Origin of the sequence: Salmonella enterica subsp. arizonae (genome assembly GCF_008692845.1) — a bacterium.
Classification (GTDB): Bacteria; Pseudomonadota; Gammaproteobacteria; order Enterobacterales; family Enterobacteriaceae; genus Salmonella; species Salmonella arizonae.
This window is the reverse complement of record NZ_VXJW01000006.1, coordinates 288,358-345,152: the sequence shown is the minus strand read 5'-3', so window position 1 is coordinate 345,152 and position 56,795 is coordinate 288,358. Positions and strand designations below refer to the sequence as shown.

At 54.4% G+C, this 56,795-nt stretch carries 57 protein-coding genes (2 of these 57 only partly in view); 19 read left to right on the top strand and 38 right to left on the bottom strand.

From position 1 onward, the window contains the following. The 4 genes from tusC to fkpA form a co-directional block, all read right to left on the bottom strand. Positions 1-312, bottom strand: the 5' portion of a protein-coding gene (tusC, locus tag F4V61_RS14050) for a sulfurtransferase complex subunit TusC (protein ID WP_000820709.1). 45 nt of this gene lie to the left of the window's left edge; 312 of the gene's 357 nt are visible here — the first part of the coding sequence; it begins with the start codon at positions 310-312; its stop codon lies beyond the left edge, outside the window. Next, entirely contained in the window at positions 312-698 is a 387-nt protein-coding gene (tusD, locus tag F4V61_RS14045; protein ID WP_001268007.1) for a sulfurtransferase complex subunit TusD, read from the bottom strand. The genes tusC and tusD overlap by 1 nt, the downstream gene beginning before the upstream one ends. Then, entirely contained in the window at positions 698-1,420 is a 723-nt protein-coding gene (locus tag F4V61_RS14040; protein WP_000091463.1) for a helix-turn-helix transcriptional regulator, read from the bottom strand. Before F4V61_RS14040 ends, tusD begins: the two co-directional genes overlap by 1 nt. 276 nt (positions 1,421-1,696) lie before the next feature. After that, entirely contained in the window at positions 1,697-2,515 is an 819-nt protein-coding gene (gene fkpA, locus F4V61_RS14035) for an FKBP-type peptidyl-prolyl cis-trans isomerase (RefSeq protein WP_038397503.1), read from the bottom strand. A 219-nt stretch (positions 2,516-2,734) separates the two neighbouring features. On the opposite strand from fkpA, the gene F4V61_RS14030 reads away from it, so the two are divergent. After that, entirely contained in the window at positions 2,735-2,953 is a 219-nt protein-coding gene (locus F4V61_RS14030; RefSeq protein ID WP_001152701.1) for a protein SlyX, read from the top strand. Between the two features lie 85 nt (positions 2,954-3,038). On the opposite strand, the gene slyD is transcribed toward F4V61_RS14030, so the two are convergent. The 4 genes from slyD to kefG all read right to left on the bottom strand — a co-directional run bounded on the left by slyD (position 3,039) and on the right by kefG (position 6,296). Continuing rightward, positions 3,039-3,635 (bottom strand): peptidylprolyl isomerase, encoded by a 597-nt coding sequence (gene slyD, locus F4V61_RS14025; protein ID WP_000861342.1) that lies wholly within the window; start codon positions 3,633-3,635, stop codon positions 3,039-3,041. 94 nt (positions 3,636-3,729) lie between these two features. Further along, a complete protein-coding gene (locus tag F4V61_RS14020) occupies positions 3,730-3,930 on the bottom strand; it encodes a YheV family putative zinc ribbon protein (RefSeq protein ID WP_001007735.1) in 201 nt (66 codons plus the stop codon). 9 nt (positions 3,931-3,939) lie between these two features. After that, a complete protein-coding gene (gene kefB / locus F4V61_RS14015) occupies positions 3,940-5,745 on the bottom strand; it encodes a glutathione-regulated potassium-efflux system protein KefB (protein WP_000398121.1) in 1,806 nt (601 codons plus the stop codon). Then, on the bottom strand, positions 5,745-6,296 hold the full coding sequence (kefG, locus tag F4V61_RS14010; RefSeq protein WP_000081822.1) for a glutathione-regulated potassium-efflux system ancillary protein KefG: 552 nt from the start codon (positions 6,294-6,296) through the stop codon (positions 5,745-5,747). Before kefG ends, kefB begins: the two co-directional genes overlap by 1 nt. 133 nt (positions 6,297-6,429) lie before the next feature. Between kefG and F4V61_RS14005 the strand changes: the two genes are divergently transcribed. Together F4V61_RS14005 and F4V61_RS14000 are read left to right on the top strand one after the other, a co-directional pair. Then, positions 6,430-8,334 (top strand): ABC transporter ATP-binding protein, encoded by a 1,905-nt coding sequence (locus F4V61_RS14005; RefSeq protein WP_080160976.1) that lies wholly within the window; start codon positions 6,430-6,432, stop codon positions 8,332-8,334. A 17-nt stretch (positions 8,335-8,351) separates the two neighbouring features. Continuing rightward, a complete protein-coding gene (locus F4V61_RS14000; protein WP_000117013.1) occupies positions 8,352-9,284 on the top strand; it encodes a LysR substrate-binding domain-containing protein in 933 nt (310 codons plus the stop codon). Positions 9,285-9,363: 79 nt separating this feature from the next. Here the strand turns inward: F4V61_RS14000 and mdcH are convergent, their stop codons facing one another. From mdcH to F4V61_RS13955, 9 genes are all read right to left on the bottom strand, one after another. Beyond that, positions 9,364-10,260, bottom strand: a complete 897-nt coding sequence (gene mdcH / locus F4V61_RS13995) for a malonate decarboxylase subunit epsilon (protein WP_000697269.1) — start codon at positions 10,258-10,260, stop codon at positions 9,364-9,366. Continuing rightward, positions 10,261-10,878: a malonate decarboxylase holo-ACP synthase gene (locus tag F4V61_RS13990; RefSeq protein WP_001098397.1), complete on the bottom strand. Its 618-nt coding sequence runs from the start codon at positions 10,876-10,878 to the stop codon at positions 10,261-10,263. A gap of 3 nt (positions 10,879-10,881) precedes the next feature. After that, a complete protein-coding gene (locus F4V61_RS13985; RefSeq protein ID WP_000222845.1) occupies positions 10,882-11,841 on the bottom strand; it encodes an AEC family transporter in 960 nt (319 codons plus the stop codon). 120 nt (positions 11,842-11,961) lie between these two features. After that, the gene (gene mdcE / locus F4V61_RS13980) at positions 11,962-12,765 is read right to left on the bottom strand and encodes a biotin-independent malonate decarboxylase subunit gamma (protein WP_000987485.1); all 804 of its coding nucleotides are present in this window, start codon (positions 12,763-12,765) and stop codon (positions 11,962-11,964) included. After that, positions 12,762-13,595: a biotin-independent malonate decarboxylase subunit beta gene (locus tag F4V61_RS13975; protein WP_001204084.1), complete on the bottom strand. Its 834-nt coding sequence runs from the start codon at positions 13,593-13,595 to the stop codon at positions 12,762-12,764. Before F4V61_RS13975 ends, mdcE begins: the two co-directional genes overlap by 4 nt. Next, on the bottom strand, positions 13,588-13,887 hold the full coding sequence (gene mdcC / locus F4V61_RS13970) for a malonate decarboxylase acyl carrier protein (RefSeq protein WP_038397495.1): 300 nt from the start codon (positions 13,885-13,887) through the stop codon (positions 13,588-13,590). Before mdcC ends, F4V61_RS13975 begins: the two co-directional genes overlap by 8 nt. 9 nt (positions 13,888-13,896) lie before the next feature. Then, positions 13,897-14,754 carry a triphosphoribosyl-dephospho-CoA synthase gene (locus tag F4V61_RS13965; RefSeq protein ID WP_000771632.1) on the bottom strand — a complete coding sequence of 286 codons (858 nt, stop codon included), beginning with the start codon at positions 14,752-14,754 and terminating at the stop codon, positions 13,897-13,899. Continuing rightward, the gene (gene mdcA / locus F4V61_RS13960) at positions 14,754-16,409 is read right to left on the bottom strand and encodes a malonate decarboxylase subunit alpha (RefSeq protein ID WP_079781250.1); all 1,656 of its coding nucleotides are present in this window, start codon (positions 16,407-16,409) and stop codon (positions 14,754-14,756) included. The genes F4V61_RS13965 and mdcA overlap by 1 nt, the downstream gene beginning before the upstream one ends. Positions 16,410-16,680: 271 nt before the next feature. Then, entirely contained in the window at positions 16,681-16,992 is a 312-nt protein-coding gene (locus F4V61_RS13955) for a monooxygenase (protein ID WP_079798609.1), read from the bottom strand. A 199-nt stretch (positions 16,993-17,191) separates the two neighbouring features. Between F4V61_RS13955 and F4V61_RS13950 the strand changes: the two genes are divergently transcribed. From F4V61_RS13950 to F4V61_RS13940, 3 genes are read left to right on the top strand one after another with little or no spacing between them, the layout of a single operon-like run. Continuing rightward, entirely contained in the window at positions 17,192-18,259 is a 1,068-nt protein-coding gene (locus tag F4V61_RS13950; RefSeq protein WP_080160975.1) for a hydrolase, read from the top strand. Then, a complete protein-coding gene (locus F4V61_RS13945) occupies positions 18,256-18,474 on the top strand; it encodes a YheU family protein (RefSeq protein WP_079835196.1) in 219 nt (72 codons plus the stop codon). Before F4V61_RS13950 ends, F4V61_RS13945 begins: the two co-directional genes overlap by 4 nt. A 51-nt stretch (positions 18,475-18,525) precedes the next feature. After that, positions 18,526-19,395, top strand: coding sequence for a phosphoribulokinase (locus F4V61_RS13940; protein ID WP_080160974.1), 870 nt, complete (start codon positions 18,526-18,528; stop codon positions 19,393-19,395). A gap of 94 nt (positions 19,396-19,489) precedes the next feature. On the opposite strand, the gene F4V61_RS13935 is transcribed toward F4V61_RS13940, so the two are convergent. Further along, positions 19,490-19,894, bottom strand: a complete 405-nt coding sequence (locus F4V61_RS13935; RefSeq protein WP_001148918.1) for an OsmC family protein — start codon at positions 19,892-19,894, stop codon at positions 19,490-19,492. A 307-nt stretch (positions 19,895-20,201) separates the two neighbouring features. Here F4V61_RS13935 and crp point away from each other — a divergent pair, with 307 nt between their 5' ends. Both crp and F4V61_RS13925 read left to right on the top strand, forming a co-directional pair. Continuing rightward, positions 20,202-20,834, top strand: coding sequence for a cAMP-activated global transcriptional regulator CRP (gene crp, locus F4V61_RS13930; RefSeq protein ID WP_000242758.1), 633 nt, complete (start codon positions 20,202-20,204; stop codon positions 20,832-20,834). Positions 20,835-20,882: 48 nt separating this feature from the next. After that, positions 20,883-22,970: a YccS/YhfK family putative transporter gene (locus F4V61_RS13925; RefSeq protein ID WP_079827391.1), complete on the top strand. Its 2,088-nt coding sequence runs from the start codon at positions 20,883-20,885 to the stop codon at positions 22,968-22,970. 42 nt (positions 22,971-23,012) lie between these two features. Here F4V61_RS13925 and argD read toward each other — a convergent pair whose 3' ends face one another. From argD to ppiA, 5 genes are all read right to left on the bottom strand, one after another. After that, complete coding sequence (gene argD / locus F4V61_RS13920; protein WP_079827392.1) at positions 23,013-24,230, bottom strand: bifunctional acetylornithine/succinyldiaminopimelate transaminase; 1,218 nt, start codon at positions 24,228-24,230, stop codon at positions 23,013-23,015. A gap of 85 nt (positions 24,231-24,315) precedes the next feature. Next, positions 24,316-24,879 (bottom strand): aminodeoxychorismate synthase component 2, encoded by a 564-nt coding sequence (gene pabA / locus F4V61_RS13915; protein ID WP_038397489.1) that lies wholly within the window; start codon positions 24,877-24,879, stop codon positions 24,316-24,318. A 31-nt stretch (positions 24,880-24,910) separates the two neighbouring features. Beyond that, complete coding sequence (locus tag F4V61_RS13910) at positions 24,911-25,513, bottom strand: putative adenosine monophosphate-protein transferase Fic (protein ID WP_079827393.1); 603 nt, start codon at positions 25,511-25,513, stop codon at positions 24,911-24,913. Further along, positions 25,503-25,670, bottom strand: a complete 168-nt coding sequence (locus F4V61_RS13905) for a YhfG family protein (RefSeq protein ID WP_048908658.1) — start codon at positions 25,668-25,670, stop codon at positions 25,503-25,505. The genes F4V61_RS13910 and F4V61_RS13905 overlap by 11 nt, the downstream gene beginning before the upstream one ends. A 108-nt stretch (positions 25,671-25,778) precedes the next feature. Further along, positions 25,779-26,351: a peptidylprolyl isomerase A gene (gene ppiA, locus F4V61_RS13900; RefSeq protein WP_000920476.1), complete on the bottom strand. Its 573-nt coding sequence runs from the start codon at positions 26,349-26,351 to the stop codon at positions 25,779-25,781. A gap of 275 nt (positions 26,352-26,626) precedes the next feature. Between ppiA and tsgA the strand changes: the two genes are divergently transcribed. The 5 genes from tsgA (at position 26,627) to cysG (ending at position 33,333) form a co-directional block, all read left to right on the top strand. Beyond that, positions 26,627-27,808: an MFS transporter TsgA gene (tsgA, locus tag F4V61_RS13895; RefSeq protein WP_000185210.1), complete on the top strand. Its 1,182-nt coding sequence runs from the start codon at positions 26,627-26,629 to the stop codon at positions 27,806-27,808. A 269-nt stretch (positions 27,809-28,077) separates the two neighbouring features. Continuing rightward, positions 28,078-30,621, top strand: coding sequence for an NADPH-nitrite reductase large subunit (gene nirB, locus F4V61_RS13890; protein WP_079781256.1), 2,544 nt, complete (start codon positions 28,078-28,080; stop codon positions 30,619-30,621). Continuing rightward, positions 30,618-30,944 (top strand): nitrite reductase small subunit NirD, encoded by a 327-nt coding sequence (gene nirD, locus F4V61_RS13885; RefSeq protein ID WP_000084821.1) that lies wholly within the window; start codon positions 30,618-30,620, stop codon positions 30,942-30,944. Before nirB ends, nirD begins: the two co-directional genes overlap by 4 nt. A gap of 194 nt (positions 30,945-31,138) precedes the next feature. Then, positions 31,139-31,948, top strand: coding sequence for a nitrite transporter NirC (gene nirC, locus F4V61_RS13880; RefSeq protein WP_079798615.1), 810 nt, complete (start codon positions 31,139-31,141; stop codon positions 31,946-31,948). An 11-nt stretch (positions 31,949-31,959) separates the two neighbouring features. Beyond that, positions 31,960-33,333: a siroheme synthase CysG gene (gene cysG, locus F4V61_RS13875; protein ID WP_079798616.1), complete on the top strand. Its 1,374-nt coding sequence runs from the start codon at positions 31,960-31,962 to the stop codon at positions 33,331-33,333. Positions 33,334-33,494: 161 nt separating this feature from the next. Here the strand turns inward: cysG and trpS are convergent, their stop codons facing one another. The 12 genes from trpS to F4V61_RS13815 all read right to left on the bottom strand — a co-directional run bounded on the left by trpS (position 33,495) and on the right by F4V61_RS13815 (position 43,774). Continuing rightward, positions 33,495-34,499, bottom strand: coding sequence for a tryptophan--tRNA ligase (trpS, locus tag F4V61_RS13870; RefSeq protein ID WP_079827394.1), 1,005 nt, complete (start codon positions 34,497-34,499; stop codon positions 33,495-33,497). Beyond that, positions 34,492-35,250 (bottom strand): phosphoglycolate phosphatase, encoded by a 759-nt coding sequence (gene gph, locus F4V61_RS13865; RefSeq protein WP_000359658.1) that lies wholly within the window; start codon positions 35,248-35,250, stop codon positions 34,492-34,494. The genes trpS and gph overlap by 8 nt, the downstream gene beginning before the upstream one ends. Next, entirely contained in the window at positions 35,243-35,920 is a 678-nt protein-coding gene (rpe, locus tag F4V61_RS13860) for a ribulose-phosphate 3-epimerase (protein ID WP_038397481.1), read from the bottom strand. Before rpe ends, gph begins: the two co-directional genes overlap by 8 nt. Before the next feature lie 17 nt (positions 35,921-35,937). Beyond that, positions 35,938-36,774 (bottom strand): adenine-specific DNA-methyltransferase, encoded by an 837-nt coding sequence (dam, locus tag F4V61_RS13855; protein WP_000742127.1) that lies wholly within the window; start codon positions 36,772-36,774, stop codon positions 35,938-35,940. Between the two features lie 180 nt (positions 36,775-36,954). Then, the gene (damX, locus tag F4V61_RS13850) at positions 36,955-38,226 is read right to left on the bottom strand and encodes a cell division protein DamX (RefSeq protein WP_000343130.1); all 1,272 of its coding nucleotides are present in this window, start codon (positions 38,224-38,226) and stop codon (positions 36,955-36,957) included. A gap of 97 nt (positions 38,227-38,323) precedes the next feature. After that, complete coding sequence (aroB, locus tag F4V61_RS13845) at positions 38,324-39,412, bottom strand: 3-dehydroquinate synthase (RefSeq protein ID WP_000439829.1); 1,089 nt, start codon at positions 39,410-39,412, stop codon at positions 38,324-38,326. 56 nt (positions 39,413-39,468) lie between these two features. Beyond that, entirely contained in the window at positions 39,469-39,990 is a 522-nt protein-coding gene (gene aroK, locus F4V61_RS13840) for a shikimate kinase AroK (protein ID WP_000818621.1), read from the bottom strand. 464 nt (positions 39,991-40,454) lie between these two features. Then, positions 40,455-41,693, bottom strand: coding sequence for a DNA uptake porin HofQ (gene hofQ / locus F4V61_RS13835; protein WP_024132104.1), 1,239 nt, complete (start codon positions 41,691-41,693; stop codon positions 40,455-40,457). Beyond that, entirely contained in the window at positions 41,608-42,009 is a 402-nt protein-coding gene (locus F4V61_RS13830) for a HofP DNA utilization family protein (protein WP_000648137.1), read from the bottom strand. The genes hofQ and F4V61_RS13830 overlap by 86 nt, the downstream gene beginning before the upstream one ends. Then, on the bottom strand, positions 41,999-42,472 hold the full coding sequence (locus tag F4V61_RS13825) for a hypothetical protein (protein ID WP_000992471.1): 474 nt from the start codon (positions 42,470-42,472) through the stop codon (positions 41,999-42,001). The genes F4V61_RS13830 and F4V61_RS13825 overlap by 11 nt, the downstream gene beginning before the upstream one ends. After that, positions 42,456-42,995 (bottom strand): PilN domain-containing protein, encoded by a 540-nt coding sequence (locus tag F4V61_RS13820; RefSeq protein WP_000951378.1) that lies wholly within the window; start codon positions 42,993-42,995, stop codon positions 42,456-42,458. Before F4V61_RS13820 ends, F4V61_RS13825 begins: the two co-directional genes overlap by 17 nt. Beyond that, positions 42,995-43,774, bottom strand: coding sequence for a hypothetical protein (locus F4V61_RS13815; RefSeq protein ID WP_038397477.1), 780 nt, complete (start codon positions 43,772-43,774; stop codon positions 42,995-42,997). Before F4V61_RS13815 ends, F4V61_RS13820 begins: the two co-directional genes overlap by 1 nt. Before the next feature lie 120 nt (positions 43,775-43,894). Between F4V61_RS13815 and mrcA the strand changes: the two genes are divergently transcribed. Further along, positions 43,895-46,447, top strand: coding sequence for a peptidoglycan glycosyltransferase/peptidoglycan DD-transpeptidase MrcA (gene mrcA / locus F4V61_RS13810; protein WP_038397476.1), 2,553 nt, complete (start codon positions 43,895-43,897; stop codon positions 46,445-46,447). Between the two features lie 96 nt (positions 46,448-46,543). Here mrcA and nudE read toward each other — a convergent pair whose 3' ends face one another. Further along, entirely contained in the window at positions 46,544-47,107 is a 564-nt protein-coding gene (nudE, locus tag F4V61_RS13805) for an ADP compounds hydrolase NudE (RefSeq protein ID WP_000045728.1), read from the bottom strand. 321 nt (positions 47,108-47,428) lie between these two features. Here nudE and igaA point away from each other — a divergent pair, with 321 nt between their 5' ends. From igaA to hslO, 4 genes are all read left to right on the top strand, one after another. Beyond that, positions 47,429-49,561, top strand: coding sequence for an intracellular growth attenuator protein IgaA (gene igaA, locus F4V61_RS13800; RefSeq protein WP_012210859.1), 2,133 nt, complete (start codon positions 47,429-47,431; stop codon positions 49,559-49,561). Positions 49,562-49,625: 64 nt separating this feature from the next. Further along, positions 49,626-50,294, top strand: a complete 669-nt coding sequence (yrfG, locus tag F4V61_RS13795; RefSeq protein WP_058344954.1) for a GMP/IMP nucleotidase — start codon at positions 49,626-49,628, stop codon at positions 50,292-50,294. A gap of 10 nt (positions 50,295-50,304) precedes the next feature. Then, complete coding sequence (hslR, locus tag F4V61_RS13790) at positions 50,305-50,706, top strand: ribosome-associated heat shock protein Hsp15 (protein ID WP_058344953.1); 402 nt, start codon at positions 50,305-50,307, stop codon at positions 50,704-50,706. A 24-nt stretch (positions 50,707-50,730) separates the two neighbouring features. Next, positions 50,731-51,609: an Hsp33 family molecular chaperone HslO gene (gene hslO, locus F4V61_RS13785; protein ID WP_024132103.1), complete on the top strand. Its 879-nt coding sequence runs from the start codon at positions 50,731-50,733 to the stop codon at positions 51,607-51,609. Between the two features lie 93 nt (positions 51,610-51,702). Here the strand turns inward: hslO and F4V61_RS13780 are convergent, their stop codons facing one another. Next, positions 51,703-53,412: a DUF4153 domain-containing protein gene (locus F4V61_RS13780; protein ID WP_080160973.1), complete on the bottom strand. Its 1,710-nt coding sequence runs from the start codon at positions 53,410-53,412 to the stop codon at positions 51,703-51,705. A 379-nt stretch (positions 53,413-53,791) separates the two neighbouring features. Here F4V61_RS13780 and pckA point away from each other — a divergent pair, with 379 nt between their 5' ends. Then, positions 53,792-55,411, top strand: a complete 1,620-nt coding sequence (gene pckA / locus F4V61_RS13775) for a phosphoenolpyruvate carboxykinase (ATP) (RefSeq protein ID WP_001265686.1) — start codon at positions 53,792-53,794, stop codon at positions 55,409-55,411. Between the two features lie 102 nt (positions 55,412-55,513). On the opposite strand, the gene envZ is transcribed toward pckA, so the two are convergent. Continuing rightward, positions 55,514-56,795, bottom strand: the 3' portion of a protein-coding gene (envZ, locus tag F4V61_RS13770) for a two-component system sensor histidine kinase EnvZ (RefSeq protein WP_012210857.1). It continues 71 nt past the right edge of the window; the window shows 1,282 of its 1,353 coding nt (coding positions 72-1,353); its start codon lies off the right edge, out of view; it ends in the stop codon at positions 55,514-55,516.

Sequence of the window (56,795 nt, the reverse complement as noted above, 5' to 3'; positions counted from 1 at the left end):
CGCTACGGGTTCAAGCGGCGTGGCGTCTACCACAAAATTGACGTTTTTCAGACCACGCTCGCGCAGCGACGCCGCGCAGATCCAGCATTGATCAATATCGTACAAATCAAAGAGCTTGAAAGTAGCAATATAGTCACGCGCCAGCACAGCGTCTGGTTTTTGTCCTGGTAATAACTGAAAGACGCCGTCGCTAATAAAAAAGACGCCCAGCGCTTCCGTTAGCGCTGACGTCGCCAGCAGCGCATCCAGCCCTTCACGGCCTGAGGCGCTACCGTGCGGCGCGGTGGAAAAGACAAATGCAATACGTTTCATTAAAACTGCACCACCCGATCGCAGGTGAGGGAGGCCTCCGCCAGCGCGCCCAGCCCACTTAGCGTAAAGCCCGGCTGAAGATTGGCGGACGGCAGTCCCAGTCTGTCGGCTTCAGTGTCATCAATAATACCGCGACGAAGCGCCGCCGCCACACAGATGTTCAGCGCCACGCCATGTTGCGTATTCAATTTCTGCCAGGCGCGCACCAGATCATATTCATCGCCAGCCGGCGAGGTCAGGAGATTGGCATTATAAACGCCTTCCCGATAGAAAAAGACGCTGATTAACTCATGCCCTTCATTGAGCAGCGCATGGGCGAACTGCAATGCGCTGCTGGCCTGCTGGGCACCATATGCCGGCCCGGTGACCATAATGGCATAACGCATTATTTATCCTGCCCCTGAAGATCGCCGCTTTTAAACTGACGAATATAGAGGTAAACCGTATGTTTTGAGATATTGAGACGATCGGCCACTTGGTTGATGGCGTCTTTAATATCGAAAATGCCTTTTTCGTATAGATTAAGAACAATCTGGCGATTTTTCGCATTGTTAGAGACATTACGATCGGCATTGACCTCTTCAATAGTGAACTCCAGCGTCTGGGTGACTAAGTCTTCTACCGAGGAGGCAAAATTGACCGCTGAGCCGACTTCCGGCGTTTCCGGCGGAATAAAGGTATTCATGATCTGTGAAAATGGCACATCAAGGTTCATGTTGATGCACAGTAGACCAATGACGCGATGCTCGCGGTTGCGAATGGCAATCGTCAACGACTTCATCAAGACACCGCTTTTCGCGCGCGTGAAATAGCATTTCGACACGCTACTGTCCGCCCCCGTCATGTCGTGCAACATGCGCAACGCAAGGTCGGTAATCGGCGAGCCAATTTTACGGCCCGTATGTTCGCCATTTGCAATACGAATGGCTGAACATTTTAAATCCTGCAAAGAGTGCAATACGATTTCACAATGGGAACCTATAAGCATCGCTAACCCGTCCACTACCGCTTCGTAGGATTTCAGAATATCGAAGTCGGTTTGATCGAAGGGACGCTGATCCAGCAAATCAAGTTCACTGGTTTCGTTGGTTAAAAGCGACCTGGACATGAAAAAAAACACTCCTTTTCAGGAGCCTGTCGTTATGTTTTCAGGGCAGGCTCATTATTTACGCGGATGATTAAATTAATACAGTGAGGGTTCCTCTTTCCAGTACTAATTTACTCGTCTATTTCAGGCTGTATATGCGTTGGCGGTAACTCAGCCGACGGTATCGCCCTTAACGACCAGCGCAAACGCCGTTACCCGCAAATCAAATTATGGTGAGTAATATATCCGGCCTGCATAAAAAAAACCGCCGCTATAACAAGCGGCGGCTCTCAGTTTTTATTTTTTAGCAGCATCTGCGGCTTTAGCGTCAGCCGCATCGGCAGGTTTAGCATCCGCTTTCGGCGCTGGTTTGATATCCAGCAGCTCTACGTCGAACACCAGGGTGGAGTTCGCCGGGATACCCGGAACGCCCGTTTTGCCGTAGGCCAGCGCCGGTGGGATAACCAGCTTAATCTTGCCGCCTTTCTTAATATTTTTCAGGCCTTCAGTCCAGCCAGGGATAACGCCGTCCAGACGGAAGGAGAGCGGTTCGCCGCGCGTGTAAGAGTTATCAAACTCTTTACCGTCAATCAGCGTGCCTTTGTAATTCACTACGACGGTATCGCTATCTTTCGGTGCCTCGCCAGTACCTTCTTTTTCTACTTTGTAGAGCAGACCGGTTTTAGAGGTCTTCACGCCTTTTTCTTTAGCAAATGCGTCACGGAAGGCTTTACCTTTTGCTTCGTTATCGGCAGCGTCTTTTTCCATCTTCGCCTGAGCAGCGCTCTTCACGCGCGCCTCAAACGTTTGCAACGTCTGCTCGATTTCCTGATCGGACAGTTTGCTCTTGTCTGCAAATGCATCCTGAACACCGGCGATCAGCTGGTCTTTATCCAGTTTGATGCCCAACTTTTCCTGCTCTTTAAGCGAATTTTCCATGTAACGACCCAGCGAGGCGCCCAGCGCATAAGCCGCTTTTTGATCGTCGTTTTTAAAGGCTGCTTTGCTATCAGCGGTAGCTGCCGGTTTCGCCGCATCAGCAGCAAAAGTGATCGGAGCGTGCATAGCAACGGCCATCGTAGTTGCCAGCAGCGTGGCTTTAAACAGTGATTTCATCCATATCTCCAGGGCCGGGGCATCTCGCCCCATGTTAACTTACGTAAGAAGCGTACTATAAATCGTTGCAGAACAAATCAACATACGAACACGCCCTATTATCACTTCTTTTCAGACTCTTTTTGTTTAAATTAGTTTCGTAGGGCGCGTAATCGTTGCTGTGAAAGCCGGTAAAGTTAAGTAGAATCCGCCGACGGAGACAACATAAAGAGGTACATCATGCAGGATATCACGATGGAAGCTCGTCTGGCTGAACTGGAAAGCCGTCTGGCGTTCCAGGAGATTACCATAGAAGAACTAAACCTGACGGTAACCGCACATGAAATGGAGATGGCGAAGCTACGCGATCATCTGCGTTTGCTCACGGAAAAGTTAAAAGCCAGCCAGCCGTCAAACATCGCCTCTCAGGCGGAAGAAACGCCGCCGCCGCATTATTGAGACGTAAAAAAAGCGGGTTTTGCCCGCTTTTTTGTGCCGGATGGCGCTAACGCTTATCCGGCCTACCCTTGAAAGACGCCGGGTATTAGTGGCAGCCGCAACCACCGTGGCCTTTACCGCCACCGCCGCAGCAGCCTTCGCCGCCGTGCTCGTGACCATGGTTATGACCGTGACCGCCGCAGCAACCGTCTTCACCGTGATCGTGGTGATGATCGTGCGCGCCGTGAACATGGCCGTGGGCCAGTTCTTCTTCAGTCGCTTCACGAATCGCAACAACTTCTACGTTAAATTTCAGATTCTGACCAGCCAGCATGTGGTTACCATCAACCACAACATGATCGTCTTCCACTTCGGTAATTTCTACCGGTACCGGACCCTGGTCGGTTTCCGCCAGGAAACGCATACCTACCTGCAGTTCATCAACGCCCATAAAGACGTCTTTAGGCACGCGCTGCACCAGATTTTCATCATATTGACCGTAAGCGTCGTTTGCGCCAACAGCAACATCAAATTTGTCGCCAACCTCATGGCCTTCCAGCGCGGTTTCCAGGCCAGAAATCAGGGAGCCGTGGCCGTGCAGGTAATCCAGCGGCGCACTCACCGGAGACTCATCAACCAACACACCGTCTTCTGTACGTACCTGATAGGCCAAGCTGACCACCAGGTCTTTTGCTACTTTCATGATATCTCCTGAGCATGGGAAGAATAGTGGCGCAGATTGTAGCGGAATTCTGCAGCCGTGTACCCTTTAGCTTAAAAAAACCTGCGGCATATCGCTAGTCCGGATGAAAAATCCCTATCACTTGCTCTTCTTTGCGAACATGCTCGCGAACGTCTTTATCCGCTTCCCGCATTTGATGCCCGCACTTAACGCATTCAACAATGTCGACATTATTTTCACGCCACATCGCCATTGTATCCTGCGCCTGACAGGCTGGACATTTCGCGCCTGCAATAAAACGTTTACGGATTGCCATCGTTAACCTCTACTCAAATTCATCCCAGCCATCTAACTGGCGCCGCTCCTGTTGCATTTCGCGCTGAAAAATCTCCTCCAGCTCACGTCGGGCTTCTCTGGCGCGCGAAATCTGTCCTGTGTCGGTATGCTCAGGGATCAGCTCCCGCAACATTCGCATATCCAGCCGACGAAAATGCAACTGCGCGCGCTGCGCCTGATGCGGATGCATACCTAACGACACCAGCGTCTTACGTCCCAGCTCCAGCGCGCTGGAAAACGTTTCACGGGAAAACTGCGTGACCCCAGCCTGTAATAACTCATGCGCCTCCACCCGTCCGCGCGCTCGCGCAAGGATATGCAGATGCGGAAAATGCTGCTGACACAATTCCACCAGCTTCATCGTATCTTCCGGTTCATTACAAGTGATGACAATCGACTCCGCCGCCTCCGCTCCCGCAGAACGCAGTAGCTCTACTTGTGTGGCGTCGCCGTAATACACTTTATAACCATATTTGCGCATCAGATTAACGGCGCCAATATCGCGCTCCAGCACGGTGATACGCACCTTATTCGCCATTAATAAGCGAGCAATCACCTGACCAAAACGACCAAAGCCGACGACAATCACCTGGGGTTTATCATCTTCGACCCACGGTTTTTCATCATGTTCTTCCGGACCGTTAAGGCGGCGCGATAGCCACTTATCAATCCCTTTCATCAGTAGTGGCGTGGTCATCATTGATAACGTGACAGCCACCAATAATAACGCCATTTGATCGCCCTGAAACAGACGCTGAGAAGAGGCAGTAGAAAAGAGCACAAAAGCGAACTCGCCCCCCTGACTCAGCACGCTGGCAAACTGCATCCGCTCAGAACTTCTTATTCCATATAGCCGCGCCAGGAGGTACAACGCCAGCATTTTTATGACGACCAGGATAACGACGCTCGCCGCCACCCACAATAAATGGGTATAAAGTACGCCAAGATTTAGCGACATACCGACGGAGATAAAGAACAACCCAAGCAGTAAACCTTTAAACGGATCGATAGCGTTTTCCAGTTCATGCCGGTATTCGCTCTCTGCCAGTAAAACACCGGCGATAAAGGTTCCCAGGGCCATCGACAGTCCCAGCGCGTCCATAAATAAGGCGGCGCCCAGCACCAGCAACAACGTCGCGGCGGTGAATACCTCCCGTACGCCGGACGCAGCAATAAAACGAAATACCGGGCGCAGCAGGTAACGACCGCCAATCAGCATTACCGCGAAGGCCAGTACTTTCATTCCCACTTTGAACCAGTCGAAATGCTCATCGGCAGATCCCGCCAATAACGGCACCAGCGCCAGCGCGGGGATCACCGCTAAATCCTGAAACAGTAAGACTGAAAATCCTAACTGCCCGGACTCGCTACGGTTCATTCCTTTCTCGCGCATCAGTTGTAGCGCCATCGCCGTCGAGGACATCGCCAGGCCAATCCCGCCAACTATCGCCGCCTGCCATAAGAAATCGGCGAGCATCAGCAATCCCGCCAGTACCGCCGCGCTTAGCAGCACCTGAGCGGCGCCGACGCCGAAGATAGAGCGCCGCAGTTGCCAAAGCCGGGAAGGATTGAGTTCAAGACCAATGATAAACATCAGAAACACGACGCCCAGTTCGGAAAAGTGCAGGATCTCGTCGACATCGCTGATAAATCCCAGCCCCCACGGGCCGATGGCGATTCCCGCCAGCAAATACCCTAACACCGCGCCGATACCTAGCCTGGCCGCCAGCGGCACCGCCACGACCGCTGCGAAGAGAAACAACGTCCCCGCCATCAATAAATCTGCACCTTCCATCAATAGCCTCCCGCGCTCACAGGATTTGCCAGCCACTCGCCATAAGCTTTCGCATGACTGGCCAGCGCCTGCGGCGACTGGCGGCGCGCCCAGTACACAATAATGGGAGTCATCCAGTGCATCCGGCACATAGCCGCAGTCAATTCAAAGGGGCGCAGTATATCGCTCATCGGATAACGGTTTAGCGCGTCATACCGGTAAGCGCTCTCCGGCTCGCCGGTCGTAATCACGCTACGCCAGTACTTTCCCACCAGTTGGTTTCCCTCTGGTCCGCTGGCGAACCCCCGACTCAACACGCGATCAAGCCATTCTTTAAGTAAAGCCGGACAGCTATAGATGTACAGGGGATGCTGAAAAACAATGACGTCGTGCTCACGTAAAAGGGCTTGTTCATAGGGCGTATCGATAAAAAAATCAGGATAGCGTGCATAAAGATCATGCACGGTTACGTTACTGTGCTGTATGGCCGGTTTAAGCAGTACCCGGTTAGCGACCGAGTCCTGAGATTCCGGATGGGCATACAACAGCAAGACTTTCGCTGGCTGAGACATCAATCCCCCTCCCGGTTTTGTACTTTGTGTATAGTCGTTGTTTTGAGCTACCATTGCACTCCAGCGCGGCGGAAAGCCCGAACATTACATCATCATAATGATAAATTAACATAGTCTGAACATACGGCGCCTTATGATTGTTTTCTCCTCGTTACAAATTCGTCGCGGCGTGCGCGTCCTACTGGACAATGCCTCGGCCACCATTAATCCCGGCCAAAAGGTCGGCCTGGTGGGTAAAAACGGCTGCGGTAAATCTACCCTGCTGGCATTGCTAAAAAATGAAATCAGCGCCGATGCCGGGAGTTTTGCTTTGCCCGGAACCTGGCAATTAGCGTGGGTGAATCAGGAAACGCCTGCATTACCTCAGCCAGCGATTGAGTATGTCATTGACGGCGACCGCGAATACCGTTATCTGGAAGCACAGCTTAACGACGCCAACGAACGTAACGACGGACATGCTATCGCCGCCATACACGGTAAGCTGGACACCATCGACGCATGGACCGTTCGCTCGCGCGCCGCCAGCCTGCTTCACGGCCTCGGCTTTTCTAACGATCAGTTGGAACGCCCGGTCAGCGATTTTTCCGGCGGCTGGCGGATGCGCCTTAACCTGGCCCAGGCGCTGATTTGCCGCTCCGATTTACTGCTGCTCGACGAACCGACCAACCACCTCGATCTGGATGCGGTGATCTGGCTGGAAAAATGGCTGAAGAACTATCCGGGCACCCTGATTCTGATCTCTCACGATCGTGACTTCCTCGACCCGATAGTGGATAAAATCATCCATATCGAACAGCAGACTTTGTACGAGTACACCGGCAACTACAGCGCGTTTGAAGTACAGCGCGCCACGCGCCTGGCGCAGCAGCAGGCGATGTATGAAAGTCAGCAGGAACGTGTAGCGCATCTGCAAAGTTATATCGACCGTTTCCGAGCCAAAGCGACCAAAGCGAAGCAGGCGCAAAGCCGTATTAAAATGTTGGAACGTATGGAGCTAATTGCCCCGGCTCACGTCGATAATCCATTCCATTTCAGCTTCCGCGCGCCGGAAAGCCTGCCAAACCCGCTGTTGAAGATGGAAAAAGTCAGCGCAGGTTATGGCGAGCGCATCATTCTGGAATCCATCAAGCTGAACCTGGTACCCGGCTCGCGTATTGGTCTGCTGGGACGTAACGGCGCCGGAAAATCAACGCTAATTAAACTGTTGGCGGGCGAACTGGAACCGCTGCACGGCGAAATCGGCCTCGCCAAAGGCATTAAGCTGGGCTACTTCGCCCAGCACCAACTGGAATATTTACGCGCCGATGAGTCGCCGTTGCAGCATATGGCGCGTCTGGCGCCGCAAGAACTGGAGCAGAAGCTGCGCGATTATCTTGGCGGCTTTGGTTTCCAGGGCGACAAAGTTACGGAAGAGACGCAACGTTTCTCCGGCGGCGAGAAAGCGCGTCTGGTGCTGGCGCTGATCGTATGGCAGCGTCCGAACCTGCTGCTGCTTGATGAACCGACCAACCACCTGGATCTCGACATGCGTCAGGCGTTGACCGAAGCGCTGATCGACTTCGACGGCGCGCTGGTTGTGGTCTCGCACGATCGCCACCTGATCCGCTCCACCACCGACGACCTCTATCTGGTACACGACAAAAAAGTCGAACCGTTCGACGGCGATCTGGAGGATTACCAGCAGTGGCTGAGCGACGTACAGAAGCAGGAAAACCAGAGCGATGAACCAGTAAAAGAGAATGCTAATAGCGCCCAGTCACGTAAAGATCAGAAGCGTCGTGAAGCCGAACTGCGTACCCTGACGCAGCCGCTGCGTAAAGAGATCGCCCGTCTGGAAAAAGAGATGGAGAAGCTCAACGCCCAGTTGGCGCAGGCGGAAGAGAAGCTCGGCGACAGCAGCCTGTACGACCCCAGCCGCAAAGCGGAAATGACCGAGTGTCTGCAATTGCAGGCCAGAGCCAAATCCGGGATGGAAGAGTGCGAGATGGCGTGGCTGGAAGCGCAGGAGCAGCTTGAGCAGATGATGCAAAACGACTAATCACAGAAGGCCGGACGATGAGCGTATCAGTTACCGACGACATTACCTTCCGCAAGCTGACCATCTTCATGACCTTTATGGAGAAGGGGAACATCGCCCGTACCGCCGAAGTGCTGGATATCAGCGGCGTCAGCGTACACCGGGCGTTGCACACGCTGGAAGAGAACGTTCGCTGTCCGCTCTTTGTCCATAAAGGGCGTAATCTGATTGCCCAGCCGGCGGCATGGACGCTGCTGGAATATTGCCAGGAAGTGATGCATGTGATGGCCCGTGGGCTGGAAGAGACGCGCAAAACGGCGGGCGTCGGCCAGGGGCGCCTGCGCGTCGGCACGCTCTACTCGCTGACGCTGGAAACGGTGCCGCACCTGATTATGGGGATGAAGCTACGCCGTCCGGATTTGGAGCTGGATTTAACCATGGGCTCTAACGAAGTCCTGCTGAAAATGCTGGAGGACGGTACGCTGGACGCGATTCTGATCTCAATTTCCGAAAGCGACATCGATCGCAATAGTCTGGAAGTGCTGCCGTTGTTTCACGATGATATTTATCTCGCGGCGCCTGCAACAGCTACCATCGATACCTCATCACCGGCTGACCTGCGCGATTATCGGGATCAAAAGTTTGTCTCGCTGGCGGAAGGGTTTGCCACCTATGCCGGGTTCCAGGAAGCCTTTCATGTCGCCGGATTTGAGCCGGAGATTGTCACCCGCGTGAACGATATTTTTTCGATGCTCAGTCTGGTGCAGGCGGGCGTAGGCTTTACACTGATGCCGGGGCGAATGAAGAAGATGTATGAGAATACCGTGCAGTTACTGAAACTTTCCGAGTCGTACCAGATGCAGCAGCTTATCGCCATTGTCTTTGCCCGCAACCGCGAGCGCGATCCAAGCCTGCTGGCGCTGGCCGCCGAAGGGCGGATGTACGCACGCAGCCTCCAGACCGTAGGGTAATTGCCGGATGTGACGCTTCGCGTCTTATAGGGCCTACAGCGGGCGGCCCGATAAGCGCAGCGCTATCGGGCAATCCCTGCTACGACCTAAGCCGTTTCGCCAGATGCACAGCCACATCTACCCCACTCCGTTCCAGCGAGATAGACTCCCCTTCCCACGCGGCCTGACGCGTTAAGCAGGTCAACACGCCGCCCGGCGGCATCTCAATCGCCAGCCGCGCCTCACGCTCGTTGGCGGAAATCACCGCCTCCTGCCAGCGCACCGTGCGCGCCATATTCATCGCCAGGTCATCAGCAATTTGTTCCGGCTGCCATAAAACGCGTCCTGTACTGCCGCTCAAATACGCGCAGCATGGGCGAGAGAGCGTCACATCGCTGAACGCCGCCACCAGCTTTTGCGCCGGTTCCGCCAGCAGTTCACAGTGCGACGGCACGCTGACCGCCAGACGATGCGCCTTGCTGGCCCCTTTTTCCAGCGCCCGTTTCGCCACGCTAGCCATTGCCTCGTCGGTACCAGCAATCACCATCTGCGTTTCGGCGTTCAGGTTGGCGATCCAGGTGCCGCTACCCTCGACCAGTGATTCCACCTGCGCCAGCGTCAGCCCCATAATCGCCGTCAGGCCGTAGCCGTGCGGGTAGGCCTGCTCCATCAAATCGCCGCGCAGCGCCACCAGCCGCAACGCATCGGCAAAATCCAGCGCCCCGGCCACTACCGCCGCCGGATAAGCGCCGATGGACAAACCGCTGACGATATCCGGCGACACGCCGCGACGCGCCAGCTCGCGCGCCCAGGCGACGCCAGCAATCAACAACGCCAGTTGCACCGCCCTGGTATGTTTCAACGCATCGGGAGAATCAAGCGTATCCGCTTCCGCGCCCAGCACCTCCCGCGCCTGCGCTAACTCTGTTCCCGGAAGGTTTTGCAGCATACCTGTGTGCTGCGTTCCCTGCCCCGGAAAGGTAAACAGAATTTTCATTTACTCCTCCCTACCCCACGGGTCGCTCACCAGCCGCGGCCCCTGCGAGGTTTTTAACAGTGCCTTGCCATCGCGCAGCCATTCGTTGAGGGCAAACGCGCCGTATGGCGTTTCCACCTGAGTATCCGCCCGGCACAGCCCGCCTGCTAACTGCTGATGCCACGTCTCAAGCTGTTCACGCGCCAGCGGCTGCGGCGCGCGGATCAACAAGTCCAGATCGCTTGCCGCGTGGATAACCGGGATCCCGGTCACCAGCGCGTAGCCGGTACTCCCGGTTATCCCCCACGTCCACGGCCACGTCTGCTGTGCCAGCAGTAAAGCCACCTGAAGCGGTGGCTGAGAGAGAAAGGGCGAGCACAATAACGTCTGCGCGTCGACCAGCGATTCCGGCGTACAAACTCGAGTGATGGCGTCCGGTTTGGCCCAGCCCGCCGCACGCTGGTCCCGCTTCATACCGCGCACGCCAACGGGCACACGCCCCTGCGCATCAACATCACGCCGCACCACCACCGGAAGGCCGCTATGCCAGACGTCATCCACCCAGGATTCGATGATGCCGTCCAGCGCATCTCGCGCGTTAAGCCAGATTAAGTCGTGCGGGCGTAATGTTGTGTTCATAATTTAGATTCCTGAAGTCAGCGAGATAAACAGCGGCAGCGACAGGATACACAGTACCGAGCTCAACAGCAGCACCGCTTCCGCATCCGGCGACTGCACGCCAAAGCGATTGCCGAACACCACGCCGAAAAAACCGGCAGACAGCGCAATCATCAGGATCGCGGTAATCGCCACGGAGCCATGCAGACCAAAAATCAGCACGATACCCCAAGCAATCGCCGGTTGAATCAGTAACTTAGTAATGGTCGAGGTAATCACCATAGTATTAATTTTCAGTTTACGAGCTGACAGGATCACCCCAGTCAGGAACAGCGCCGCCGCGGTCGCGGACAGACCCAGCGGTTTGATTGCCGCCAGGAAAAGTTCCGGCATTTTGATCCCGATAGCGGAGAGAATGACCCCCAGTAGCGGGCCCATAACAATCGGTTTTTTCAGCGAACGCCACATCAACACCGGCAGAATAGCCAGAGTAGAACCAGTGTTGTTGCCTTCTGCGCGCGCTTTTTCACGTTCCAGAATCAGCAGACAGAACGGCGTCATCAGTACCGAACCGCAGGCAATGGAAACCGCGACGGACAGCGAGGTCGTCGCGCCTTCCCCCAGTACGCTGCCGAGAATCGGCAGACCGAGCGCCGCGTAGTTAGGCAGCGCCACCGTCAGGGTCAGCACAGCGGCATCCTGCGGCGACTTTTTAAAGACGGTTGTCGCCAGGAAGTAAATAGCCACATAGGTAATCCACATCGCCAGCGTCAGTACCAGAATTAGCGGCGACTGGGCGAGAATCCCCGTCCAGGGCGTTTGTACCGTGGCGCTGAACAACGTCGCCGGTAACGCGAAATCCATGACGAAAATATTAAGCAGGGAAACATTCTTGTTATCAACCATTTTGGCCTTCCCGGCCCAGAATCCCAGCAGCATGATGATAAAAATCGGTGCAAGGGCATGAACAATCACGTAAGTCATAAATCACCTGTAATTTAAAAAGTTAGCACTGTCGCGATGGTTATTATTTTCAGATGTAGCGGCCCTCGCGGGCGCAACGAATGCGCCCACGGGCCGAACATCCGGCAGGTCTCTTTCTACTTACCAGTTCGCCCGCATGCGTTCGCGCACAAAAGCAGAGCTGCGGCGATTGTCTGCGCCCAGACGGCTTTTCAGCGTCGGGTCCTGACGAGCGTCATTGATGGCCTGTTGCAGCGTGGTTTTCACCAGCGCCAGATCGGTAGCAGACGGAGCATCCGGGTTACTGATGTCCAGCAGGTCGGAAAGCAGCCCCAGGGTGGCGTAGTTGCTGATGTCATACGCCATCGGCGGAATGGTCGCCGCCAGTTTTTCCAGAGATTCCACGGTACGCAGGGTAATACGCGCCGCCGACTCTTTGCCCATTGCGTGAATTAGCACGCCTTTATCGTTAAAGGCGATCAGGCGGTTTGCCTGGTAGCCGTGCGCGAGGAACGCGCCGGACATCGCTTTACCGACGATCAGGCCAATCACCGGATGCCCCGCCAGACGCGCGTTGGCATACGCCGCCGCGGCGCCGGCCAGCGCCTGGTGAATACCAAAACCTTCTTCACGACGACCGTAGGCCTGGCTCGGCACGTCTATCACCGCCACAATCGGGCGCTTCACGGCGTTATCGGCATCGGCGGCGATGGTTTCGCTCACCACTTTCGCCAGCGTCCAGCCTTCCAGCAGCCCTACCTCGCCTTTGGCTGCGCGCGGGTAGTGATTATTCGCATCCGGCACCACGGCGATAAAGCGTACCGCTTCGCCGTTCAGTTCACCGTCGGCGGCCTGCACGGACGGGCACAGCCCTTCCAGACGTTTAGCGTTGGGGGCGAGGGTTTCCAGCCATAATTCGCTACGGCTCGTTGAGTTACTCATCATTTCACCTCCCGGCTGAAAAGCGCTTTAATCTGTTCAGAATCGGCCTGTTTGCGGGTGTCGAAGTTCGTCAGGCGATCGAGATACCAGTCATAGTTATCGGTGCGATGTTTCGCCGGTACGCCTTTCGCCAGCGCCTCGTTCATCGCCGCTTTCACCGCGTTAACGCCGTCGCCAACCAGCGCGTCCACCAGCCCGCTTTGATAGCGCACTTCCCCGCCGGTCATGCTCCAGATGAACGGACGGTCGCGGGAGTCGTACTCTTCAATCCCGGCTTCCTGTTCGATAACCTGCGGGCCGTTGAGGCCCAGACGCGCTTCACGGGTGACGATCAGATAGCTGCACAGCGCGGCGGCAATCGACATCCCGCCGAAGCAGCCGACGGTCCCGGCCACAATGCCGACCACTGGGGTATAGCGACGTAGGTCGACAATCGCCGCGTGAATATCGGCAATCGCCGCGAGGCCCAGGTTGGCTTCCTGCAAACGCACGCCGCCGGTTTCCAGACTCAAAACCGCCTGAGTGGGGATACCGTTGCGGTTATCTTCCGCCGCCAGCTCCAGCGCCGCCGCCATTTTGGCGCCGGACACTTCGCCCATGCTGCCCCCCTGGAAGGCGCCTTCAATCGCCACAACCACAGCCGGTTTGCCGTTGATGGTGCCTTTTGCGACGACCATACCGTCATCGGCCTGCGGGACGATGCCCTGCGCGCCCAGCCATGGCGACATGATGCCTTCGAACGGGTCGAGCAGTTCGCGGTAACTACCGTCATCCAGCAGCGCCTGCGCACGCTGGCGCGCTTTTAATTCAATAAAGCTACGATCATCACGCATAGCTCACCTCTTCAAAAACCTGTTCGATACGAATGCGCGCCACGCCTGGCGTCGCGCCGAAATCATGGATCGTCAGTTTGCCTGCTGGCAGGCTGCTGACCGTTTGCAAACGGTTGAACAGCGCTTCCCAGCGGCTACGGCTGTTATCAACGGAAGTGGTGATATCAATGGTTAACGTCTGGCTCTGATCGGCGGTGAATAACACCTCCATATCCCCGGAGCCCACGACGCCTGCCAGCGCTTTGCCGATTAAGACGCGGCTGGCCGGTACGGTTAACGTAATGTGTTCCATAACATCCTCTTAATGCTTGAAATAGGGCGATTCGATACGGTCAAGAAACAAGGTGGCGGCGAGCAAATCGGCTGCGCCGCCCGGCGAGGCATTCAGCGCCAGCATCTGGCGATCGAGCGCCGCTAGCGCCAACTGACCCGCTGGATGAGCGGTGCCGCCGGCGTTCAGCACAGCTCGCGCGCCGTCCTGCATGGCATCCAGCCCCTTAAGCCCGGCGCGCGACAGCACGCAGGTATCGGTCAGCGAGGTCATGATCGCCATCAGCGCGTCAAGCCTCGCCTGCGCTTCGCTGCTGCCGTTCAATCTACTCAGTCGAAGCTGCGGCAGCGCACGCTGCATCACATGTGGAAACGCTTGCTGTGCCTCTTCGCGCGCCCCCGGCACCCGATAACGGTGCGTGGCGCATAGCCCTTTACTGAAGACCTTCGGCGCGGCGTCGTCCGGCAGTTTCGCCAGCTCGCCGGCTGTGTTCGCCACCTGCTGCGCGCTACCCACGCCGCCGTGCATCGCCACCGCGCTCACCAGCAGCCCCAGCGCCCAAATCGCGCCGCGGTGGGTGTTCACGCCGCCGGTAGCGGCCATCATCTGCTGCTCGCCTTCGCGGCCGAGTCGCCCTACGGTCTGTCTGAGTGCGATATCCGCCGGACGCTGCCAGCTTTGCAGCGCCAGCGCCTGAAACGTGGGGGTCAGGCTGTGCGCGGAGCGCTCCATCAGCGCAAGCGTAAGATCGTGATGCGCGCCGTTCCCCCGACTGTCCACCAGACCGGGTTTCGGGCTTAATCGTGCTTCGTCAATCAGACACTGCGTGGCGGTTCGCGCCAGCCATTCGGCACCGCCTTCAGCCTGGATCCGGGGCAGAAGTTTCATTACCAGCTCCGGAATTTCGCAGGTGGGTTGTAAAGACCGCCGGACCATTCCACCAGGTCAGCGACGCTGCCGGCGGCCAGCAGCGAACGGGTCGCGTCGGTACGGCGAATACCCATATCTTCCGGGTAGACCACCTTGCCGCTACTACGCAGTTCAGCGACACGTTTGGCATCCACGCCCAGACCGATGTCGGTGATACCCGCAACCGCCGCCACCATCGCGCGGCGCTCTTCCAAACTTTCTGCGCGATAGAGATAAGCAATACCCTCTTCGGTCAGCACGTGCGTCACGTCGTCGCCGTAGATCATCACCGGAGCCAGCGGCATTCCGGAGGCTTTCGCCACATCCACCGCATCGAGTTTTTCGACAAAGGTCGGCTTCACGCCTGCCTGGAAGGTTTCCACCATCTGCACCACGAGTTTTTTACCACGCTGCATCGGGTCCGGTTCGGTGATCATGTTCAGCCAGGCTGGCGTAGCGTGGCGACGACCGTGCGGATCGTGGCCCATGTTCGGCGCACCGCCGAAACCGGACAGACGACCGCGGGTTACCGTTGAGGAGTTGGCGTAGCCGTCAACCTGCAAGGTCGAACCGATAAACATATCCACCGCATACTGACCTGCCAACTGGCAGAAGGCGCGGTTGGAGCGCATGGAGCCATCGGAACCGGTGAAGAAGATGTCCGGGCGGGCGCGGATATACTCTTCCATCCCCAGCTCGCCGCCGAAGCAGTGAACGCTTTCTACCCAACCGCTTTCAATTGCCGGAATCAGCGTCGGATGTGGATTCAGCGTCCAGTGTTTACAGATTTTGCCGCGCAAACCGAGCTGTTCGCCCCAGGTCGGCAGCAGCAGTTCGATCGCGGCGGTATTGAAGCCGATACCGTGGTTCAGCGACTGCACCTGATGCTCGGCATAGATGCCTTTGATGGCCATCATCGCCATCAGGATGTGTTCTTGTTTGATCAGGCGCGGGTCGCGGGTAAACAGCGGTTCGATGAAGAACGGCTTGTCGGCAACGACAACGTAGTCAATCCAGGAGCCCGGAATATCCACGCGCGGCAGGTCGCATTCATCGTCGACCAGTTCGTTCACCTGGGCGATAACAATACCGTCGTGGAACGCGGCGGCTTCCACCAGCGCCGGGGTATCTTCGGTACTCGGCCCGGTGTAGAGATTACCTTTGCGGTCAGCTTTATAACCGGCAATCAGCGCCACGTTTGGGGCCAGGTCGACGTAAAGACGGGAGTACAGTTCGATGTAGGTGTGGATGGCGCCGATTTCCAGCATGCCATCTTCCAGCAGCTGCGAGATGCGCAGGCTCTGGGTGCCGGAGAAGGAGAAGTCCAGCTTGCGGGCGATGCCTTTCTCGAAGATATCCAGATGCTCGCTGCGCCCGACGCTTGGCATAATCATGTGCAGGTCGTGCACTTTCTGCGGGTTCACCTCAGCCAGCATACGCGACAGGAAATCTGCCTGCTTTTGGTTATTCCCCTCTAATACCACGCGGTCGCCCGGCGCGATCAGTTTTTCCAGCATCGCGGTCAGGTCTGCGGTCGGCAGCACCTTACCCTGCACCGGAACGGAAGCCAGACGGCGCTGTTTTTCCGTGCGGCGGGTGTTCCAGACGCGTGCTGGCGTTTGCCCAGATAACATTATTAACCTCCTGATTCAGCAATCAGTTTGATTGGCTTAACACTGAAAAAGAGTCTGAGCTTTGGTGAGAAAATCATCAATTAAGCCCAGAAAGCAATCATTAGCCTGAGAGTAATAATTGAAGTAACAATTTGTGATGGCGATCACTTCATACAGCAGCAGCACGCCGAACGACGCGGGATTATTGGAACAGGTTTGGGGAGCGCTCAGTGGTCCTGGGAACAGATATCGTTCGCAGGCTGGCCGGAATGGAAAGCCTGCGTTATGTGATTTAGCGGCAAAGGTTGCCGTGATTTATTTTCGTCAGCGCGTCGTTCACGCCAAATAATTTAAACGTCACCTCATCAACGCCAAGATTTTTCAGACGCGCAGTGTGTTTTTTAATATAAGCCTGCGCCGTTTCTTCGGATTCAAACAAGTAAATGCCGCCAGCTTGCTGGTTTTTCTCGCTTTCTGTCCAGATTTTCCAGATAAACCCCGGCTCCTCATTGATGGACTCCGCCAGCCCAACCAGTTGCTGAGCCATCTCCTCGCCAAAAGGACCGCTAAAGTTAAAGTGGATCTGTAAAAGTGTCTTCGACATGTCTTCTCCTTGAGTCACATTACCATCGTGCTGCAACACTACCACGATTAATTCGGCTGATGCAGGGGTTCACGCTATTTCTGTCGGGTATTGCGCGCGCCGTGAATACTGTCAACAACTGGCGAAATGAAACGCAATTTTTATCGCGCCGGGGGAACAATTGAACGTAAAATCACATATTGACTAATCTGTGAACCTTATGCGCGGTATAGTATTGTTTCCAATTATCAATTGTTCTGGTGCTATGGTTGAGATCACGTCTACAGAAATGACCCCGCCTGTCGATGGCTCGCATGAATTTATTCCCATGCGCGGCATTCGTAATCGCCATTTACAGACTATGCTTCCGCGTTTGATCCGCCGCAAGGTGAAGTTCCGCGCCCACTGGCAGCGGCTGGAACTGCCAGACGGCGATTTTGTCGATCTGGCATGGAGCGAAGAGCCGCAGCAAGCAAAGCATAAACCGAGACTGGTGGTCTTTCATGGTCTGGAAGGCAGCCTGAACAGCCCCTATGCCCACGGGCTGATTGAGGCGGCGCAAAAGCGCGACTGGCTGGGCGTAGTGATGCACTTTCGCGGCTGTAGCGGCGAGCCGAATCGTCTGAATCGTATTTATCACTCCGGCGAAACGGAAGACGGCGCCTGGTTTTTACGCTGGCTACAGCGGGAGTTCGGCGCCGTTCCGACAGCCGCCGTGGGCTATTCGCTCGGCGGTAATATGCTGGCGTGTCTGCTGGCGAAAGGAGGCCGCGATATTCCCATCGAAGCGGCGGTAATTGTTTCTGCGCCCTTCGTTCTCGAAGCCTGTAGCTACCACATGGACAAAGGGTTTTCCCGCGTCTATCAGCGTTATTTGCTCAATCTGTTAAAAGCGAATGCGTCACGCAAGCTGGCAGCGTATCCGGGGTCGTTGCCGGTGAATCTGGCGCAACTGAAATCAATGCGCCGTATTCGCGAGTTTGACGATCTGATCACCGCGAAAATTCACGGTTTTGCCGACGCCATCGACTACTATCGTCAGTGTAGCGCCATGCCGTTGCTTAACCAGATTGCTAAACCAACGCTGATTATTCATGCCAAAGACGATCCGTTTATGGATCATCATGTGATCCCTAAAGCGGAAGATCTGCCCCCGCAGGTGGAGTATCAGTTAACTGAGCATGGCGGACACGTAGGATTTATCGGCGGTACGCCGCTGCGCCCTGAAATGTGGCTGGAACGCCGAATTCCTGACTGGCTGACAACGTACCTGGAGGCGTCATCATGATCATTCCCTGGCAGGGGCTCGCCCCCGACACGCTGGACAACCTGATCGAAAGCTTTGTGTTGCGCGAAGGCACCGATTATGGTGAACATGAACGTTCGCTTGAACAAAAAGTCGCTGACGTAAAACGTCAACTGCAATCCGGCGAGGCCGTTCTGGTATGGTCTGAATTGCATGAAACGGTCAATATTATGCCGAAAAAGCAGTTTCGCGACTAAAACGCCTTTGACGGCGATACATTATTATTAAAGCTAAATCATGGAGTTGCCATGTCAGCCAAACATCCGGTGATAGCAGTAACAGGGTCAAGTGGCGCGGGGACCACCACCACCAGCCTCGCGTTTCGTAAAATATTCTCGCAGTTAAATCTGCACGCCGCCGAGGTGGAAGGCGACAGTTTTCATCGTTACACCCGCCCGGAAATGGACATGGCGATCCGCAAAGCGCGCGACGCCGGGCGGCATATCAGCTACTTCGGGCCGGAAGCCAATGACTTCGGTCTGCTGGAACAAACCCTCATTGAGTATGGGCAGACGGGTAAAGGCCAGTCGCGTAAATATCTGCATACCTATGATGAAGCCGTACCGTGGAATCAGGTCCCCGGCACGTTTACTCCCTGGCAGGCGCTTCCTGAGCCGACCGATGTGCTGTTTTATGAAGGACTGCACGGCGGCGTCGTCACACCGCAACATGATGTCGCGCGTCATGTTGATCTGTTGGTTGGCGTGGTGCCTATCGTCAATCTGGAGTGGATCCAGAAACTGATTCGCGACACCAGCGAACGCGGTCACTCCCGTGAAGCGGTGATGGATTCCGTGGTGCGTTCCATGGACGACTACATCAATTACATTACGCCGCAGTTCTCGCGTACCCATATTAACTTCCAGCGCGTGCCGACCGTCGACACGTCCAATCCGTTCGCCGCAAAGGGTATTCCATCGCTGGATGAGAGTTTTGTGGTGATCCATTTCCGCAACCTGGAAGGGATCGATTTTCCCTGGCTACTGGCGATGCTCCAGGGCTCGTTCATTTCTCACATTAATACATTAGTGGTGCCGGGCGGCAAAATGGGACTGGCGATGGAGTTGATTATGTTGCCGCTGGTGCAGCGATTAATGGAAGGCAAAAAAATCGAATAACCGCGTTGAAATGCCCGATGGCGCTACGCTTATCGGGCCTACGAGATAAAAACGGGTAGGCCGGTAAGGCGAAGCCGCCATCAGGTAATGATAATCACGCCGCAATCACTTCATACGAATGGGTAATATTGACCGCTTTTTCCAGCATTAGCGCCACCGAGCAATATTTTTCCGCAGAGAGATCGACAGCGCGCGCGACGGCAGCCTCTTTCAGATCGTTGCCGGTAACGATAAAATGCAAATTAATGTGCGTAAACAGGCGCGGCGCGTCTTCCCGGCGCTCGGATGTCAACTTCACTTCGCAGTTGGTGACATTCTGACGGCCCTTTTGCAGGATTGATACCACATCAATAGCGCTACATCCGCCAGCCGCCATTAATACCATCTCCATCGGACTCGGCGCTTTGTCACCGGAGTTGCCATCCATTAAAATCTGGTGGCCGGAGGAGGACTCTCCGAGGAACGTGAGTCCTTCAACCCACTTTACACGCGCTTGCATATTTCGTAACTCCAATGTTTCAATTTTCCTGAAAGATTACGCGCATACAACAAAACTCGCAATGGAAGGCGACCTGGGTCATGCTGAAGCGAGACACCAGGAGACACACGGCGAAAGCTATGCTAAAACAGACAAGATGCTACAGTAATACATTGACGTACTGCATGTATGCAGAGGACATCACATTACAGGCTACAGTCTATTTTCGTAGCCCTCTTCCCAGGTAGCGGGAAGCATATTTTTGCAACCCCAGAGACAGCGCCGTTTTCTGGCTCTGGAGACAGCTTATAACAGAGGATAACCGCGCATGGTGCTTGGCAAACCGCAAACAGACCCGACTCTTGAATGGTTCTTGTCTCATTGCCACATTCATAAGTACCCGTCAAAGAGCACGCTGATTCACCAGGGTGAAAAAGCAGAAACGCTGTACTACATCGTTAAAGGCTCCGTGGCAGTGCTGATCAAAGATGAGGAAGGGAAAGAAATGATTCTTTCTTATCTGAATCAGGGTGATTTTATTGGTGAATTGGGCCTGTTTGAAGAAGGCCAGGAACGCAGCGCCTGGGTACGTGCGAAAACCGCATGTGAGGTCGCTGAAATTTCCTACAAAAAATTTCGCCAATTAATCCAGGTCAACCCGGATATTCTGATGCGCCTCTCTTCCCAGATGGCTCGTCGCTTACAAGTCACCTCTGAAAAAGTAGGTAACCTCGCCTTCCTTGACGTCACCGGGCGTATCGCTCAGACGCTGCTGAATCTGGCGAAACAGCCCGATGCCATGACGCACCCGGATGGGATGCAGATCAAAATCACCCGTCAGGAAATTGGCCAGATCGTCGGCTGCTCCCGCGAAACCGTTGGTCGTATTTTGAAAATGCTGGAAGATCAAAACCTGATCTCCGCGCACGGCAAGACCATCGTCGTTTACGGCACCCGTTAATCCCGTCAGAATGGCGCGTTTTATCATGCGCCATTTTTGTTTGTATCGATGTGGCGAAGACTGATTTATCACCCAGAGATTAATTACGCACTACGGCAAACGCTGGTGCTGTGCCTGCCTGTGGCTGTCGGTTTATTGATAGGCCAGCTACACCTTGGGTTACTTTTCTCTCTCGTTCCCGCCTGCTGCAACATTGCAGGTCTGGATACCCCGCACAAACGCTTTTTTAAACGCCTGGTCATCGGCGCGTCGCTGTTCGCCGGATGCAGTCTGGCAACGCAACTCTTGCTGGCGGAATCCGTCCCCCTGCCGTTGATCCTGACCGGGCTTACGCTGGTACTTGGCGTAACGGCGGAAATTAGCCCGCTTCATGCGCGGCTACTGCCAGCGTCGCTGATTGCCGCTATATTTACCCTGAGCCTTGCGGGATACATGCCCGTCTGGGAGCCGCTGCTCATTTATGCGCTGGGCACGCTATGGTACGGCGTGTTTAACTGGTTTTGGTTCTGGCTATGGCGCGAACAGCCGCTGCGCGAGTCATTGAGTTTGTTATACCGTGAACTGGCCGATTACTGCGAAGCGAAATACAGCCTCCTTACCCAACATATCGATCCGGAAAAAGCGTTGCCTCCCCTGCTGATACGCCAGCAAAAAGCGGTCGATCTCATTACCCAGTGTTATCAACAGATGCATATGCTTTCGGCGCACAACAATAACGACTACAAGCGTCTACTGCGGGCTTTTCAGGAAGCGATGGATTTGCAGGAACATATCTCTGTCAGTCTGCATCAGCCGGAAGAGGTACAGAAACTGGTAGAACGCAGCCATGCGGAAGAGGTGATTCGCTGGAATGCGCAAACGGTCGCCGCGCGCCTGCGCGTGCTGGCAGATGACATCCTTTATCATCGTCTGCCGACGCGTTTCTCCATGGAAAAACAGATTGGCGCTCTGGAGAAGATCGCCAATCAGCATCCTGAAAACCCGGTAGGCCAGTTCTGCTACTGGCACTTCAGCCGAATCGCCCGCGTGCTGCGTACCCAGCGACCACTTTACGCCCGCGACCTGATGGCCGATAAACAGCGCCGCCTGCCGCTACTCCCGGCGCTGAAAAATTATTTGTCGCTTAAATCGCCGGCGCTACGCAACGCTGGACGCATCAGCGTGATGATGAGTATCGCCAGTCTGATGGGCAGCGCGCTAAACCTGCCTAAACCGTACTGGATATTGATGACAGTGCTGTTTGTCACCCAAAACGGCTATGGCGCGACGCGCGTACGTATTCTGCACCGTTCGGCCGGAACGCTGGTCGGCCTGGTGATTGCCGGCGTCACGCTGCACTTACATATTCCCGAAAGCATTACGCTGGCGGTCATGCTGGTACTAACGCTGGCAAGTTATCTGATTATTCGTAAAAACTACGGCTGGGCGACGGTCGGCTTTACGGTGACGGCGGTATACACCATCCAGTTGCTGACGTTAAACGGAGAGCAGTTTATTGTGCCGAGGCTGATCGATACGCTTATTGGCTGTTTAATTGCCTTTGGCGGCATGGTCTGGCTATGGCCGCAATGGCAAAGCGGGCTATTACGTAAAAACGCCCATGATGCGCTGGAAGCCGATCAAGAAGCTATCCGACTGATCCTCAGTAACGATCCGCAGGCCACCCCGCTCGCTTATCAAAGAATGCGGGTCAACCAGGCGCATAACACGCTATTCAACTCGTTAAATCAGGCAATGCAGGAACCCGGATTCAATACCCACTATCTGTCGGATATGAAACTATGGGTCACGCACAGCCAGTTTATTGTCGAGCATATCAACGCTATGACGACGCTGGCGCGGGAACACACCATGCTGACGCCGGATCTGGCGAAGCGCTATCTGGAATCTTGCGAGATTGCGATTCAGCGCTGCCAGCAGCGCCTGGAGTACGACAGACCAGGCGGCTCCGGCGATGTCAATATTCTGGAGTCGCCGGACATGCCGTCACATGGCTTATTGAGCACTCTGGAACAACATTTACAACGCATCATCGGCCATCTGAACACCATGCACACCATTTCGTCGATGGCCTGGCGTCAGCGTCCGCATCACGGTATCTGGCTGAGTAAGCGGCTACGGGATACAAAAGGTTAAGATCGACTGCCGGATGGGCTACGCTTATCTGGCAATTCGGCATCAGGCAACCACGTTCCCTACCGCCTGCGCAAAGCGTTGCATTCCTTCATTGATATCCGCCTCTTCCACCACCAGCGACGGGGCAAAACGCATCACGTCTGTTCCGGCATTGAGCACCATCACGCCGGCCTCCGCGCCTGCGTACAGAAAATCGCGCGCCCGACCTTTGTACTTCGGCTTCAGTTCCGCGCCAATCAGCAGCCCCATGCCGCGAATATCGCTGAAAATGTCAAATTGCTCGTCAATTGCCTGCAAATGTTGCACAAACTGTTGCCGCTTAGTGTGAATGCCTTGTAGTACCTCTGGCGTATTAATAATATCGAATGCCGCGCCAGCCACCGCACAGGCCAGCGGATTGCCGCCATAGGTTGAACCGTGAGAACCGACATGGAAGGCCGAGGCGATCTCCTGCGTGGTCAGCATAGCGCTCACCGGAAAACCGCCGCCTAACGCTTTGGCGCTGGTGAGGATATCCGGCGTGACGCCGTAGTGCATGTAGGCAAACAGCGATCCTGTGCGCCCCATTCCGCACTGTACTTCATCAAACACCAACAACGCCTGATGCCGATCGCATAACTCACGCAGCCCCTGCAGGAACGCTGGTGTAGCGGCGGTCACGCCCCCTTCCCCCTGAACAGGCTCTACCACAACAGCGCAGGTATGATCGTCCATCACCGCTTTCACCGCATGCAGATCATTGAAGGGGACATGAATAATGTCGGCGGGTTTCGGTCCAAAGCCATCGGAATATTTCGGCTGCCCCCCAACCGATACGGTAAAGAGCGAGCGGCCATGAAACGCATTATGAAAGGCAATGATTTTTGTTTTGAACGGGCTATGGCGCACGCAGGCATAATGACGCGCCAGTTTAAAGGCGGTTTCGTTCGCTTCCGTGCCGGAATTCATAAATAGCACACGCCCGGCAAACGTGGCGTCGATCAGTTTACGTCCCAGACGCAATGCCGGTTCATTGGTAAAAACGTTACTGGTATGCCACAAGGTTTCACCCTGGGATTTCAGCGCCTCGACCAGCGCCGGATGGCAATGGCCCAGCGCAGTCACTGCGATCCCGCCGGCGAAATCGATATACTCTTTGCCCTGCTGATCCCATACGCGACTGCCTTTACCTTTGACCGGAATAAAGTCCGCCGGTGCATAAATGGGCAGAATCACTTCATCAAAAGTTGCGCGCGTAATAGCCGTTTGTTCAGTTGCCATATCATTACCACCCGGTTAAGCAGAAATGCCAGTGAAATTATAATCACAAAATATGAATAAAAAATCACTTAATAGCAACTACAAATCAACGCCGGAGGAAATTTTCCAGGAGAGCGTGTCCCTGTTCGCTGAGAATACTTTCCGGGTGAAACTGCACGCCTTCCAGATCCCACTCCCGGTGGCGAATACCCATAATCTCCTGCATGCCGCTCCAGGCGGTGATCTCAAAACACTCAGGCAACGTGGCAGGGTCGACAATCAGCGAGTGGTAACGTGTCACGGTTAACGGGCAGGGCAATCCCCGAAACACGCCCTGTCCATTATGCGTAATGGGTGACGTTTTACCGTGCATCACTTTCGCTGCCCGCACCACCGTCGCGCCAAAAGCCTGCGCCATCGCCTGATGCCCAAGACAGACGCCCAGCATCGGAATACGTCCGGCATAATGGCGGATGACCGTCAGTGAAATGCCAGCATCATCCGGCGTACAAGGACCGGGAGAGATAACGATTTTTTGCGGGTTCAAAGCGTCAATGTGCGCCAGTGTTAGCGCGTCATTGCGCCTGACCTGCACTTCCGCGCCCAGTTCACAGAAATACTGGTAGAGGTTCCAGGTAAAGGAATCATAGTTGTCGATAAGCAGGATCATGGCGGCTCCGAATCAGTAGAACCGTACTATTTTACTCAGTTTCGCGAGCTTCGCTTATCGCTTTCTGAAAAATCGCCTGCAAGGCGGAGAGGTCGCCCATCGCGCCGCTCTGGTTCGCCTGCTTCCATGTTTCAACCGCAATACCTTGCCAACTCAGCGCGTAGCCTGCATGTAGCGCCAGCTGTTCAAAGAAGATGCGCTGCGCCAGCCCACTCCCCAAACGAAAGGGGTGGAGTACGTTAATTTCGCAGTAGTAATGCGCCAGCCGCTCGACAAACTTTTCATGCGCCAGACCGACCAGGTAGCCCTCCTCTTCCAGATCCTGCATCAGGGCATTGCCCTCTTTTTCGATATAGGCAAAGTGGCAGAAACGGGTATCGCCCTGATAAATATCGACCTCCCGCAGTTGCCCTGCCCAGTCGAAAATATCCTGATAGAGCTGGCGATGAATCGCGCACAAATGAGGCAAGCCGCGTACCAGCGGCCCCAGTTTAATCGTGGCGGCGCGGAGCGCGGTCATTTCATATGCCGCTTGCGCCAGTCGCTGGGCCTGATGAATCCCCAGCCGATTACGCATCACATTCAGCCCCGGATAGAGGTACGGATCGCGTCCTTCGCCAAATTTATCGCTCATAGTGCCTCCGAAGCTCGTCAATACGTGCCAGCGCTTCATCGGCGGTCAGGGTTACTAAGGGGATCTCAATACCTTCGAGACGGCGGCTTTGCTGGAAGTTAACGTTGCGCCGCTGTTCCCAAAAGCGTGACTTTTGTTTATCGGTAAGTTTCTTCACCTGGCCTCCCTGAATATGTCTGTGCTTGCCCACAAGTATAAGCAGCAATTTCAGGTTACGCAGAGACAGGGAGAAAATGCGGGCGGCTCGCGCCCGCGCAGGCATGTTTTATGGCAGGACTTTCGCGGAAAGGATAACGACGGGTTTTGTCGGCACATTCTGATAAGGCCCAACATCGTGCGTCGGCACCTGGGAGATTTTATCGGCGACATCCATGCCTTTTACCACTTTACCAAATACCGCATAGCCAAAGTCACGCTGGCCATGGTCGAGAAAAGCGTTATCCGCGACGTTAATAAAGAACTGGCTGGTGGCGCTGTCTTTATCTGCGGTACGCGCCATAGCGATCGTGCCGCGAGTATTACGCAGACCGTTATCGGCTTCATTCTTAATTGGCGGATTCGGTTTCTTCTGCTGCATCTGCTCGTTAAAACCACCGCCCTGAATCATAAAGCCAGGAATAACGCGGTGAAAGGTAGTGTTGTTATAGAAACCACTATTGACGTAATCGACAAAGTTTTTCACGGAAACCGGCGCTTTCTGGCTGTTCAGCTCCAGCTCGATATTCCCGGCGGAGGTGGCTAACAGTACATGAGGATCGCCTTTTGCTGCCAACGCTGCGGGAGAAAGAGCAGAAAGAGCGAAAGCAGCTGCGACAGCCGCCAGAGTCGATTTGAGCATGAGATTTCCTTAACGAGAGCAGAAATAAAGCAAGTGGACTGATTCTAAAGAGCCTTCCAGAGTCAGGCCAGCCCTTTACCTAATTTTACGTATATGAAACAAATGTAACGTTACGACGCAATACTTCATTCTCGCCATATAGCGTGATCAACATCACATTAAAAATGTAACCAACACTAAGATTGCTAATAATTATTTAAATACGTCACTAAAGCGCCTAAAATCTGCCCGCTTAACGCGCCCTCCACGCGCTTCATTTCTCTTCAAGGCCAGACATGACTAACAGCAACCGCATCAAGCTCACATGGATTAGCTTTCTTTCCTACGCCCTGACCGGGGCGCTGGTGATTGTCACCGGGATGGTGATGGGAAATATCGCAGACTATTTTCATCTGCCCGTTTCCAACATGAGTAACACATTTACTTTCCTGAACGCCGGGATTTTGATCTCTATCTTCCTCAATGCCTGGCTGATGGAAATCGTCCCGCTGAAAACACAGCTACGCTTTGGTTTCATCCTGATGATATTGGCGGTTGCCGGGTTGATGCTCAGCCATAGCCTGGCGTTGTTCTCAGCGGCAATGTTTGTGCTGGGGCTGGTTAGTGGGATCACCATGTCGATTGGTACCTTCCTGATTACGCAACTGTATGAAGGACGTCAGCGCGGTTCCCGACTGCTGTTTACCGACTCCTTCTTCAGCATGGCGGGGATGGTTTTTCCTATGGTCGCCGCCTTCCTGCTGGCGCGCAGTATTGAGTGGTACTGGGTTTACGCCTGCATCGGCCTGGTATATCTGGCGATTTTCATCCTGACCTTCGGCTGTGAATTTCCGGCGCTGGGTAAACATGCGCAGCACTCTCAGGCACCTGCCGCCAAAGAAAAATGGGGCATTGGTGTGCTGTTTCTCGCCGTCGCCGCGCTGTGCTATATCCTCGGTCAATTAGGCTTTATCTCTTGGGTGCCGGAATACGCCAAAGGCTTAGGCATGAGCCTCAATGACGCCGGGGCGCTAGTGAGCGATTTCTGGATGTCCTATATGTTTGGCATGTGGGCATTCAGCTTTATCCTGCGCTTTTTCGATCTGCAACGCATTCTGACCGTGCTGGCAGGTATGGCGACGGTGCTGATGTATCTGTTTATTACCGGTACGCAGGCGCATATGCCGTGGTTCATTCTGACGCTGGGCTTCTTCTCCAGCGCCATTTATACCTCCATCATTACGCTGGGATCGCAGCAAACGAAAGTGGCCTCGCCTAAGTTGGTCAACTTTATTCTGACCTGCGGCACCATCGGAACGATGCTGACATTCGTCGTCACCGGCCCAATTGTGGCGTATAGCGGCCCGCAGGCGGCGTTACTCACCGCGAATGGTCTGTATGCGGTGGTATTTGTAATGTGCTTTGCGCTCGGCTTTGTGTCACGTCATCGCCAACATAGCGCATCGGCTGCGCATTGATAATGAGTGCCGGATGGCGGCTTCGCCTTATCCGGCACGCTATTTTTTCCCTCCTCCTGACTGGGTAGGGCTGGTCATCTAAAATCCCCTCACCTTGTATCTTATTTGTACGAAACTGAAAAGCCTGACAATTCCGCCACTTATAAAAATCCTGACAAATCAGCCATATACCTATTAAGAGGTATATAAAGGTGAATTTGATTTACATCAATAAGCGGGGTTGCTGAATCGTTAAGGTAGGCGGTAATAGAAAAGAAATCGAGGCAAAAATGAGCAAAGTCAGACTCGCTATTATCGGTAATGGTATGGTCGGCCACCGCTTTATTGAGGATCTCCTTGATAAATCCGACGCTAGCCTGTTCGACATTACCGTGTTCTGTGAAGAACCCCGTAAAGCCTATGATCGTGTCCACCTGTCATCCTACTTCTCTCACCACACCGCGGAAGAGCTTTCTCTGGTGCGTGAAGGTTTTTACGAGAAGCACGGCGTGAAGGTGCTGGTTGGCGAACGCGCGATTACCATTAATCGCCAGGAGAAAGTCATTCACTCCAGCGCGGGTCGTACCGTTTATTATGACAAGCTGATCATGGCGACCGGTTCGTATCCGTGGATTCCGCCGATTAAAGGCTCCGAAACCCAGGACTGCTTCGTTTATCGTACCATTGAAGACCTCAACGCTATTGAATCCTGCGCACGTCGTAGCAAACGCGGCGCGGTGGTCGGCGGCGGCCTGTTAGGCCTGGAAGCCGCAGGCGCGCTGAAAAATCTCGGCGTGGAAACTCACGTCATTGAATTCGCGCCGATGCTGATGGCGGAGCAGTTGGATCAGATGGGCGGCGAGCAGTTACGTCGCAAGATCGAAAGCATGGGCGTGCGCGTACATACCAGCAAAAACACCAAAGAGATCGTTCAGGAAGGCACCGAAGCGCGTAAAACCATGCGTTTTGCCGATGGTAGCGAGTTGGAAGTCGATTTCATCGTCTTCTCTACCGGTATTCGCCCCCGCGACAAGCTGGCTACCCAGTGCGGTCTGGCCGTCGCGCAGCGCGGCGGTATCGTGATTAACGACACCTGCCAGACTTCCGACCCGGATATCTACGCTATCGGCGAGTGCGCCAGTTGGAACAACCGCGTTTACGGTCTGGTCGCGCCGGGCTATAAAATGGCGCAGGTCGCCGTTGACCATATCCTCAGCAGAGAAAACGCCTTTGAAGGGGCGGATCTCAGCGCCAAACTGAAACTACTGGGCGTGGACGTTGGCGGTATCGGCGACGCGCATGGCCGCACGCCGGGTGCGCGCAGCTATGTTTATCTCGATGAAAGTAAAGAAGTTTATAAACGTTTAATCGTAAGTCAGGATAACAAAACTCTGCTCGGCGCTGTGCTGGTCGGCGACACCCGCGATTACGGCAATCTGCTGCAACTGGTGCTGAACGCTATCGAACTGCCGGAAAACCCGGATTCGCTGATTCTGCCGTCTCACGCGGGCAGCGGCAAACCCTCTATCGGCGTGGATAAACTGCCGGACAGCGCGCAGATCTGCTCCTGCTTCGATGTGACTAAAGGCGATCTGATCGCCGCTATCAATAAAGGCTGCCATACCGTGGCGGCGCTGAAAGCGGAAACCAAAGCCGGAACCGGCTGCGGCGGCTGCATCCCGCTGGTGACGCAGGTACTGAACGCCGAACTGGCGAAACAGGGTATTGAAGTCAACAACAACCTGTGCGAGCACTTTGCTTATTCTCGTCAGGAACTGTTCCACTTAATCCGCGTGGAAGGCATCAAAACCTTTGAAGAACTGCTGGCGAAACACGGTAAAGGCTACGGCTGCGAAGTGTGTAAGCCGACCGTCGGTTCGCTGCTGGCGTCGTGCTGGAACGAATACATCCTCAAGCCGCAGCACACTCCGTTACAGGATACCAACGATAACTTCCTGGCAAATATTCAAAAAGACGGTACCTACTCGGTGATCCCGCGCTCGGCGGGCGGTGAAATCACGCCTGAAGGTCTGGTGGCCGTGGGTCGTATCGCCCGCGAGTTTAACCTCTATACCAAAATTACCGGCTCTCAGCGTATCGGTCTGTTTGGCGCGCAAAAAGACGATCTGCCGGAAATTTGGCGTCAGTTGATTGAAGCCGGTTTCGAAACCGGTCATGCGTATGCCAAAGCGCTGCGGATGGCGAAAACCTGCGTCGGCAGCACCTGGTGCCGCTACGGCGTGGGCGACAGCGTCGGTTTCGGCGTGGAGCTGGAAAACCGCTACAAAGGCATCCGCACCCCGCACAAAATGAAGTTCGGCGTCTCCGGCTGTACCCGTGAATGTGCGGAAGCCCAGGGTAAAGATGTCGGTATCATCGCTACCGAAAAAGGCTGGAACCTGTACGTCTGCGGTAACGGCGGTATGAAACCACGTCACGCGGATCTGCTCGCAGCCGATCTTGATCGCGAAACGCTGATCAAGTATCTCGACCGTTTCATGATGTTCTACATTCGTACTGCCGATAAATTGACCCGTACCGCGCCGTGGCTGGATAATCTGGAAGGCGGCATCGACTACCTGAAATCAGTCATTATCGACGATAAGCTGGGCCTTAACGAACATCTGGAAGAAGAGATGGCGCGCCTGCGCGCAGCGGTGATCTGCGAATGGACGGAGACCGTCAACACGCCAGCGGCGCAGGTTCGTTTCAAACACTTCATCAACAGCGACAAGCGCGACCCAAATGTCCAGGTCGTCCCAGAGCGTGAGCAGCATCGTCCGGCCACGCCGTATGAACGTATCCCGGTGACTTTGGTGGAGGAAAACGCATGAGCCAGTGGCAAAACATCTGCAACATCGATGACATCCTGCCGGAAACCGGCGTCTGCGCGCTATTAGGCGACGAACAGGTAGCGATTTTCCGGCCTTACCATAGCGATCAGGTGTTTGCGATCAGCAACATCGACCCGTTCTTTGAGGCCAGCGTGCTGTCTCGTGGGCTGATTGCGGAACACCAGGGCGAACTGTGGGTCGCCAGCCCGCTGAAAAAACAGCGCTTTCGTTTAAGCGACGGACTGTGCATGGAAGATGAGCAGTTCTCCGTGAAGCATTACGAAGCGCGAGTAAAAGACGGCGTGGTTCAGTTGCGCGGTTAATTAATTTTGGGAGGCGCAACGCCTCCCCTTTTTTGTATTTTTTTCATTTTAATTGTTATCACAAAATCATTTGTACTGCATCGCGGCGGCAACTGAGCAAATCCCCAGGAGCATAGTTCACTATGTGACTGGGGTGAGCGAGGGCAGCCAACAAAGAGGCAGTGCAAAGGATGAAGTGAGAAAAGGATAATCAAATGTTTACAGACACTATCAACAAGTGTGCAGCTAACGCTGCGCGCATCGCACGCCTGTCGGCGAATAATCCGCTCGGCTTCTGGGTCAGTTCCGCAATGGCCGGGGCTTATGTCGGCCTCGGTATTATTCTCATCTTCACCCTCGGTAATTTACTCGATCCTTCTGTACGTCCGTTGGTGATGGGCGCCACCTTCGGTATCGCCTTAACGCTAGTGATTATTGCCGGTTCCGAACTGTTTACCGGCCACACCATGTTCCTGACGCTGGGCGTCAAAGCAGGCACTATCAGCCACGGTCAAATGTGGGCTATCCTACCGCAAACCTGGCTCGGCAACCTGGTCGGTTCCGTCTTTGTCGCGCTGCTTTACAGCTGGGGCGGCGGCAGTTTGTTACCTGTCGATACCAGTATCGTCCACTCAGTGGCGCTGGCGAAAACCACCGCGCCTGCGACGGTACTGTTCTTCAAAGGCGCACTGTGTAACTGGCTGGTTTGTCTGGCAATCTGGATGGCGATCCGCACGGAAGGCACGGCGAAATTTCTTGCTATCTGGTGGTGTCTGCTGGCGTTTATCGCTTCCGGCTACGAGCACTCCATCGCCAATATGACGCTGTTCGCCCTCTCCTGGTTTGGTTATCACAGCGATGCCTATACCCTGTCCGGAATCGGACACAATCTGTTATGGGTCACTCTCGGCAATACTTTGTCCGGCGTCGTGTTCATGGGATTGGGTTATTGGTATGCTACGCCAAAATCGGAGCGCCCTGTTCCGCAAAAAATCAACCACATTAAGGTTACAGCCAACCATTAAGGGGTAATGTCGTGGACCATTTGCCTATATTTTGTCAATTACGCGACCGCGACTGTCTGATCGTCGGCGGCGGCGATGTCGCAGAACGCAAAGCGCGGTTACTGCTGGAAGCAGGTGCGCGTTTAACGGTTAACGCGCTAACCTTTATTCCACAGTTCACCGTATGGGCAGATGAAGGTATGTTAACGCTGGTTGAGGGGCCGTTTGACGAAGCGTTACTCGACCCGTGCTGGTTGGCTATCGCTGCCACCGATGACGATGCGGTGAACCAGCACGTTAGCGAGGCGGCGGAGTCACGACGTATTTTCTGTAACGTGGTGGATGCGCCGAAAGCCGCCAGCTTTATCATGCCCTCGATTATCGACCGCTCGCCGCTGATGATGGCGGTCTCCTCCGGTGGGACCTCACCGGTTCTGGCCCGTCTGCTACGTGAAAAACTCGAATCGATATTACCGCAACATCTGGGCCAGGTGGCGCAATATGCCGGGCAACTCCGCGCCCGGGTGAAAAAACAGTTCACCACCATGGGCGAACGCCGTCGCTTCTGGGAAAAATTTTTCGTCAACGACCGGCTGGCGCAGTCGCTGGCGAATGCCGATGAAAAAGCGGTTAACGCGACGACCGAGCAACTGTTTAGCGAACCGCTGGATCACCGTGGCGAAGTGGTGCTGGTCGGCGCCGGGCCGGGTGATGCCGGGCTGCTCACGCTGAAAGGGTTACAACAAATTCAACAGGCGGATATCGTGGTTTACGATCGCCTTGTCTCCGACGACATTATGAACCTGGTACGCCGCGACGCCGATCGGGTATTTGTGGGTAAACGCGCGGGCTACCACTGCGTCCCGCAGGAGGAAATCAACCAGATCCTGCTGCGTGAAGCGCAAAAAGGTAAACGCGTAGTACGCCTGAAAGGCGGCGATCCGTTTATCTTTGGCCGTGGCGGCGAAGAGCTGGAGACGCTATGCCATGCAGGTATCCCGTTCTCGGTGGTTCCCGGTATTACCGCCGCTTCCGGCTGTTCGGCTTATTCCGGCATTCCCCTCACCCACCGCGACTATGCACAAAGCGTGCGGCTGGTCACAGGTCACCTGAAAACCGGCGGTGAGCTGGACTGGGAAAACCTGGCGGCAGAAAAACAGACGCTGGTGTTCTATATGGGGCTCAATCAGGCGGCAACTATCCAGGAAAAACTGATTGCTTTCGGTATGCAGGCCGATATGCCAGTCGCGCTGGTTGAAAATGGCACCTCCATCAAACAGCGGGTAGTCAATGGCGAACTGGCGCAGTTAGGCGAACTGGCGAAACAAGTTGCCAGCCCGGCGCTTATTATCGTTGGCCGCGTGGTCGGGCTACGCGATAAATTAAACTGGTTCTCAAGTCATTAATTTCCTTGATGCCCCGTTATTCAGGGCATCCATTTATTCTCGCCATTAAATAATGAATTATTCCTACGTTACATTTTATGCGTACATACAAAAAACCGGGAATTTCCCGGTTTTTTCTAAAGGTCAGATAAGCGCAACGCCATCGGGCAGGGCAATAACCGTTACGGTTTCGCCACAAAGCCAATAGCTTCGTAAACCGCTTTCAGTGTTTCGGCCGCGCGCTCGCTGGCTTTTTCCGCCCCGTCTTTCATCACCTTCTGCAAGAACGCTTCGTCGTTGCGGAAACGGTGATAACGTTCCTGCAGCTCAGACAGCATTCCGGAAACGGCTTCCGCCACTTCGCCTTTCAAATGACCATACATTTTACCTTCAAACTGTTTTTCCAGTTCAGGAACGCTCTGACCGGTTACGGCGGAAAGAATATCCAGCAGGTTAGAGACACCCGCTTTTTCTTTCACATCATAACGCACTACCGGCGGCTCGTCGGAGTCAGTGACCGCACGTTTGATTTTCTTCACTACCGATTTCGGATCTTCCAGCAGGCCGATCACGTTATTGCGGTTGTCGTCTGATTTGGACATTTTCTTCGTCGGTTCCAGAAGCGACATCACGCGCGCGCCGGATTTCGGAATAAACGGTTCCGGTACTTTGAAAATATCGCCATACAGCGCGTTAAAACGCTGGGCGATATCGCGGCTCAATTCCAGATGTTGCTTCTGATCTTCACCTACTGGCACCAGATTGGTTTGATACAGCAGGATATCCGCGGCCATCAGCACTGGGTAATCAAACAGACCGGCGTTAATGTTTTCCGCATAACGCGCAGATTTATCTTTAAACTGCGTCATGCGACTCAGCTCGCCGAAATAGGTATAGCAGTTCAGAGCCCAACCAAGCTGCGCATGTTCCGGCACATGGGACTGAACGAAAATAGTGCTCTTTTCAGGATCAATACCACATGCCAGATACAGCGCCAACGTATCCAGCGTCGCTTTACGTAACTGCTGCGCGTCCTGACGCACGGTAATGGCATGTTGGTCTACGATGCAGTAGATGCAATGATAATCATCCTGCATGTTTACCCACTGACGCAATGCACCCATATAGTTGCCAATGGTCAATTCACCTGAGGGCTGTGCGCCACTAAAAACGATGGGCTTAGTCATTTTTTATTTCCTGGTTATCGCTATGCGGAAGCCCAAGTGCGGGCAGAATATCGTTAAAACTGTCATAAATGACGTCCGGCTCGCTAAGGGAGATCGCTTCGCCATAATTGTAGCCGTATGTCAGGCCAACCGAAGGGCAGCCAGCCGCTTTTGCAGCCTGAATATCATTACGGGAATCGCCGACAAAAAGCATCTGCTCTGGCGCAATACCCATTCGGCTAGCTACCAGCAGCAACGGATCCGGATGTGGCTTTTTGTTTTGTACGTCGTCACCACCGATGACCACGCTAAAGTATTTGGCAATGTCCAACGCTTCAAGCAGCGGTGCTACAAATGGCGTCGGTTTATTGGTCACCAGACCTAACGGCAATCCGTTAGCGTGCAGCGCGCCCAGCGTGTCGGCTACGTGCGGAAACAGGAACGTCCCCTCCTCCGCCACAACACCATAGTACCGGTCAAACAACTTACGCAAAATACGTACCTGCTCTTCCGCAGGGATATCATCATCAACAGGTGGTTTGCCCATTGTTTTACGCAACGCGGCACGTTCCTGACGCGCCCAGGCAAGCGCGCGCTCCATCAATACATCGGCGCCGTTACCAATCCAGGTAATTACGCGTTCTTCACCAGCAACCGGCAGTTCCAGCGCATACAGCGCCATGTCGACCGCTGCGGCTAAACCCGGCGCGCTATCCACCAGCGTACCGTCAAGATCCAAGGCGACGCCCCGAATATTCTGCAACTTATCCATGACTTACCTTTGCCAGTTCACTGCGCATTTCATCAATCACTTGTTTATAGTCGGGCTTATCAAATATTGCCGACCCCGCGACAAACATGTCCGCGCCTGCTGCGGCGATCTCGCCGATATTATTCACCTTCACGCCGCCATCCACTTCCAGACGAATATCGTAACCGGACTCATCAATACGGCGACGGACTTCGCGCAGCTTATCCAGCGTCTGAGGAATAAAAGACTGACCGCCGAAGCCTGGATTAACGGACATCAGCAGGATCACATCAAGTTTGTCCATGACGTAATCGAGATAGCTGAGCGGCGTTGCCGGGTTGAATACCAGACCCGCTTTACAGCCGTGCTCTTTGATCAGTTGTAGCGTGCGATCAACATGCTCGGAGGCTTCCGGGTGAAAGGTAATGATGCTCGCGCCAGCGGCGGCAAAGTCGGGCACAATACGGTCGACAGGCTTGACCATCAGATGAACATCAATAGGCGCGGTAATACCGTATTGACGCAGGGATTTCAGCACCATCGGGCCAATAGTCAGGTTCGGCACATAGTGGTTATCCATGACGTCAAAGTGTACGACATCAGCGCCGGCAGCCAGCGCTTTTGCGGTGTCTTCGCCCAGGCGAGCAAAATCAGCCGACAGAATTGAGGGGGCAATCAAATACTGTTTCATCCGCTTCTCCTTGAGAATTATCTTTTTGCGGGCGAAACGACTCCTGGTTGGTACAGAGCCAGCAGTTCGTCCACCTTTTTACGTGTGCCACCGTTGCTGCTTATACTGCGTCGAACTTTGACGACATGCAATTTTGCGAGTTGATACCACTCGCGCGTGAGTACCGTATCATGGTTGGAAATGAGCACCGGAATCCGGTTACTGACCAGATTCTCAGCGATTTCCGCCAGATGCGCTTGTTGCGTCAGGCTAAAACTATTGGTGTGATACGCTGTGAAGTTAGCCGTGGCGGACAACGGCGCGTAAGGCGGATCGCAATAGACCACCGACGACTTGTCCGCGCGCGCCATGCTGTCTGCATATGACTCACAGTAAAAGAACGCATTCTGCGCTTTTTCTGCAAAGTGGTACAACTCCGCTTCCGGGAAGTAAGGTTTTTTATAACGACCGAACGGTACATTAAATTCCCCGCGTAAGTTATAGCGGCAGAGCCCGTTATAACCGTAGCGATTCAGATATAAAAACAGCACCGCTCGGCGAAAGGGGTCCTGGCAGGTATTGAACTCCTCGCGGAGCTGGTAATAGACCTCAGCCTGGTTGGTTTCAGGCATAAACAGTTCGCGCGAAGCCTGTACATACTCGTCGGTACGTGACTTCACGATGTTATAGAGGCTAATAAGGTCGCTGTTGATATCGGCGAGGATATAACGAGAAAAGTCGGTGTTAAGAAACACCGATCCAGCACCCACGAAGGGTTCGACCAGGCAATCGCCTTTTGGCAAATGTCGTTTTATATCATCAAGCAGAGGGTATTTTCCCCCTGCCCACTTCAAAAAAGCGCGATTTTTTTTCATGCTGACTAACTAATTACACCTTCTCCGGCTGTGGAGAAAGCTCCGACAGCATCCTGCGCTTTAGGCTGTGCCGCGTTGCTTTACGGCGCATTTGGCGGTAACAAATGCGCCCCTCGCGCCTGTCCTGAACAAAAATAGCTGTCAGCGACACTCACAGGCAATTGCAGGACACAGCCTGGATTATTTCAGATCGGCCTGAACCTGATGCAACGGTTTTGCCCACGGGTTTTTCGCCTGTACATCAGCCGGCAGAGTGGACACAGCACGTTTAGCATCTTCTTTCGAAGCATACACCCCGGTTACCAGCACATACCACGGTTGTCCATTACGCGTCGTCTCGTATACCACATAATTTTTCAGGTTCTCTTTCTTCGCCCAACCATTCAGGTTGTCGTAATTTGAAGAACTGCTGAGCTGCAACGTGTAGTGGCTGGATGGCGCGCTCTTTAACGCGCCAACATTGCCAGCGCTTTTCCCGCCACCTGCGACAGGCGTTGTCGAGGCTTGCGCTGGCTTCGCGGTTTGTACCGGCGCGGCGCTTGCCGTCACTTTCGGCGCAGCCGTAGGCGCAGTTGTCGCTTTCGGCGTCGCGGCTGGTTCCGTGCTTTTCACTGGCGTGGCCGGTTTCTTCGGTTCCGCAGTCGTGGTTTTCGCTGTTGTTTGCGGTTTCTTAGGTTCAATGACAGCCTGTTTACGTTCCGGACGCGTGGTATGACGTTCGGCTGGTTCGCGAACCGCCGCCTGACGCAACGCGCTACCATTGCGAACCGGCGCGACGGTTGCAGGCTCTGTCGGCAACGTAGAGTTGAGCGCGACGTTGTTCATCTGCTCAGGATTCTGCGTCAATGCATTATTCAGATCTCCCTGCACTTCCACGCGTTGCTGGCCATCAGTGACCACAGGCGACTGTCCCTGCGTCGGCGTCGAAGAAATTGGCGGCAAAGAAATATCCTGGGATGTATTACCCGCCGTTTGTTCTGCAGAGGTCGTACCCGGCGCTGGCTGGGTCGCATTAGCCTGATCGGCGGCGTTACCGGAAAGATCGATACTCTTTTCGCCAGACGTCGCCGGCTCGCTTGAAGACGTTGAGGGGGCTTTCAGCGCGGAACCGATACCAATAATCAACAGCAGCAGCACCAGTATGCCGACGCCCATCATCATGTACTGGCGAGAAGCTGGCTTATGGGCTGCTTTTTTACGCTTACGTGGACGGCGATCAACACGTTCCTCGACCACCGTATCGTCTTCATCGGATTCGTACTCTTCTTCGACTTCAGGTTCTTCACTACGCGCTTTACGCGCACGCGTTGGCCGACGATCGTCAGCGTCCAGATCAACATCATCAAAGTTGATCTGCGGCTCATTATCGCGTTCTGAAGATTGACGAGAACGACCAGTGCGACGATCGCTGGGATCGGGTTTCAGCTCGTCTTCTGGTTTGAATTCATCCATTTAACACCCCACTCAAAGGTTAATGCTTACGACATTGCACATAACCTGAAGCTAAAAAACTGACATCTACGCGATATCAGTCTGACCTTTCTTGTTGTTACGCCTGCTGACAATCAGCAATCGCGCTAAGAACGACTTCGTGCGACACTCCGCCGCGTACTTCACTTTTCCCTATGGCCAGCGGAAGCACTAAACGCAGCTCTCCCGCCAACACTTTTTTATCTCGCAGCATGTGCGGCAAATAGGCCTGAGCGGACATCTCGCGAGGGCCGTTGACAGGCAACCCAGCCCGTCTGAGCAGAGCGATAATGCGCTGCGTATCAGCAGAACTGAACTGTCCCAGACGTTCGGAGGTGCACGCAGCCATCACCATACCTGCGGCTACGGCTTCGCCATGTAACCAATTGCCATATCCCATTTCCGCTTCAATGGCATGGCCAAAAGTATGTCCAAGATTCAGTAAAGCACGTAAGCCAGCTTCACGCTCGTCGGCGGCAACAACTTCCGCTTTCAGCTCACAACAACGACGAATACAGTACGCCATCGCCGGGCCGTCCAGACGCAATAACGCATCCAGATTACCCTCAAGCCAGGTGAAGAAGTCCGCGTCGAGTATGATGCCGTATTTGATCACCTCTGCCAGCCCTGATGCCAGTTCGCGTGCGGGAAGGGTTTTCAGGCAATCAAGATCGACGACCACAGAAGCGGGTTGGTAAAACGCGCCAATCATGTTTTTGCCAAGGGGATGGTTGACAGCGGTCTTCCCGCCAACGGAGGAGTCAACCTGCGACAGTAGGGTAGTCGGCACCTGGATAAAACGAACGCCTCGCTGGTAGCTGGCCGCCGCAAAACCGGTGAGATCGCCAATCACGCCGCCGCCAAGCGCGACCAGCGTGGTATCACGACCATGCGGTTTTTTCAGTAACGCCGTAAACACCGTATCCAGCACTGTCAGGCTTTTATACCGCTCGCCGTCAGGGAGAATCACGCTGTCTACGTTAACGCCCGCCCGTTGGAGTACGCCGCGAACCTTATCCAGATAAAGCGGCGCCAAGGTTTCATTGGTCACTAACATGACCTGATCGCCCGATTTCAGCGGCAAGAATGAAGCTGGTTCGTTAAACAAACCAGCCGCGATGGTGATCGGGTAACTACGTTCCCCGAGAGTGACTGTAATCCTCTCCATGACGCGACATCCACCTTAGTTACTTGTACCCGCTTACCCAGCGTATTCTGCTTGAATTAGTTGCTTTCCAGCATATGAATAATCTGGTTTGCCACAACCTTAGCGCTTTGATCGTCGGTGCGAATGGTGACGTCGGCAATCTCTTCGTACAGCGGATTGCGTTCGTTAGCCAGCGCTTCCAGAACTTCGCGAGGCGGCGCTTCAACTTGCAACAGCGGGCGTTTTTTATCACGCTGCGTGCGCGCCAGTTGTTTTTCGATGGTCGTTTCAAGGTAAACCACAACGCCACGCGCGGAGAGACGGTTACGCGTTTCACGCGATTTTACAGAGCCACCGCCGGTTGCCAGCACAATACCCTGTTTTTCCGTCAATTCGTTGATAACTTTTTCTTCACGATTACGGAAGCCGTCTTCACCTTCAACATCGAAGACCCAGCCCACATCAGCTCCGGTTCGTTTCTCAATCTCTTGATCAGAATCGTAAAATTCCATATTGAGTTGTTGAGCTAACTGGCGCCCAATAGTGCTTTTCCCGGCACCCATAGGCCCAACCAGAAAGATATTGCGTTTCTCTGCCATTTTTTCGGTACTACTAAGACTATTCGTTAATGGTAAACCCGCTTCACAGACACCCAGCGCAGCAGGACATGAACTGAAACCTCATAAAATATTGCGAGAGTCAGACTGAAAATTATCTCAATACTCAAGCGGGTTTGGCAACTGAATAAATCACCAAGCCTGATTGTTGCAAAACCTGAGTTAGCGTTGCCGGATGGCGGCCAGAACAACACATCCGGCCGACAAATCGTTTTAATTTCAAACAATTATGTGAAATCCGCAGAACCAATAAGTCTGCATCAGCGGACATTCAGCCGTTTATCATCGGTCTTATGCACACCTTCGGCAAGGCAAAACGCATTTATCAATGCGTAAGCAACGAAAAGCACGACTCTCAAATCGGTACTCCTTGTATGCTAAATACATCCACACGTCAAATCCCTGAGACGAGTTCAGTGCAAAAACAGCGCATTTTTATGCATAAATTATTCTGTCGCAACCAGTCTGGGGGTGATAAACACCACTAATTCGCGTCGCTCGTCTTCTTTGCCGTCATGGCGGAAGAGCTGGCCAAGCCAGGGGATATCCCCAAGCAACGGCACGCTATCTCTGCCGGATTTATTTTTTCGCGAAAAAATACCGCCCAGCGCCAGAGTCTCGCCGCTTTTTACCTCTACCTGTGTTTCAATTTCCTGTTTATCTATCGCCAGCACTTCGCCGTCTGCCTGTTGTAGCACCTGACCGGGAACATTCTGGCTGATATGTAGTTTCAGGCGGATGCGCCCTTTTTGCAAAACGGTGGGCGTCACCTCCATTCCCAGCACCGCTTCTTTAAATTCAACGGATGTCGCGCCACTTTCGCCGCTGGAGACCTGATAGGGAATTTCGCTGCCTTGTTTAATACTGGCTGGCTGCAAATGCGAAGCCAGCAGCCGGGGACTGGCAATAATATCCAACTGCTGCTTTTGCTCCAGCGCTGACAGCTCTAGATCCAGCAAGCGTCCGTTAATGCGCCCAATGTTAAACCCTACGCGTGAGGTGGCGGCGGCGACGGATAAATCGCTGGAAAGCATCGTCACGTCCCCCACCGCTCCCGCTTGCTGCGCGTCAGCCAGCGTCCACTTTACGCCCAGTTCCCGCAGACTTTTTTCATTAATGGTGACGATATGCGCCGCCAGCTCCACCTGCGCCACCGGCAGATCCATTTGCGATACCCATTTTTCCAGCTCCGCCAGGGCCGTGCGGTTATCACGCAGCAGTAGGCGATTGGTGCGCTTATCCACCGTGATGGTTCCCTTCGCACTCAGGAGTTTTTCACCCGCTTTCGCCAGTTCGGCGGCATCAGCGTATTGCAGGCTGATGCTACGGTTTTCCAGCGGTAAATTAGCCTGCAACTTTAACCGCTCGGCATCCTGGCGCGCGTGGTGTTCTTTTTGCCAGGCCTGCGAGTGTACATGGAGAATATTCCCCTCCTGACGCAGCACCAACCCCGCACTGCTCGCCACCGTCTGTAGCGCCTGTCTCCACGGCACATCCATCAGATGCAGCGATAACGTGCCGCTGACGTCCGGCGACGCTACCAGGTTTTGTCGTTCTTGCTCAGCTAAGGCCTGCAAAACTTGCACCACTGGGACGTCGTCAACCACCAGCGTCACGTTCGCCGCTTTTCCCGCCTGCGCGGCGGGCATCAAGACCATCAGTATTATGGCTATCCATCGCTTCATTGTCCGCTCCCTGACGTAGCCACCGCCACTGCGACGGCGTACAATTTTTACCGGTCGTTAACGTTAAGGCTTGCGCCGTCAGGCGGACAATCATCCAGCCGTTTTCCAGCATCTGCCCCTCTTCCACGCGCCGCCATTTTTGCTGACTGTCTTTAAGAATGCCTATCCATCGCGTGCCCTTACGCACCGCGCCCTGATACCGCCACTGCGAGAGTTCCGCGATCCGACAGCGGTCTTCCGGCGGGTGGAAGGGATCGCGCATTCCCGTCAACGTCAGCAGACAAAAACAGAGCAATACGCTACGGCTAGCCTTCATTCGCCAGGCGCTCCAGTTGCAGCGTCATCAATAATTCCGCCCCCTCCCTACGTAATGAAAACCGACTTACGCTCATCTCACTTTCAGCCAACCGGACAAACAGCGAAGGCACACCCTCCCAGGACGTTTTCAACGCCATTTCGCCCCCCTGCGCCGACGGCAGCCAGTGCAGCAAACGCTGGTGAGGCGTCTGGAAATCTAACGGCGAAAAAGGACGCGTATTTTCGGTTGTACGCCCGAAAAGCGGTTCAGCCGCTACGCTCAGTCGGCGCAGATTGCGCCACTGCTGCCGGGCGGCCTCGCGCTGCTGGCTTAACCGCGTGTGTTGCATATCCAGCGTTTTCCAGCCGGGATAGCCCACCGATAACGCAACCGTCAGCGTCAGGCACAGTACGCCCGCGCACCAACACCCCCCCCGACAACGGCGTGACATCCCGCACCAGATATCAAAGAGCGCGTTCACGTGCGACACTCCTCGTTAACTGATACTGAAACTGCCAGCGCCCTTGCGCATCCTGCCGCGTGGCGCCCGTGCGATTAAGCGGAAAATTGGCGTAATGACGAAGCGATGTCTCAAGCGTTAGCAGGTCGCCAAAGGTTCTCGCCAGCCCTTCCAGTTCTAGCGTCTCTTGCTGATAATTCAGGCTTGTCAACCATGCCTGATCTGGCAACAGGTTGGCAAGATCGGTCAGAATAGATTGCCAACCTTGCGTCAGTTCACGCTGCGCCTGATGTTGTAATCGCGCCTGTTGCTGTCGCTGACGCTGCTGTAACCGCGGCATATTTGCCGCAAGCGCCGTCGTGCGCCCGTTTTCCGCCGCCAGCAACAGTTCGTTAATCCTCCCCTCCTGCAAAAAAACCGACCGGGCGATCGTCGCGAAGCTTGCTATCAGCAGCAGGGATGCGCCCCATATCACGCACCACAGCCGCAAACGCGCCACATAATGTTGACGCCGCCAGGGAAGCAAATTGACGGAATGCGCCATCAGCGTATCTCCCCCATGGCTAAACCCAGCGCAATCGCAAAGCGATAACCGTCAGGCGGGACCGGCGGTTGACGGACGATAACGGCGCGCCAGGGGTCAAATTCGCCTTCGGCGCATAATGCGATATGTTCCGGCATGACGGATAACGTTGCGGCAAGGTCATGCAACGTCGCCGCCTCTCGCGCTAATTTACGCCCCCACGCATAGCGCGTCGCCCATAGCCACTGGCCCTCATCGCGCCAAACCAGGCATTGCCGCCCCGGTGGTATAAATGGCAGTAATCGCTGTAACGCGCAGGCGTCGGGCGTCACGGCGGCTATCCGCACCTTGAGCGTTTGCGCCAGCGTTAAAAGCGCTGAAATCTCTTTGCCTTGCGCGGCGGTAACGTTGAACGCGGGGCTCAGCGCATCGTCCTGAAAATCGAAACGCAACAAGTCCGCATCCATATCCAGCTCACGCGCCATCGTTTGTGAAAGCCATGCGACTTGCTCACGTTCCCGCAGGCGCATCGGCGGATGCGGAAAAGCGCGTTGTAATGTCCGATGAGCGGGAAAAGAGAGGTGAATACGGTGACGTAGCGGCAGTTCGCGGCTCCAGGGCCGTAGTACGTGAGCCAGCGATTGCGGATCAGGAATCGTCCCTTCTGCCGTGGAGGCGTTCATCAACGGCAGTCGCCACCAACGTTGCAGGGACCAGCCCGATGCGCCGCGAACAACGGCGATAGCCAGCGCTTCATGCGGCTGAATATGCAATCCTATTTGCCAGGTTTTAAAAGCCATAACGGTCGATCTCCTTATCACCCGTCACGTTAACGGGTATATCAATGCGTCTGGCTTGCCTTTATACTACCGCGCGTTTGTTTATAAACTGCCCAAATGACACTAAATGGGAAATCTCCAGTGAAGTTCGTAAAGTATTTATTGATCCTTGCAGTATGTTGCATCCTGCTGGGAGCAGGCTCGATTTATGGCCTCTATCGCTATATTGAGCCGCAGCTACCTGACGTCGCGACATTGAAAGATGTGCGTTTGCAAATTCCGATGCAGGTTTATAGCGCGGATGGGGAACTTATCGCGCAATATGGCGAAAAGCGCCGTATTCCCGTTACGCTCGATCAAATTCCGCCGGAAATGATCAATGCCTTTATCGCGACCGAAGATAGCCGCTTTTATGAGCATCACGGCGTTGATCCGGTAGGTATTTTCCGCGCGGCCAGCGTCGCGCTCTTCTCCGGTCACGCATCGCAGGGGGCAAGTACCATTACCCAGCAGTTGGCGCGAAACTTCTTCCTCAGTCCGGAACGCACGCTGATGCGCAAGATTAAGGAAGCGTTTCTGGCGATTCGTATTGAGCAGTTGCTGAATAAAAATGAGATCCTCGAACTCTATCTGAACAAGATCTACCTCGGCTACCGCGCCTATGGCGTCGGCGCGGCGGCGCAGGTCTACTTTGGCAAGACGGTCGACCAGCTAACACTTAGCGAAATGGCGGTCATCGCCGGGTTGCCTAAAGCGCCTTCTACCTTTAACCCGCTCTACTCTATGGATCGGGCGACGGCGCGTCGTAACGTGGTGCTCTCGCGTATGTTAAGCGAGGGATATATCACTCAGGCGCAGTACGATCAGGCCCGTAGCGAGCCTATCGAGGCAAATTATCACGCGCCGGAAATCGCCTTCTCTGCGCCTTATTTGTCGGAAATGGTGCGTCAGGAGATGTATAACCGTTATGGCGAAAGCGCTTATGAAGACGGTTATCGTATTTACACAACCATCACCCGCAAAGTGCAGCAAGCCGCGCAACAGGCTGTGCGTAATAACGTGCTGAACTATGACATGCGCCACGGCTATCGTGGCCCGACGAATGTGCTATGGAAAGTGGGTGAAACGGCGTGGGACAGTAAAAAAATTACCGATACGCTGAAAGCGTTGCCGACCTACGGACCGCTGCTTCCTGCCGTGATCACCAGCGCCAACCCGCAAGAAGCGACCGCTGCGCTTGCCGACGGTACGTCCGTTTCGCTACGTATGGAAGGGATGCGTTGGGCGCGGCCTTACCGCTCGGATACGCAGCAGGGGCCAACGCCGCGTAAAGTCACCGATGTCGTCCAGACAGGCCAACAAATCTGGGTTCGCCAGGTGGATAACGACTGGTGGCTGGCGCAGGTGCCGGAGGTGAACTCCGCGCTGGTTTCTCTGAACCCGCAAACCGGCGCGGTGCTGGCGCTGGTCGGCGGTTTCGATTTTAATCAGAGTAAATTTAACCGCGCGACGCAAGCTCTGCGTCAGGTGGGGTCGAACATCAAACCGTTCCTCTACACCGCCGCAATGGATAAAGGACTGACGCTCGCCAGTATACTCAACGATGTGCCGATTTCCCGCTGGGACGCCGGGGCCGGTTCAGACTGGCGTCCGAAAAACTCCCCGCCGCAGTACGCCGGGCCGATTCGTTTACGCCAGGGGCTGGGGCAGTCGAAAAACGTGGTGATGGTACGCGCAATGCGCGCGATGGGCGTCGACTATGCGGCGGAGTATCTGCAACGCTTCGGTTTCCCGGCGCAGAATATTGTGCATACCGAATCGTTGGCGCTGGGTTCCGCCTCCTTCACCCCGATGCAAGTTGCGCGTGGTTATGCGGTGATGGCGAACGGCGGTTTCCTGATCGACCCGTATTTTATCAGTAAGATTGAGAACGATCAGGGCGGCGTGATCTTCGAAGCGAAACCGAAAATCGCCTGTCCGGAGTGCGATATCCCGGTCATTTACGGCAATACGCAGAAATCCAACGTGCTGGAAAACACCAACGTGGAAGAGGTCGCGGTTTCGCAAGAACAGCAAAACAGCGCTGTACCGATGCCTAAGCTGGAACAGGCAAACCAGGCGCTGGTCGCGCAAAACGGCGCGCAGGAATACGCGCCGCATGTGATCAATACGCCGCTGGCGTTCCTGATCAAAAGCGCGCTGAACACCAATATCTTCGGCGAACCCGGCTGGATGGGGACTGGCTGGCGCGCGGCGCGCGACCTTAAACGTCGCGATATCGGCGGCAAAACCGGTACGACCAACAACTCGAAAGACGCATGGTTCTCCGGCTATGGTCCTGGCGTCGTCACTTCCGTATGGATCGGCTTTGACGATCATCGGCGTGATTTAGGCCGAACTACCGCCTCCGGCGCGATCAAAGATCAGATTTCCGGCTATGAGGGCGGCGCGAAGAGTGCGCAACCCGCATGGGACGCCTATATGAAAGCCGTGCTGGAAGGCGTGCCGGAACAACCGCTAACGCCGCCGCCGGGGGTAGTCACGGTAAATATCGACCGCAGTACCGGACAACTGGCGAACGGCGGTAACAGTCGTGAAGAGTATTTCATTGAAGGCACACAACCGACACAGCAGGCGGTGCATGAGGTGGGAACCACCATTATTGATAATGGTGAAACACACGAACTGTTCTGATCAAAAAAGGCGCTCCGGCGCCTTTTTTATTTTGTTTGCCGGATGGGGGCGTACGGAGAGACGAACGTTTCCGTAATCCTGGTAAACGCAGCGTCATCAGGCAATCCGTCCCTGCGCTTTCAACCACTCGCGCACCAGAAACAGCGCGCTGACGTTGCGGGCTTCGTTGAAATCGGGTTCTTCCAGCAAATCCATTATATGCGCCATCGGCCAGCGTACCTGCGGCAATGGCTCAGGCTCGTCGCCTTCCAGCGACTCTGGGTAGAGATCTTCCGCTACTACAATATTCATTTTGCTGGAAAAATAAGAGGGCGCCATGCTGAGTTTTTTTAAGAATGTCAGGTTATGTGCGCCAAACCCTACCTCTTCTTTGAGCTCACGGTTAGCCGCTTCAAAAACGGTTTCGCCGGGGTCAATCAATCCCTTAGAGAAGCCCAGCTCATAGGATTCGGTTCCCACCGCATACTCACGAATAAGAATCAGATGCTCATCCACGATCGGCACAATCATTACCGCCTCACGGGTTGATGGTCGCATACGTTCATACACACGACGCACGCCGTTGCTGAACTCCAGATCCACGCTTTCTACGTTAAACAGTCGGGATTGTGCGACGGTTTCCACTTTCAGAATGGTGGGTTTTTGTAATGATTTGCTCATTGTGAGAATCTTTGCAGTGAAATCTGTGGTCATTGTGCGATATACCGCACGGTTTCGGCAATGCGAATTGCTGTTTCTTTACATTTATGTAACGCAATAAAAGTTAATCCTCATTTCAAATTAAAAGTCAATAGGTTGAAATAACTCCAGGAATTTGCTGATATTCCGCTTTTGGTGGTATTGCTATGATTTGCCTTCACTGGGATGCGCTTTACAATGCTCAAGTTCAACTCCACGCTTGCCGATAGCCAACCACAGAAAATGTTTATTGGACAGGGGGCGACTGATCACGCCTGACAGACTTAGTAAGATGGGGAAAGCATGAGCACCATTCTGATTTTTATAGCTGCCTTGCTGGCCTGCTCTCTACTGGCAGTATGGCGGTTCAGGGTAAAGTCCAGACGAGGAAGTTTGCCGTGGATCAGCGCCTTTCAGGACGCGCAAACGCGTAAACTGTTGCCTGAAGAGCGCAGCGCGGTAGAAAACTATCTCGATAACCTTAGCCAGATCCAGCAAGTTCCTGGGCCGACAGGCGCCAGCTCTGCGCCCATCTCGCTGACGCTGAACGCGGAAAGCAGCAGTGTCGTGATACTGAACCACTCCATCACCCGCTACGGCATTACCACTGACGATCCCAATAAATGGCGCTACTATCTCGACTCCGTCGAAGTCCATCTGCCGCCTTTCTGGGAACAGTACATCAATGATGAAAACAATATTGAGCTGATCTTTACAGATACGCTGCCGCTGGTGATCTCTTTAAATGGCCATACGCTGCAAGAGTATATGCAAGAATCGCGCGGTTACGCGCTACAGAATCCTGCCTCTGCGCAGGCGTCTATTCGCGGCGAAGAGAGCGAGCAGATCGAGCTGTTAAACATCCGTCAGGAGACCCATGAAGAATATATGCTCAGCCGTCCGGCTGGCTTGCGCGAAGCGTTGTTAATTGTCACCTCTTTTTTCTTGTTCTTTTTCTGTCTGATAACGCCGGATGTTTTTGTGCCGTGGATGATAGGCGGCGCGATTCTGCTGCTGTCAGCCGGACTTTGGGGACTTTTTGCGCCGCCGTCAAAAAGCGCGCTGCGGGAAATTCATTGCCTGCGGGGAACGCCCCGCCGCTGGGGGCTGTTCGGGGAAAATAATCAGGAACAGATCAACAATATTTCCCTGGGCATCATCGACCTCATTTACCCTGCCCACTGGCAACCCTACATTACGAAGGATCTTGGGCAACAAACGGATATCGATATTTACCTTGATCGCCATGTCGCCCGCCAGGGTCGGTTTTTATCCCTACATGATGAAGTCAAAAACTTCCCGTTGCAGCACTGGCTACGCAGCACCGTCATTGCCATCGGTTCGCTGCTGGTGCTGTTTATGCTGCTGTTCTGGATCCCGCTGGATATGCCAATCAAGTTTACCTTATCGTGGATGAAAGGCGCGCAAACCATTGAGGCGACAACAGTAAAACAGCTTGAAAAGGCTGGCGTGCGGGTGGGCGATACGCTGCACCTGAGCGGTAAAGGAATGTGTAATATTCATTCGGGCGCTACCTGGAGCGGGCAGTCTAACTCACCGTTTATGCCGTTCGATTGCTCGCAAATCATCTGGAATGACGCGCCCGCGCTACCGCTGCCGGAATCAGACCTGGTGAATAAAGCGATGGCGCTAAGCCAGGCGGTAAATCGCCAGCTCCATCCAAAACCCGAAGACGACTCGCGTGTAAGCGCGTCTTTACGCTCTGCGATACAAAAATCGGGCATGGTATTGTTAGATGACTTTGGCGATATTGTCCTGAAGACCGCTGATTTGTGCGCAACGGAAGACGAGTGCGTACGCCTGAAGAATGCGCTGGTTAACCTCGGCAATAGTAAGGACTGGAGCGCACTTGTGAAACGTGCGAACGCCGGTAAACTGGACGGCGTCAACGTGCTGCTACGCCCCGTGAGCGCAGAGTCGCTGGAAAATTTAGTCACGACCTCAACGGCGCCGTTTATTTCTCGCGAGACCGCGCGCGCCGCCCAGTCGCTGAATAGCCCCGCACCCGGCGGATTCCTGATCGTCAGCGATGAAGGCAGCGAACTGGTCGATCAGGCCTGGCCGTCTACGCCGCTGTACGACTATCCCGCGCAGGAACAGTGGAGCGCCTTCCAGCGTCTGGCGCAAACGCTCATGCAGACGCCATTTAGCGCCGAGGGAATTGTCACCAGCGTGTATACCGATGCCAACGGCACACAGCATATCGGCCTGCACCGTATCCCCGATAAATCCGGCTGGTGGCGTTACCTCGGCACCACGCTGCTGATGCTGGCAATGATAGTGAGCGCGGTCTACAACGGCATTCAGGCATTCAGACGTTATCAACGCCACCGTACCCGTATGGCGGACATCCAGGAATACTATGAAAGCTGCCTCAATCCCAGGTTAACCATCTCTCCGGAAAATCTCATCTGATAACGCCGCCGTGCGACAGGGTATGCTACCCTGTCGCGCAAATTGCGTTACCCTGGAGTTCCCCATGCATATTGATATTGACTGGCAAAACGTGGATACCGTTTTGCTGGATATGGACGGCACGCTGCTCGATCTCGCGTTCGATAACTATTTCTGGCAAAAGCTGGTACCGGAAACCTACGGCGCGCAGCAGGGTATTTCGCCGCAGGACGCGCAGGAATATATTCGCCAGCAGTATCATGCCGTACAGCATACGCTAAACTGGTACTGTCTGGATTACTGGAGCGAGCGCCTGGGTCTGGATATTTGCGCCATGACGACGGCGCAAGGGCCGCGCGCCGTTTTGCGCGATGATACCGTACCGTTTCTGAATGCGTTAAAAGCCAGCGGAAAACGTCGGATTCTGCTCACCAATGCACATCCACATAACCTGGCGGTGAAGCTGGAGCATACCGGTCTGGCCTCACACCTTGATTTATTACTTTCCACCCACACATTTGGTTATCCCAAAGAGGATCAGCGGTTATGGCGCGCTGTCACTGAGGAAACGGGAATAAGCGCAGAGAAAACGCTGTTTATCGATGACAGCGAACCGATTCTCGACGCCGCCGCCCGGTTTGGTATTCGCTACTGTCTTGGCGTGACGAATCCTGATTCCGGCCTGGCGGAAAAGCAGTATACGCGCCATCCGTCTCTGAACGACTACCGCTGTCTGATCCCCTCGCTCATGTGAAGGAGACGCCATGAAAGAAAAGCCCTCCGTTGAGGTCAGACTGGATAAATGGCTATGGGCCGCGCGTTTTTATAAAACCCGCGCGCTGGCCCGCGAAATGATTGAAGGCGGTAAGGTGCATTACAACGGGCAGCGCAGTAAGCCGGGCAAAATCGTTGAGCTGAACGCAACCCTTACCCTGCGTCAGGGAAATGACGAACGGACGGTTATCGTTAAAGCCATCACCGAACAGCGCCGTCCGGCAAGCGAAGCCGTCGCTCTGTATGAAGAGACGGCGGAGAGTGTGGAAAAGCGCGAAAAAATGGCGCAGGCGCGTAAGCTTAACGCCCTGACCATGCCGCATCCGGACAGGCGACCGGACAAGAAAGAACGCCGCGACCTGTTACGATTTAAACACGGCGACAGCGAATAACTGTCACCCGCAAGAGAGATGATTATGCCGCAACATGACCAATTACATCGTTATCTGTTTGAAAACTTTGCCGTTCGCGGCGAGCTGGTGACCGTTTCGGAAACCCTGCAACAGATCCTCGACCATCATAACTACCCGCAGCCGGTAAAAACCGTACTGGCCGAATTGCTGGTCGCCACTAGCCTGCTGACCGCGACGCTGAAGTTTGCCGGTGACATTACGGTACAGCTCCAGGGCGACGGGCCGTTAAGCCTGGCGGTGATCAATGGCAATAATCAGCAGCAGATGCGCGGCGTGGCTCGCGTTCAGGGCGACATCCCTGACAATGCGGATCTCAAGACGCTGGTTGGCAACGGCTATCTGGTGATCACCATTACCCCGGAAGAAGGGGAACGCTATCAGGGCGTGGTGGGTCTGGAAGGCGATACTCTGGCGGCGTGCCTGGAAGATTACTTCCTGCGCTCCGAGCAGTTGCCGACGCGCCTGTTTATCCGTACCGGCGATGTCGACGGTAAACCAGCGGCAGGTGGAATGTTGCTCCAGGTGATGCCGGCACAGAACGCGCAAGCGGAGGATTTCGACCATCTGGCCATGTTGACGGAAACCATTAAAAGTGAAGAGTTGCTGACGCTACCGGCAAATGACGTGCTGTGGCGTTTGTATCACGAAGAAGAGGTCACGCTCTACGATCCGCAAGATGTTGAGTTCAAATGCACCTGTTCACGCGAACGTTGCGCGGGCGCGCTGAAAACATTGCCGGATGAAGAAGTGGACAGTATTCTGGCGGAAGAAGGCGAAATCGATATGCACTGCGATTACTGCGGCAATCATTACCTGTTCAATGCGATGGATATCGCGGAGCTCCGAAATAACGCCTCCCCTGCCGATCCACAGGTACATTAATCGCCTCTTATCCGGCGTGGTCATTGCCTGATGGCGCTGCGCTTATCAGGCCTACCGACATTCCTGGTCCGTAGGACTGATAAGGCAAAAAGCTTACTCGTTGTAGTAATTCACATCCAACCGCTTACCATCAACAATGATATCGCGCCAGGCTTTGGGAGCTGAGTCTAACCGATGCCCGGCAATCGCGCGCAAAAGTTGCGTCTTAGAAAACCCGTCCGGCAATCGGGCGAACGCTTTCTGCGTCCATTTCCCCTCTTTTAAGCCGTAGACCTGACTCTCGGCAACAATAAAGTTATACAGCACCTGCTCAGGCTGACCGTCGCCGTTAAGCTCCTGACTCACCAGCACGCAGGCATCCGGTTCAAGGCATGAATCGTCCGAATAACTCTGCTCTTTGACAAACGCCCAAAATGCGGCATCCGGCTTCTGGCTACCGGGCGCAATCATCACCACCCGCGCTAAATCGTCCGCCGTCGGAGAGACCTTATTTCTCTGCAAAAACGTCATCAGTTCACGATTGCGCTTTCTGTTCTGCGTAAACGCCTCGTCATCCCGCAACGATTTCAGCGCTTCCTGGCCAGGTTTGCCGCTGTGATCCAGCATATACAGGCTGATCTGATCCGCAGTAATTTTACCGCTATGGTAACGAGCCATATGGCTGTTGACGCTAATACGCCAGACATCAAGTACAGGCGAGGCCAGCAACAGCAATATCACCAGCGTCAACAAAGAGACGCTCAGTATCACCTTACCTTGCCACTCACCAGGGTCGCGTCCGCGGCGTAACAGACCGATCAGATAACCGAAGGACCATACCAGCAAGACAGACACCGTCAGCGCGCCATACAGACGATCCGGCGTCCAGCCGTATTGCTGAATGCGTACCCATAACGCCCAGCCCGCCAGCAGCATATATATCGGGGCAACGCACAGCGAAGCGCTAATCATGCCGCGTAGTACGCGCGGATAGGGTAATACGCGTTTTTGCGGTTCGTTGACAATCGCCACGAGGAGCAGCAGCATCAGCGTCAGCGTGAATAGCAGCCCCGCAGCGGAAACACGCGCAGAAATCGCCTCCAGTCCGGTAAAGGGTAACGTCACAATAAACAGTAATGCCAGCAGCGACACCACTGGCAGTAAACCCGTCGCGATCAGCGTCAGCAGCTTTTGCACCGCCGCCACAAGGCGCGACTGCGTGCGGGCGAGAATGACCGCCAGCGCAGTAATCAGGCCGATGGTCACATAAATAAAGCCTTCAGTTTCAAAGAAAAGGGTGCTGAAAAAGCGGATGCCCACCAGCCTGAATAGCGCGCTCCAGAGCAGGAGAACCAGCCAGAACAGTCCGTTAGCGACCAGAGCGATAAACAATGTCAGTACGTTATGCCATAACTGCATATAAAACTGGAGATAACGCGCCGAACCAGTTTGCGGATGCAACTGATATTGTATCCAGGGCAATACCAGCATCGCCATAAACACAAGCCGGAGACCATACTGCCAGAGGAGATCGACCTGGCGCCATTTATCCATCGCCTCAGCCTGCCATTTCAGCCAGCCGCTCATTGCCAGCACTACAACGAAGATTAGCGCCAGCCACCCCCATAGCGCGCCCTGTTTAAAAGAGACCACGGTAAGCAATAGCATTGACGACAACGCTATCGTCGCGGGCATACCATAGAACAGCCAGTCGCTATTTTGCGGTACCAGCCAGGCCATCAGCAGGTAACACAATACTCCCTGTAGCAAACCGGTGAGCATCATACCCCAGCGAGTAGTACGTGAAAGCGCTACACTTTCCATGTCGTTATCCAGAGTGATGAGAAAACCTTATTATCGCATCATCTCTTCACCGCCAGGCGTCGTCATGCATAATTCAGAAAAAAACGCAGAGAGGTGAATCGATATTGTTAGTATTGGCGTTACGTAACTTTCTTACGTGAATGCGATTACAGTCACATTATGTCGGTCAAAAACACTTCTTTTTAACGTTTTAAGAACATTTTCCACAACAAAAGTAGGTTTCCTGCCATAATAACCGCCGCTGCGTGACAGGAGTCACAGTGTTTTTCGTCAATCGTGATTTTGTCCAGATACGTAAATCTATGAGCCTTGTCGCGGTTAACCAACCTCAAAAAACCTTACTATTTCCGGTAATACATATTGGCTAAGGAGCAGTGATATGCGCGTGAACAATTTAACCCCGCAAGATCTCAAGGCTTATGGTATCAATGACGTCCAGGATATCGTTTACAATCCCAGTTACGACACCCTTTATCAGGAAGAACTTAATCCTGGTCTGGAGGGCTATGAGCGTGGCGTGTTAACTAACCTGGGCGCCGTTGCCGTTGATACCGGTATTTTTACCGGTCGTTCGCCCAAGGATAAGTATATTGTTCGCGACGACACCACGCGTGATACGCTCTGGTGGTCCGATAAGGGGAAAGGTAAAAACGATAATAAGCCGCTCTCCCAGGAAACCTGGCAACACCTGAAAGATCTGGTGACGCATCAGCTTTCCGGTAAACGCTTATTCGTTGTTGATGCGTTCTGCGGCGCAAATGCCGATACGCGTCTTTCCGTACGCTTTATTACGGAAGTCGCCTGGCAGGCCCACTTCGTTAAAAATATGTTCATTCGCCCAACGGATGAAGAGCTGGTGAATTTCAAGCCTGATTTTATCGTCATGAACGGCGCGAAATGCACTAACCCACAGTGGAAAGAGCAAGGGCTGAACTCGGAAAACTTCGTGGCGTTCAACCTGACTGAACGTATTCAGCTCATTGGCGGCACCTGGTACGGCGGCGAAATGAAAAAAGGGATGTTCTCAGTAATGAACTACCTGCTGCCGCTGAAAGGCATCGCGTCGATGCACTGTTCCGCCAACGTCGGTGAAAAAGGCGATGTCGCGGTCTTCTTCGGCCTTTCCGGTACCGGAAAAACCACGCTGTCCACCGATCCGAAACGCCGTCTGATTGGCGATGATGAGCACGGTTGGGATGACGACGGCGTGTTCAACTTTGAAGGCGGCTGCTACGCCAAAACCATCAAGCTGTCGAAAGAAGCGGAACCAGAAATTTATCACGCGATTCGCCGCGATGCGTTGCTGGAAAACGTCACCGTGCGCGAAGACGGTACTGTTGATTTCGACGATGGTTCCAAAACCGAAAATACCCGCGTCTCTTACCCGATCTATCACATTGATAATATCGTTAAGCCCGTGTCCAAAGCAGGTCACGCCACGAAGGTTATCTTCCTGACTGCGGATGCTTTCGGCGTGCTGCCGCCGGTTTCCCGTTTAACCGCTAACCAGACGCAGTATCACTTCCTGTCTGGTTTCACCGCTAAACTGGCCGGCACCGAACGCGGCGTCACCGAACCGACCCCCACCTTCTCCGCCTGCTTCGGCGCCGCGTTCCTGTCGCTGCACCCGACGCAGTATGCTGAAGTCCTGGTGAAACGTATGCAGGCGGCGGGCGCGCAGGCTTATCTGGTTAACACAGGCTGGAACGGCACCGGCAAACGTATCTCCATTAAGGATACGCGCGCGATTATCGACGCCATTCTGAACGGTTCTCTTGATAACGCGGAAACCTTCCGTCTGCCGCTGTTCGATCTGGCTATCCCGACTGAACTGCCGGGCGTAGATACCCGCATTCTCGACCCACGTAACACCTATGCGTCGCCGGAACAATGGCAGGAAAAAGCCACCGCGCTGGCGAAGCTGTTCATTGAGAACTTCGAGAAGTACACGGATACTCCGGCAGGCGAAGCGCTGGTTACCGCCGGACCAAAGCTGTAAGGAATACGCCGGATGGCGGCTTTGCCTTATCCGGCCTACGACGTGCGAAACGCCAACCCGGAATCCGACGTTGAGAAAAAGGGAGGCTAATGCCTCCCTTTCTTATGCCTCTTTTGTGGCCCCCTGAACGCGAGCCACAGGAACAGGCAGCCAGGCGCGAATCGACAATCCGCCACGCTCGCTGGTGCCAATCTCCAGCATACCGTTATGGTTATCGATAATGCGCTGCACAATCGCCAGGCCCAGCCCAGTGCCGCTGGTGCTGCGGGCGCTGTCACCGCGCACAAAAGGCTGGAACAGATTTTTACGCTGCTCCGGCTTAATGCCAGGCCCGTCATCCTCTACCTGGAACCAGGCGCGATGCGACTCGGTGCCGCTGCTGACCTTAATCCAGCCGTTGCCATAACGGGCAGCATTGACCACCATATTCGCTACCGCGCGCTTAATAGATAGCGGGTGCATTTTCACCTGAATGCTGCCTGCCTGAAGCGCTGTATTAATTTCACGCTCATAGCCGCTTTCCGCCGCAATCACTTCACCCAGTACGGAATTGAGATCCGCCATCTCCATCGGCATTTCCTGACCGGTACGCAGATAGTCAATAAACTGTTCGATAATGGCGTTACACTCTTCGATGTCTTTATTAATCGACTCCGCGAGATAACCATCTTCCTCACCCATCATCTCCGTCGCCAGGCGAATACGGGTCAGCGGCGTGCGCAAGTCGTGGCTGACGCCCGCCATCAATAGCGTGCGGTCATCAGCCAACTGTTTCACGCCGGCTGCCATATGGTTAAACGCACGGGTAACAGAGCGCACCTCAGAGGCACCATATTCACGCAACGGCGGCGGAATAATGCCCTTCCCTACCTGTAAGGCAGCATGTTCAAGATCCACTAACGGTCGGTTCTGTATGCGGATAAACAGCCACGCGCCGCCTATCGCCAGTAGCATGATCGCCAGCGTGTAACGGAACAGCGGAGAAAAATCGCCCTGATGAATCTCGGTCAGCGGTACGCGCACCCAGATATTGGGCGACAGCCAGGTTTTCAGCCACACAACGGGCGAGCTTTTGTTGACCTCAACGCGTACTTCCGTCGGGCCGCCAAGCTGCTGCGCCATCTGATGGCTTAAAAATTCGTAGTGTTGCGCCCAACGCAGTCCGGCCTCTTCAGCAGCTTCGTTGGAGTAGAGAGAAATCCCCAGTTCGCGATAAATTTCCCGGCGAAACGCAGGAGGCACCACTAACTGCGTACCGTCCTCCAGTTGCAGCTTATCGGTCATCAGCATACGGACTTCGTAAGCCAGAACCTTATTAAACTGCTGGAGGCTCGGTAAAATCGCGAAGTTCAGCACCACCAGGTAGGTCGTCACCAGGCTGACG

Excerpts from the sequence above, each read along its gene's own strand:
- F4V61_RS14030 (WP_001152701.1), top strand. The coding sequence starts at position 2,735 with ATGCAGGATATCACGATGGAAGCTCGTCTGGCTGAACTGGAAAGCCGT.
- rpe (WP_038397481.1), bottom strand. The coding sequence starts at position 35,920 with ATGAAACAGTATTTGATTGCCCCCTCAATTCTGTCGGCTGATTTTGCT.
- trpS (WP_079827394.1), bottom strand. The coding sequence starts at position 34,499 with ATGACTAAGCCCATCGTTTTTAGTGGCGCACAGCCCTCAGGTGAATTG.
- damX (WP_000343130.1), bottom strand. The coding sequence starts at position 38,226 with ATGGATGAATTCAAACCAGAAGACGAGCTGAAACCCGATCCCAGCGAT.
- kefG (WP_000081822.1), bottom strand. The coding sequence starts at position 6,296 with ATGTCTCAGCCAGCGAAAGTCTTGCTGTTGTATGCCCATCCGGAATCT.
- F4V61_RS14040 (WP_000091463.1), bottom strand. The coding sequence starts at position 1,420 with ATGTCCAGGTCGCTTTTAACCAACGAAACCAGTGAACTTGATTTGCTG.
- nirB (WP_079781256.1), top strand. The coding sequence starts at position 28,078 with ATGAGCAAAGTCAGACTCGCTATTATCGGTAATGGTATGGTCGGCCAC.
- aroB (WP_000439829.1), bottom strand. The coding sequence starts at position 39,412 with ATGGAGAGGATTACAGTCACTCTCGGGGAACGTAGTTACCCGATCACC.
- F4V61_RS13990 (WP_001098397.1), bottom strand. The coding sequence starts at position 10,878 with ATGAACACAACATTACGCCCGCACGACTTAATCTGGCTTAACGCGCGA.
- nudE (WP_000045728.1), bottom strand. The coding sequence starts at position 47,107 with ATGAGCAAATCATTACAAAAACCCACCATTCTGAAAGTGGAAACCGTC.
- ppiA (WP_000920476.1), bottom strand. The coding sequence starts at position 26,351 with ATGCTCAAATCGACTCTGGCGGCTGTCGCAGCTGCTTTCGCTCTTTCT.
- nirD (WP_000084821.1), top strand. The coding sequence starts at position 30,618 with ATGAGCCAGTGGCAAAACATCTGCAACATCGATGACATCCTGCCGGAA.
- F4V61_RS13830 (WP_000648137.1), bottom strand. The coding sequence starts at position 42,009 with ATGAAGGCTAGCCGTAGCGTATTGCTCTGTTTTTGTCTGCTGACGTTG.
- slyD (WP_000861342.1), bottom strand. The coding sequence starts at position 3,635 with ATGAAAGTAGCAAAAGACCTGGTGGTCAGCTTGGCCTATCAGGTACGT.
- mdcE (WP_000987485.1), bottom strand. The coding sequence starts at position 12,765 with ATGATGAGTAACTCAACGAGCCGTAGCGAATTATGGCTGGAAACCCTC.
- mdcA (WP_079781250.1), bottom strand. The coding sequence starts at position 16,409 with ATGTTATCTGGGCAAACGCCAGCACGCGTCTGGAACACCCGCCGCACG.
- pabA (WP_038397489.1), bottom strand. The coding sequence starts at position 24,879 with ATGATCCTGCTTATCGACAACTATGATTCCTTTACCTGGAACCTCTAC.
- F4V61_RS13975 (WP_001204084.1), bottom strand. The coding sequence starts at position 13,595 with ATGCGTGATGATCGTAGCTTTATTGAATTAAAAGCGCGCCAGCGTGCG.
- pckA (WP_001265686.1), top strand. The coding sequence starts at position 53,792 with ATGCGCGTGAACAATTTAACCCCGCAAGATCTCAAGGCTTATGGTATC.
- aroK (WP_000818621.1), bottom strand. The coding sequence starts at position 39,990 with ATGGCAGAGAAACGCAATATCTTTCTGGTTGGGCCTATGGGTGCCGGG.
- tsgA (WP_000185210.1), top strand. The coding sequence starts at position 26,627 with ATGACTAACAGCAACCGCATCAAGCTCACATGGATTAGCTTTCTTTCC.
- argD (WP_079827392.1), bottom strand. The coding sequence starts at position 24,230 with ATGGCAACTGAACAAACGGCTATTACGCGCGCAACTTTTGATGAAGTG.
- F4V61_RS13965 (WP_000771632.1), bottom strand. The coding sequence starts at position 14,754 with ATGAAACTTCTGCCCCGGATCCAGGCTGAAGGCGGTGCCGAATGGCTG.
- F4V61_RS13985 (WP_000222845.1), bottom strand. The coding sequence starts at position 11,841 with ATGACTTACGTGATTGTTCATGCCCTTGCACCGATTTTTATCATCATG.
- F4V61_RS13955 (WP_079798609.1), bottom strand. The coding sequence starts at position 16,992 with ATGTCGAAGACACTTTTACAGATCCACTTTAACTTTAGCGGTCCTTTT.
- crp (WP_000242758.1), top strand. The coding sequence starts at position 20,202 with ATGGTGCTTGGCAAACCGCAAACAGACCCGACTCTTGAATGGTTCTTG.
- F4V61_RS13945 (WP_079835196.1), top strand. The coding sequence starts at position 18,256 with ATGATCATTCCCTGGCAGGGGCTCGCCCCCGACACGCTGGACAACCTG.
- hslO (WP_024132103.1), top strand. The coding sequence starts at position 50,731 with ATGCCGCAACATGACCAATTACATCGTTATCTGTTTGAAAACTTTGCC.
- mdcH (WP_000697269.1), bottom strand. The coding sequence starts at position 10,260 with ATGAAAATTCTGTTTACCTTTCCGGGGCAGGGAACGCAGCACACAGGT.
- nirC (WP_079798615.1), top strand. The coding sequence starts at position 31,139 with ATGTTTACAGACACTATCAACAAGTGTGCAGCTAACGCTGCGCGCATC.
- F4V61_RS13820 (WP_000951378.1), bottom strand. The coding sequence starts at position 42,995 with ATGGCGCATTCCGTCAATTTGCTTCCCTGGCGGCGTCAACATTATGTG.
- fkpA (WP_038397503.1), bottom strand. The coding sequence starts at position 2,515 with ATGAAATCACTGTTTAAAGCCACGCTGCTGGCAACTACGATGGCCGTT.
- F4V61_RS13815 (WP_038397477.1), bottom strand. The coding sequence starts at position 43,774 with ATGGCTTTTAAAACCTGGCAAATAGGATTGCATATTCAGCCGCATGAA.
- F4V61_RS13940 (WP_080160974.1), top strand. The coding sequence starts at position 18,526 with ATGTCAGCCAAACATCCGGTGATAGCAGTAACAGGGTCAAGTGGCGCG.
- yrfG (WP_058344954.1), top strand. The coding sequence starts at position 49,626 with ATGCATATTGATATTGACTGGCAAAACGTGGATACCGTTTTGCTGGAT.
- tusD (WP_001268007.1), bottom strand. The coding sequence starts at position 698 with ATGCGTTATGCCATTATGGTCACCGGGCCGGCATATGGTGCCCAGCAG.
- F4V61_RS13935 (WP_001148918.1), bottom strand. The coding sequence starts at position 19,894 with ATGCAAGCGCGTGTAAAGTGGGTTGAAGGACTCACGTTCCTCGGAGAG.
- F4V61_RS14020 (WP_001007735.1), bottom strand. The coding sequence starts at position 3,930 with ATGGCAATCCGTAAACGTTTTATTGCAGGCGCGAAATGTCCAGCCTGT.
- igaA (WP_012210859.1), top strand. The coding sequence starts at position 47,429 with ATGAGCACCATTCTGATTTTTATAGCTGCCTTGCTGGCCTGCTCTCTA.
- dam (WP_000742127.1), bottom strand. The coding sequence starts at position 36,774 with ATGAAAAAAAATCGCGCTTTTTTGAAGTGGGCAGGGGGAAAATACCCT.
- kefB (WP_000398121.1), bottom strand. The coding sequence starts at position 5,745 with ATGGAAGGTGCAGATTTATTGATGGCGGGGACGTTGTTTCTCTTCGCA.
- F4V61_RS13950 (WP_080160975.1), top strand. The coding sequence starts at position 17,192 with ATGCGCGGTATAGTATTGTTTCCAATTATCAATTGTTCTGGTGCTATG.
- F4V61_RS13910 (WP_079827393.1), bottom strand. The coding sequence starts at position 25,513 with ATGAGCGATAAATTTGGCGAAGGACGCGATCCGTACCTCTATCCGGGG.
- F4V61_RS14005 (WP_080160976.1), top strand. The coding sequence starts at position 6,430 with ATGATTGTTTTCTCCTCGTTACAAATTCGTCGCGGCGTGCGCGTCCTA.
- hslR (WP_058344953.1), top strand. The coding sequence starts at position 50,305 with ATGAAAGAAAAGCCCTCCGTTGAGGTCAGACTGGATAAATGGCTATGG.
- F4V61_RS13780 (WP_080160973.1), bottom strand. The coding sequence starts at position 53,412 with ATGGAAAGTGTAGCGCTTTCACGTACTACTCGCTGGGGTATGATGCTC.
- hofQ (WP_024132104.1), bottom strand. The coding sequence starts at position 41,693 with ATGAAGCGATGGATAGCCATAATACTGATGGTCTTGATGCCCGCCGCG.
- F4V61_RS14000 (WP_000117013.1), top strand. The coding sequence starts at position 8,352 with ATGAGCGTATCAGTTACCGACGACATTACCTTCCGCAAGCTGACCATC.
- mdcC (WP_038397495.1), bottom strand. The coding sequence starts at position 13,887 with ATGGAACACATTACGTTAACCGTACCGGCCAGCCGCGTCTTAATCGGC.
- gph (WP_000359658.1), bottom strand. The coding sequence starts at position 35,250 with ATGGATAAGTTGCAGAATATTCGGGGCGTCGCCTTGGATCTTGACGGT.
- F4V61_RS13925 (WP_079827391.1), top strand. The coding sequence starts at position 20,883 with ATGTGGCGAAGACTGATTTATCACCCAGAGATTAATTACGCACTACGG.